The 57671-nt window shown below is 36.7% G+C and carries 44 protein-coding genes, 2 tRNA genes and 1 pseudogene (2 of these 47 only partly in view); 36 read left to right on the forward strand and 11 right to left on the reverse strand.

Annotated elements, in window-relative coordinates; all coding sequences use genetic code 11:
* The 5 genes from BM383_RS02585 to BM383_RS02605 form a co-directional block, all read left to right on the forward strand.
* Positions 1-2799: the 3' portion of an efflux RND transporter permease subunit gene (locus tag BM383_RS02585; RefSeq protein ID WP_093022609.1), read on the forward strand. 396 nt of this gene lie to the left of the window's left edge; the window shows 2799 of its 3195 coding nt (coding positions 397-3195); its start codon lies beyond the left edge, outside the window; its stop codon occupies positions 2797-2799.
* 4 nt (positions 2800-2803) lie between these two features.
* Entirely contained in the window at positions 2804-3121 is a 318-nt protein-coding gene (locus BM383_RS02590; RefSeq protein ID WP_177229055.1) for a hypothetical protein, read from the forward strand.
* On the forward strand, positions 3118-3306 hold the full coding sequence (locus BM383_RS02595; RefSeq protein WP_093022615.1) for a YgaP family membrane protein: 189 nt from the start codon (positions 3118-3120) through the stop codon (positions 3304-3306). Before BM383_RS02590 ends, BM383_RS02595 begins: the two co-directional genes overlap by 4 nt.
* Before the next feature lie 73 nt (positions 3307-3379).
* A complete protein-coding gene (locus BM383_RS02600) occupies positions 3380-3934 on the forward strand; it encodes a YeeE/YedE family protein (RefSeq protein ID WP_093022619.1) in 555 nt (184 codons plus the stop codon).
* 3 nt (positions 3935-3937) lie between these two features.
* Positions 3938-4351, forward strand: a complete 414-nt coding sequence (locus BM383_RS02605) for a DUF6691 family protein (protein ID WP_093022622.1) — start codon at positions 3938-3940, stop codon at positions 4349-4351.
* Here the strand turns inward: BM383_RS02605 and BM383_RS02610 are convergent.
* Positions 4348-4845, reverse strand: a complete 498-nt coding sequence (locus BM383_RS02610) for a DUF456 domain-containing protein (protein WP_093022625.1) — start codon at positions 4843-4845, stop codon at positions 4348-4350. The genes BM383_RS02605 and BM383_RS02610 overlap by 4 nt on opposite strands.
* A gap of 76 nt (positions 4846-4921) precedes the next feature.
* On the opposite strand from BM383_RS02610, the gene BM383_RS02615 reads away from it, so the two are divergent.
* Complete coding sequence (locus BM383_RS02615) at positions 4922-6835, forward strand: mechanosensitive ion channel domain-containing protein (protein WP_093023422.1); 1914 nt, start codon at positions 4922-4924, stop codon at positions 6833-6835.
* On the opposite strand, the gene BM383_RS02620 is transcribed toward BM383_RS02615, so the two are convergent.
* Positions 6836-7303 carry a regulatory protein RecX gene (locus BM383_RS02620; RefSeq protein ID WP_093022627.1) on the reverse strand — a complete coding sequence of 156 codons (468 nt, stop codon included), beginning with the start codon at positions 7301-7303 and terminating at the stop codon, positions 6836-6838.
* A gap of 109 nt (positions 7304-7412) precedes the next feature.
* On the opposite strand from BM383_RS02620, the gene BM383_RS02625 reads away from it, so the two are divergent.
* A complete protein-coding gene (locus BM383_RS02625; RefSeq protein ID WP_218157904.1) occupies positions 7413-13127 on the forward strand; it encodes a choice-of-anchor D domain-containing protein in 5715 nt (1904 codons plus the stop codon).
* Positions 13128-13201: 74 nt separating this feature from the next.
* On the opposite strand, the gene BM383_RS02630 is transcribed toward BM383_RS02625, so the two are convergent.
* The 3 genes from BM383_RS02630 to BM383_RS02640 all read right to left on the reverse strand — a co-directional run bounded on the left by BM383_RS02630 (position 13202) and on the right by BM383_RS02640 (position 17019).
* The gene (locus BM383_RS02630; RefSeq protein ID WP_093022633.1) at positions 13202-15022 is read right to left on the reverse strand and encodes a M56 family metallopeptidase; all 1821 of its coding nucleotides are present in this window, start codon (positions 15020-15022) and stop codon (positions 13202-13204) included.
* 4 nt (positions 15023-15026) lie between these two features.
* Positions 15027-15392, reverse strand: a complete 366-nt coding sequence (locus BM383_RS02635; RefSeq protein ID WP_093022636.1) for a BlaI/MecI/CopY family transcriptional regulator — start codon at positions 15390-15392, stop codon at positions 15027-15029.
* A gap of 235 nt (positions 15393-15627) precedes the next feature.
* On the reverse strand, positions 15628-17019 hold the full coding sequence (locus BM383_RS02640; RefSeq protein ID WP_093022639.1) for a dipeptidase: 1392 nt from the start codon (positions 17017-17019) through the stop codon (positions 15628-15630).
* A 116-nt stretch (positions 17020-17135) separates the two neighbouring features.
* On the opposite strand from BM383_RS02640, the gene BM383_RS02645 reads away from it, so the two are divergent.
* Positions 17136-17217 (forward strand) — tRNA-Leu (locus BM383_RS02645).
* Between the two features lie 56 nt (positions 17218-17273).
* On the opposite strand, the gene BM383_RS02650 is transcribed toward BM383_RS02645, so the two are convergent.
* Positions 17274-17981: an alpha/beta fold hydrolase gene (locus BM383_RS02650; RefSeq protein WP_093022642.1), complete on the reverse strand. Its 708-nt coding sequence runs from the start codon at positions 17979-17981 to the stop codon at positions 17274-17276.
* A gap of 224 nt (positions 17982-18205) precedes the next feature.
* Here BM383_RS02650 and cysQ point away from each other — a divergent pair, with 224 nt between their 5' ends.
* From cysQ to cysN, 5 genes are read left to right on the forward strand one after another with little or no spacing between them, the layout of a single operon-like run.
* Complete coding sequence (cysQ, locus tag BM383_RS02655) at positions 18206-19003, forward strand: 3'(2'),5'-bisphosphate nucleotidase CysQ (protein ID WP_093022644.1); 798 nt, start codon at positions 18206-18208, stop codon at positions 19001-19003.
* A 4-nt stretch (positions 19004-19007) separates the two neighbouring features.
* On the forward strand, positions 19008-19436 hold the full coding sequence (locus BM383_RS02660) for a DUF2061 domain-containing protein (protein ID WP_093022647.1): 429 nt from the start codon (positions 19008-19010) through the stop codon (positions 19434-19436).
* A gap of 2 nt (positions 19437-19438) precedes the next feature.
* Positions 19439-20035, forward strand: a complete 597-nt coding sequence (cysC, locus tag BM383_RS02665; protein WP_093022650.1) for an adenylyl-sulfate kinase — start codon at positions 19439-19441, stop codon at positions 20033-20035.
* A complete protein-coding gene (gene cysD / locus BM383_RS02670) occupies positions 20032-20937 on the forward strand; it encodes a sulfate adenylyltransferase subunit CysD (protein ID WP_093022653.1) in 906 nt (301 codons plus the stop codon). Before cysC ends, cysD begins: the two co-directional genes overlap by 4 nt.
* Before the next feature lie 15 nt (positions 20938-20952).
* Entirely contained in the window at positions 20953-22209 is a 1257-nt protein-coding gene (cysN, locus tag BM383_RS02675; protein WP_093022656.1) for a sulfate adenylyltransferase subunit CysN, read from the forward strand.
* Positions 22210-22940: 731 nt separating this feature from the next.
* Here cysN and BM383_RS02685 read toward each other — a convergent pair.
* A complete protein-coding gene (locus BM383_RS02685; RefSeq protein ID WP_093022662.1) occupies positions 22941-23324 on the reverse strand; it encodes an HU family DNA-binding protein in 384 nt (127 codons plus the stop codon).
* Between the two features lie 866 nt (positions 23325-24190).
* Between BM383_RS02685 and BM383_RS02690 the strand changes: the two genes are divergently transcribed.
* From BM383_RS02690 to BM383_RS02790, 20 genes and pseudogenes are all read left to right on the forward strand, one after another.
* On the forward strand, positions 24191-25582 hold the full coding sequence (locus BM383_RS02690) for a UDP-glucose 6-dehydrogenase (RefSeq protein ID WP_093022665.1): 1392 nt from the start codon (positions 24191-24193) through the stop codon (positions 25580-25582).
* A gap of 246 nt (positions 25583-25828) precedes the next feature.
* Positions 25829-26779, forward strand: coding sequence for a GDP-L-fucose synthase family protein (locus tag BM383_RS02700; protein ID WP_093022671.1), 951 nt, complete (start codon positions 25829-25831; stop codon positions 26777-26779).
* Between the two features lie 42 nt (positions 26780-26821).
* Entirely contained in the window at positions 26822-27178 is a 357-nt protein-coding gene (locus BM383_RS02705) for a four helix bundle protein (protein WP_093022674.1), read from the forward strand.
* A gap of 88 nt (positions 27179-27266) precedes the next feature.
* Complete coding sequence (gene gmd / locus BM383_RS02710; protein ID WP_093023424.1) at positions 27267-28394, forward strand: GDP-mannose 4,6-dehydratase; 1128 nt, start codon at positions 27267-27269, stop codon at positions 28392-28394.
* A gap of 100 nt (positions 28395-28494) precedes the next feature.
* Entirely contained in the window at positions 28495-30027 is a 1533-nt protein-coding gene (locus tag BM383_RS02715; RefSeq protein ID WP_093022677.1) for an MATE family efflux transporter, read from the forward strand.
* Between the two features lie 304 nt (positions 30028-30331).
* A complete protein-coding gene (locus tag BM383_RS02720; RefSeq protein ID WP_093022680.1) occupies positions 30332-31354 on the forward strand; it encodes an NAD-dependent epimerase/dehydratase family protein in 1023 nt (340 codons plus the stop codon).
* A 50-nt stretch (positions 31355-31404) separates the two neighbouring features.
* Positions 31405-32391 carry a hypothetical protein gene (locus BM383_RS02725; RefSeq protein WP_093022683.1) on the forward strand — a complete coding sequence of 329 codons (987 nt, stop codon included), beginning with the start codon at positions 31405-31407 and terminating at the stop codon, positions 32389-32391.
* A 421-nt stretch (positions 32392-32812) separates the two neighbouring features.
* Positions 32813-32981, forward strand: a pseudogene (locus BM383_RS19095) (DapH/DapD/GlmU-related protein); the annotation flags it as partial.
* A gap of 139 nt (positions 32982-33120) precedes the next feature.
* Positions 33121-34326: a hypothetical protein gene (locus BM383_RS02735; protein ID WP_218157905.1), complete on the forward strand. Its 1206-nt coding sequence runs from the start codon at positions 33121-33123 to the stop codon at positions 34324-34326.
* Positions 34323-35147, forward strand: a complete 825-nt coding sequence (locus BM383_RS02740; RefSeq protein WP_093022692.1) for a glycosyltransferase family 2 protein — start codon at positions 34323-34325, stop codon at positions 35145-35147. The genes BM383_RS02735 and BM383_RS02740 overlap by 4 nt, the downstream gene beginning before the upstream one ends.
* Positions 35138-35998 (forward strand): hypothetical protein, encoded by an 861-nt coding sequence (locus tag BM383_RS02745; RefSeq protein WP_093022695.1) that lies wholly within the window; start codon positions 35138-35140, stop codon positions 35996-35998. The genes BM383_RS02740 and BM383_RS02745 overlap by 10 nt, the downstream gene beginning before the upstream one ends.
* A 4-nt stretch (positions 35999-36002) precedes the next feature.
* On the forward strand, positions 36003-37112 hold the full coding sequence (locus tag BM383_RS02750; protein WP_093022698.1) for a glycosyltransferase: 1110 nt from the start codon (positions 36003-36005) through the stop codon (positions 37110-37112).
* Positions 37113-37129: 17 nt separating this feature from the next.
* A complete protein-coding gene (locus tag BM383_RS02755) occupies positions 37130-37693 on the forward strand; it encodes an acyltransferase (RefSeq protein WP_218157906.1) in 564 nt (187 codons plus the stop codon).
* Between the two features lie 10 nt (positions 37694-37703).
* Positions 37704-38735, forward strand: a complete 1032-nt coding sequence (locus tag BM383_RS02760; protein ID WP_093022701.1) for an acyltransferase family protein — start codon at positions 37704-37706, stop codon at positions 38733-38735.
* Positions 38736-38753: 18 nt separating this feature from the next.
* Complete coding sequence (locus BM383_RS02765; protein WP_093022704.1) at positions 38754-39764, forward strand: glycosyltransferase family 10 domain-containing protein; 1011 nt, start codon at positions 38754-38756, stop codon at positions 39762-39764.
* Between the two features lie 5 nt (positions 39765-39769).
* On the forward strand, positions 39770-41071 hold the full coding sequence (locus tag BM383_RS02770; RefSeq protein WP_093022707.1) for a hypothetical protein: 1302 nt from the start codon (positions 39770-39772) through the stop codon (positions 41069-41071).
* 6 nt (positions 41072-41077) lie between these two features.
* A complete protein-coding gene (locus tag BM383_RS02775) occupies positions 41078-41911 on the forward strand; it encodes a glycosyltransferase (protein ID WP_218157907.1) in 834 nt (277 codons plus the stop codon).
* Positions 41912-42103: 192 nt separating this feature from the next.
* Positions 42104-42880, forward strand: a complete 777-nt coding sequence (locus BM383_RS02780) for a polysaccharide biosynthesis/export family protein (protein ID WP_245766515.1) — start codon at positions 42104-42106, stop codon at positions 42878-42880.
* Positions 42881-42886: 6 nt separating this feature from the next.
* Entirely contained in the window at positions 42887-45274 is a 2388-nt protein-coding gene (locus BM383_RS02785) for a GumC family protein (protein WP_093022712.1), read from the forward strand.
* Between the two features lie 37 nt (positions 45275-45311).
* The gene (locus tag BM383_RS02790) at positions 45312-46238 is read left to right on the forward strand and encodes a UDP-glucuronic acid decarboxylase family protein (protein WP_177229057.1); all 927 of its coding nucleotides are present in this window, start codon (positions 45312-45314) and stop codon (positions 46236-46238) included.
* A gap of 23 nt (positions 46239-46261) precedes the next feature.
* Here BM383_RS02790 and BM383_RS02795 read toward each other — a convergent pair whose 3' ends face one another.
* The 4 genes from BM383_RS02795 to BM383_RS02810 form a co-directional block, all read right to left on the reverse strand.
* Positions 46262-46756: a hypothetical protein gene (locus BM383_RS02795; protein ID WP_093022718.1), complete on the reverse strand. Its 495-nt coding sequence runs from the start codon at positions 46754-46756 to the stop codon at positions 46262-46264.
* A gap of 168 nt (positions 46757-46924) precedes the next feature.
* A complete protein-coding gene (locus tag BM383_RS02800) occupies positions 46925-48304 on the reverse strand; it encodes a hypothetical protein (RefSeq protein ID WP_093022721.1) in 1380 nt (459 codons plus the stop codon).
* Positions 48305-48319: 15 nt separating this feature from the next.
* The gene (locus BM383_RS02805; protein ID WP_143106331.1) at positions 48320-49693 is read right to left on the reverse strand and encodes a hypothetical protein; all 1374 of its coding nucleotides are present in this window, start codon (positions 49691-49693) and stop codon (positions 48320-48322) included.
* 452 nt (positions 49694-50145) lie between these two features.
* A tRNA-Met gene (locus BM383_RS02810) sits at positions 50146-50218 on the reverse strand.
* Between the two features lie 137 nt (positions 50219-50355).
* Here BM383_RS02810 and BM383_RS02815 point away from each other — a divergent pair.
* From BM383_RS02815 to BM383_RS02825, 3 genes are all read left to right on the forward strand, one after another.
* Positions 50356-53160, forward strand: coding sequence for a triple tyrosine motif-containing protein (locus tag BM383_RS02815; protein ID WP_093022728.1), 2805 nt, complete (start codon positions 50356-50358; stop codon positions 53158-53160).
* A 253-nt stretch (positions 53161-53413) separates the two neighbouring features.
* Positions 53414-56452: a SusC/RagA family TonB-linked outer membrane protein gene (locus tag BM383_RS02820; protein WP_093022731.1), complete on the forward strand. Its 3039-nt coding sequence runs from the start codon at positions 53414-53416 to the stop codon at positions 56450-56452.
* A 13-nt stretch (positions 56453-56465) separates the two neighbouring features.
* On the forward strand, positions 56466-57671 hold the 5' portion of the coding sequence (locus BM383_RS02825; protein WP_093022734.1) for a RagB/SusD family nutrient uptake outer membrane protein. 303 nt of this gene lie beyond the right edge of the window; 1206 of the gene's 1509 nt are visible here — the first part of the coding sequence; the start codon lies at positions 56466-56468; the stop codon falls past the right edge of the window.

Raw genomic sequence — 57671 nt, forward strand, 5'->3', positions numbered from 1 at the left:
GTAAAAACCAGAGCGATTGACGATGTACCGATGTTGGGGATTACGCTTTGGAGCGAAAACTACAGCGATTACCAATTAAAACAAATAGCAGAAGAGCTAGATGAAGAAATCAAGGAAGTGAACGATGTTGCGGTAACGCAGGTGATTGGAGGAAGAAATCGTCAGCTTCGTGTAATTGTAGACAAAGCGAAGTTAGCAGAAAGCGGACTTGATTTTCTATCGGTTTCTGAAATGATCAAAGCCAATAACCAGCAAATGAGTGCCGGGAGTTTTACGAAGAACGATACGGAGTTTTTGGTAAACACCGGAAAGTTTTTAGAGTCGGCTACCGATGTTGAAAACTTAGTGGTTGGTGTCAATCAAAATCAACCAGTCTATCTAAAGCAAGTGGCTACGGTAGTTGACGGACCAGAATTACCAAAAGAATATGTTTCGTTAGGATTTGGTCAGGCGAGTGAAAAAGCGGGCGATTTCCGTTCGGAATATCCTGCGGTAACCATTTCGGTTGCCAAAAGAAAAGGAGCCGATGCCATGAAAATTTCTGATGTGATTCTTGCAAAAGTTGAGCATTTAGAAAAAACATTAATTCCAGATGATGTTCATGTAGAAGTAACACGTAACTACGGTGAAACAGCTTCTCAAAAAGTATCCGAATTGTTAATGCACTTAATCGGTGCCATTGTAGCGGTAACTTTTGTAGTAATGCTAGCTATGGGCTGGAGAGGTGGTTTGGTCGTATTTTTATCAGTGCCAATTACTTTTGCTTTAACCTTGTTAAGTTACTACATGCTCGATTATACACTGAACCGAATTACCTTATTTGCCTTGGTATTTGTAACCGGTATTGTGGTAGATGATTCCATTATCATTGCCGAAAACATGCACCGCCACTTTAAAATGAAGCGACTGCCGTTTAAGCAAGCAGCCTTGTATGCAATTAACGAAGTAGGAAACCCAACCATTTTGGCAACTTTCACGGTGATTGCATCGGTATTGCCAATGGCATTTGTAAGTGGATTGATGGGGCCATACATGTCGCCAATGCCAATTGGAGCATCTATCGCCATGTTGTTGTCGTTGTTCGTAGCATTGACTATCACACCGTATTTAGGATACATCTTTTTAAGAGAAAAAGAGAAAAAAGGTGGCGAAGCAAAAGAGCCTAAGAAAATGGAGGATACCTGGATTTATAAAATGTATGCCAAGTTTGAAACGCCTTTAATTGAAAGTCCAAAGAAACGTTGGTTATTTTTAGGAATCACTTTTGCCATGTTGATTGGTTCTGTGGGGATGTTCTTTACCAAATCGGTTGCTGTAAAAATGTTGCCTTTTGATAATAAGAATGAATTTCAGGTGGTGATAGATATGCCGGAAGGAACTACGTTGGAAAGGACTGAAGTGGTTGCCAAAGAGATTTCGCAATACATTGCCAGCAGACCAGAAGTGGTGAATTACCAAAGTTATGTGGGTACGGCATCGCCAATTACTTTTAACGGATTGGTACGTCATTACGATATGAGAACTGGTGGAAGTGTAGCAGATATTCAGGTGAATTTAACTGATAAGCACGACCGTGACGAACAAAGTCATGATATTGCCAAAGTATTCCGTCCGGAAATTCAAAAGATCGCCAAAAAATACAATGCGAATGTAAAAATTGTAGAAGTACCACCAGGACCTCCGGTATTGTCTACCATTGTTGCAGAAGTGTACGGACCTGATTATGACGAGCAAATTAAAGTAGCTGCTGCGGTAGATAGTATTCTGAATACTACAGCAGATGTTGTGGATGTAGATTGGCGAGTGGAAGATCCTCAAACCGAATATGATTTTGTAGTAGACAAAGAGAAAGCCATGTTGTACGGTATTGCACCGCAGCAAGTAGTGTACACCATGAATATGGCTTTGGGAGAAAGACCCGTAACGCAATTGTACGATGAAAATTCAGTGAAGCAAGTAGGTGTAGTCTTGGCGTTGGATGAGAAAGAAAAATCGAATTTGAATGATATTCTTCAGTTAAAAATCAAATCGCAACAAGGACAAATGATTCCTGTAACCGATTTGGTAGCAGTGAAAGAACATACGTTAGCCAAAAGTATTTACCGTAAAAATCAAAAACGCGTAGTGTACGTGATGGCAGATATGGCTGGAGAGTTGGAAAGTCCTGTGTATGCAATTTTAGGAATGTCGGATAAACTACAACAAATCAAACTGCCAGAAGGTTATCAAATGGATGAGTTGTACATTCAGCAACCAGAATTTCAAGATAACTACACTGTGAAGTGGGATGGTGAATGGCAAATTACGTTAGAAGTATTCCGCGATTTAGGAATTGCATTCTTGGGTGTGATTGTCATCATCTATATGTTGATTGTGGGTTGGTTCCAAAACTTTAAAGCACCTGTTGTCATGATGGTAGCCATTCCGTTATCTATGGTTGGTATTGTTGTAGGTCACTGGTTATTGGGAGCTTTCTTTACCGCAACGTCTTTCATCGGAATGATTGCTCTTGCCGGAATTATGGTACGGAATTCGGTATTGCTTATCGACTTTGTCAACTTAAGAGTAGCTGAAGGAATTCCTTTAAAACAAGCCGTGATAGAAGCTGGAGCGGTACGTACAACCCCAATTTTATTAACAGCCGGTACGGTAGTGATTGGAGCCTTCGTAATCCTATTCGATCCAATTTTCCAAGGATTAGCTATTTCATTAATGGGCGGAACGATAGCTTCTACAGTGTTAACCCTATTGGTTGTGCCATTAGTGTATTATTTAATAGAACGTAAAAACCACAAGTAAGATGATGAAATTAGTCATAATAACAGCCATTACGGAATTCTCGACAGACATCAAGTTGATCTTGAAAAAAGCCGGAGTGCAAGCCTTTTCTTGTCAGAACGTAACAGGATATAAAGATGTTTCCAATAGTGATATCGAAGGAAACTGGTTTGCGGGTGAAATGATTGCTAACGATTCTATCATGTGTTATGCGTTTGCTTATGAAAGTCAAATTGAACAGTTGATGAACATGATAGATGATTTCAACGCATCACAAGATTTTATCACCAAAGTACATGCTGTACAAGTACCTATTGAAAAAACAAATACACTAAACTCATGAAAAATAGAATTGTTAGAGGAATAGCAGGAACATTTATACTACTCAGTCTTATCCTAGCTATCTATGTAAATATAAACTGGTTGTGGTTTACCGCATTTGTGGGGGTAAATCTATTGCAATCATCGTTAACCAAATGGTGTTTGATGGATGACATTCTTGCTAAAGTTTTCAAAATAAAAGACTAAAAGGCAGGTTTGTCACAAACAGGATTTCCATACCTAAATTTATCCGTGTATTTTTGCGGCTTAAATTTTAGGTATGGATTTTCTTTTTAAACCTTGGCCTTGGTATATCTCAGGCTTTTTAATTGCATTAACCATGTTTGTGTTATTGCTGCTTGGAAAAAAATTCGGAATGTCTTCCAACCTTAGAACCATGTGTACAATTTGTGGTGCAGGAAAAAAGACTTCTTTTTTTAATTTCGATTGGAAAGCAGATAGTTGGAATTTAATTGTAGTGCTTGGCGCTGTGATTGGCGGTTATATTGGAGCTCACTTTCTTTCAGACGGAAGTATGCCCGATATTAGCGAAGCAACTCGTGCTTCTTTAGACAGTTTAGGAATTTCAGAAAACAACGCTTATTTACCACAAGAGTTGTTCAGTCTAGATAATGTAATGAACCTGAAAACTATTGCCATTCTTTTAGGAGGTGGTTTGTTAATTGGTTTTGGTACGCGTTACGCCGGTGGTTGTACTTCTGGTCATGCCATTTCTGGTTTGAGTAACCTGCAATTACCTTCTTTAATTGCGGTAATAGGCTTTTTTATTGGCGGATTGATAATGGTGCATTTGTTATACCCATTAATTTTTTAGAGGATGAAGAGAATCGTATTGTTAATCATAGGAATTGTTTTTGGAATTATCATGTACAAGTCTGAAGCTGCTTCTTGGTTCAGAATATATGAAATGTTCCGTTTCGAAAGTATTCATATGTACGGAATCATGGGAGTAGCCGTGGGATTTGGAATTCTATTTGTGCAACTCATCAAGCGTTTCAATATCAAATCGGTAGACGGTGAGCCTATCAAAATAGCTCCAAAAGAAAAATCATTTACGCGTTATATGGTAGGCGGAATCATTTTTGGATTGGGTTGGGCGCTGGTTGGTGCTTGTCCTGGGCCTATTTTTGTAATGATAGGCGCAGGTTTTGTTCCAATGCTTATTGTTTTTATCGGTGCTTTAATAGGTACTTATATTTACGGAGTATTACGCGATAAACTACCTCATTAAAATAATTGTTCTTTGTAATCCCACACTACTTTGATGAAAATTCCAAGGTAAACAGCGGTGATGACAAATTGTATAAACGTAGAAGCCAGAAAGCCCATGAATGAACCCCATGCGGCTTTCAGTGCCTTACTGGGAGTTGCTTTTCCAATCAATTCACCTACAAAAGCACCCAAAAATGGACCAATAATCACTCCAAACGGAATAGGCGCTAAAAGCCCAACAATAAGCCCTACAGTAGTTCCAAAAACACCCCATTTGGTTCCACCATATTTTTTAGTTCCGTAGGAAGGAATTACGTAATCTAAAACGGTAATGAGTACCACTATTGCAAACGTAATACTCAACACCCACCAATTGGTTTCAATGGTTTTGGTAAGGTACATCAATAACAGTCCAACCCAACTTAATCCCGGTCCGGGTAACACAGGGAGTACGCTTCCCAAGATTCCCATAAATAAACATCCTGCTGCAAGAAGTAATAGTATTAAATCCATTCAAATATGTATATTGGCTGTAGAATTCAGAATCTTCGTAAATTTAGAAGATGCCAAACCAAATTTCAATAATTATATGTCAAAGTATTGCCAAATAGTTACAACATTTTTTTTAACTCTCTTATTGGCGCAATTTTCTTTTGCACAAAATGATAGTATTCAGATAGATAGTTTACGACTCGTTCGCCAAGCCGATTCTGTGAATACCGTGATGCTAAATTCGTATAACGAAAAAATAGCTAGGATCGAAGCACAACGTGTAGCCGATTCTATTAAAAAAGCACAGTTAGAAGCACAGATTGCCGCATTAAAAACCACCGATAACTTAAAGAAGGAGGAATTAGAACAGCAATTGCAAATGCTGAACAATCAAGAAGCACAACGATTGGCTCAGAAAAAAGCAGAGATCGATGTGTTGAGGGCGTCTTCCAAATCATATCCTGTTACAGGTTTTTTTAAAGATACGTTGTTTGTAATCTATAGCCGATTAGGAAGTTTTTCAGCTTCGGACAGAGCAAGTGCTATCACCAAACGCATCAAAAATTTATCAGATCAATTTAAGTTTGATGCTACGTCCATCAAGATTGTTGGAGACGATCCTGTGGATTTGCGTATCAATGAAACCATTTTGATGAGTGTATCAGAAAATGATGCGCTTTGGAACAGTACTTCCAAAATTGCTCTAGCCAATTCCTATCAAAAAATTATTACCGATGAGGTGGTACGATACCGGTCAGAAACCAGTGTTGTTACGTTGGTAAAAGAAATAGCGTTGGCTGTTTTGGTATTGGTAATCATGATTTTGATTATTAAATATTCCAATAAATTGTTCCGCTGGACAGCTTTGAAAATTCACATGTTAGAAGGGTATAAATTGCATGGGATCAAAATAAAAGATTATGTACTGTTAGATTCCGACAGTCAGGTACAAGCCTTGTTGATAGCCAACAAAGTTGTGAAATGGCTTTTCATTATCATGGTTATGTATCTTACGTTGCCCATCCTTTTTGGAATTTTTCCATGGACACAAAATTTTGCGGAAACCATTTTCAACTATACACTAAATCCTGTCAAAGGTATTTTTATGGGCTTTTGGAATTACCTGCCCAACCTGATAACCATTACCGTAACCGTGATTGTTTTTAGGTATTTAAACAAAGGTGTAAAATATTTTAAAAATGAAATTGCCACAGGAAAATTAGAGATTCCGGGCTTTTATCCAGATTGGGCAAATCCAACGTATCAAATTGTCAGAATTTTGTTGTATGCCTTTATGTTTGTGATGATATTCCCGTACATTCCAGGAAGTGATTCAGATATTTTTAAAGGTGTTTCCGTATTCTTAGGATTCTTGTTTACGTTCGGTTCAGCCGGTTCCGTTTCCAACATTATTGCCGGAATCGTTTTAACCTATATGCGTTTGTTTAAAATTGGTGATCGTGTGAAAATCGGAGATATTTCAGGAGATATTATCGAGAAGAATATGTTGGTAACCCGAATTAGAACTACCAAAAACGAGATTATTTCCATCCCGAATTCTACCGTAATGAATAGCCACACTATAAATTACAGTAGCGATGCACCCGAAAAAGGATTGATTATTCATACCACCGTGACCATTGGTTATGATATTCCTTGGAAACTCATGTATGAAACCTTGATAGAAGCTGCATTACGAACTGATTTGATCCTGAAAGAGCCAAAACCTTTCGTTTTACAAACCAGTTTAGAAGATTTTTATGTAGCCTACCAGATCAATGCCTATGTTCGGGAAGCCAATAAACAAGCAAAAATTTATTCAGATTTACACCAGCATATACAAGATGTGTGTAACGAAAATGGTATCGAAATTTTGTCGCCACACTACCGTGCTGCACGTGATGGAAACAAAACTACCATTCCAGAAGATTATTTACCAAAAGATTATAAAACGCCCGGATTCAATGTAAATGTGAATAAGGAAGAGGCGAACAGCGATTCCAAAGAATAGTCACACCAACTCATTCACTTTTTCGTAGACCAAATGGCTTTCCCAGCCTCGGTATAGCAAGTAATCAGCCAGTTTCTTTTTCCGCTTTAATTTGTTGGATTCAGAAATTTGCTGATTTCTCTTTTCAGCCAATTCATGGAAAGTGTTCAGGTAATCGTATTCAGAAATTTCTTTGAGAGCAATATCAATCATGAATTTTGAAATCTCGCGTTGTTTCAATTCCTGAACAATACGCCGGCGACCCCATTTCTTGTATTTAAATTTTCCTCTGGCAAAACTTCGGGCAAAGCGTTCTTCATTCAAAAAATTATCCTGAATCAATTGGCCAATAATATGGTCTATGGCTTCCGGAATCATACGCATTTGATAGAGTTTATCGGTCACTTCCTTATGGCAACGGTCTTGATACGCGCAATAGCGTTGCATTTTTATAAGGGCTTCTGTAACGGTAAAACTATTTTTCTGCATTTTTTTGAAAAATCCCTACAAATGGGGATGTTTTGATGTATTTCTAAAAAGTACTTTGATAGGCTATTAACAAAAATAACTTATGCGATTTAGATTTACATGTCTTTTAATGTTATTTTCTCTTTTTAGTTTTTCGCAAACTGAGTTAGAGGCAGGTGATTTGGCGATCATTGGTTTAGATACTGGTGATGAAGATTTTATGTTTGTTACGTTTCAAGATTTAGAAATTGGTACAACTATTTATTTTACAGATGAAGAAGCCTCGGGAGATTTTACCATTGGGACAGGTGAAGGAACCTTGGTTTTTGTTGCAGATGCGCCTATTGTCGCAGGTACGGTCATTACACGTTTGAACAATGCATCACTTTTTACAGTTACTTCAGATGGTAATATCAGTCTGGCAAATTCCGGAGATGGGTTGTTGGCTTATCAAGGTACTTCCGTTGGGGCGGTTACTACTTTTTTGCATGCAGTAGGAAAGGAACTGAGTCATATTGGTACGTTTCCAAATGATTTTTCAAACTACTTCATTTTGGGGAGTGATGATGCTGCTTATGATGGTACAAGAACGGGAGCTGATGCAGATGGGTATTTTTCGCTAATTCATTCTATTGAAAATTGGACTACATCAGGCTCTGGAGTTACGTTCGATACCAGTAATTTTGATATAGGAACCTCTGAAGAGCCCAGTGAAAATTGTGGTACGGAATCTTTTCTTAATTCAAATGCCACAGCAAGTTATTCTGATAATTCTTTTGAAGGAGATAATGGCATCTCGTGGACCTACAAAGAATCGAGAAACGCGAATAATGATGCCAATAATTCCGGTATCAATTTACCGGCTTTAATGTTACGCGGCAGTAGTTATGGTAGCAAGCTAGCGAGTACTGCAGTTAGTGGTGGAATTAAGGATTTTTCGGTGAAACTGTATAAAGGTTTTACAGGAAGTGGCAACCGACAGGTAGAATTATTCGTAAACGGAGTTTCTTTTGGACTGTCGGAAGCTTTTGATGATACAGACGAGCATATTTTCACGGTATCCAATATCAACATTTCAGGGAATGTAACGGTAGAAATTCAAGCTGCTACGAACAAACAGGTCATTGTAGATGACATTAATTGGACGTGCTATTCGGCAGCAGTTCCTCAAATTTCGCTGAGCGGAAATACGATTCCTATTGCTTCTAATAGTACTGCAACAAGCGTTGAAGACGGAACTGATTTAGGAGCCATTCTTGTTGGAAATACAACCTCTCAAGTGTTCCAAATTTCTAATGCGGGAACTGAAATCTTGCATATTGCTTCGATAGTATTAGATGAGGATTCTTCTGAAGCTTTTTCTTTAACGATACCGGAAACCTTGAGTTTACAGCCTAATGAAACGACTACATTTGCTGTTAACTTTGAGCCGGAGAGTGAAGGCATTGCTTCGGCAAGCGTTCAGTTGATGACTAATGATCCTGTTACGAATCCATTTCAATTTACTGTCCAAGGAGAAGGAATTGGTTCTTGTGAGGCACCAACGAGTCAGGTGAGCAATGCACTCATAGGAACCATTACAGGAAATGCCGCAAGTGGAACATTAACCGCAATCACCGCAGATGGATATTTGGTTTTAGTGAGTACATTGGAAAATTTAACTACACTGCCAGAGGATGGAACCGTATATAGTCCAAACACTATTTTGGGTGAAGCTACGGTAGTGCAAAGTTCAGAAAGTACCCTGTTTACCATTCCAAACCTCAATGCAAATACTGTCTATCAGCTTTTCATTCTACCATATAACCACGCAATGTGCTTTGGTGGACCGGCTTATGCTACCGAAGCTCCTTTGCATATAGCTTTTACAACGGGTGCAGCAGCTTGTTTAGAAGATGATTTTAATACAGATTATGGAAATTGGGAAGGAACCGGAACGTATTTAAATGGCAATGCGGGCGTGGTTGGTGATGGAGTAGGATTTAATGCGGAAGGTGATGTGCTCTTAACCGACACAGCTATAGAAAATCCGGATGTTGTTTCTTTTTACTTGGCAAGATCTTCTAGCGAAGCAGCAAAAACGCTAACACTTTTTTACAGTTCAGATGCTGAAAATTGGTTCACCATAGAAAGTTTTACAACTGAAGAAATATCAGAGGATTTCGAGTTGTTTTTTATTTCAGCAAACCTTTCAGGAAGTTATTATTTAAAGTTGGAAATGACAGAGCGTGAAGGTGGTTCACTTTATGTAGACGAGTTGGATATTTTCTGTAGTACTGCCGCAATCACTCCGGAAATTGCTGTTTTGGGAAATGGTGTAGAAATACTTGACGGAACTACAGAAACAACTGAAGCAACCGGTACGTTTTTAGGAACTGCTGCGGTAAATGAACAGCTTACGCAATCTTATGAAATACAAAATACAGGAGATGATGCATTACTTATTTCAGAAATTACTTTTATTGACGGCTCACAAGGGTTTCAAACTGCGGTAGATTATAGTGATACAACCATTGCCGCCGGAGCATCATTAACCGTGACCATTTATTTTGAAAATGCAAATGCCGGCGACTTTACGGATCAGCTGGTTATCCATAGTAACGACGCAGATGAATCTGAATTTACTTTCCAATTGGCAGCAACAGTGTATTTACCACAACCTGAATTGGTGGTCCGCGGGGTTATTGGTAGTAATCCTACGATTAGTAATGGGAGTACCAATGCGATTGCTACCAACAATACACTGTTTCCGGAAACGCTTTTAGGAGAAACCATAACCAAAACATTTAGAATAGCCAACGAAGGAGGAACCGCAGCATTACAAATTACTTCGGCAGCTGTTACAGATGAAACAGGCCAATTTGCCATCGATATGGAAGAAAATGCAGTAATAGATATAGATACGTATATTGATTTTACCATAACCTTCCAACCGCAATATGCGGGAACGCAAACAGCAACCGTAACCATTGGTAGTAATGATATTGATGCAAACCCATATACATTTGTCATCGAAGGAAAGGGCGTGTGTACAACTTCAGAAGGGACTGTTTGGCCTTCGGAAGGTCCTGCAAATACCGTGGTTCGTATTACTTCCGGGGAGTATATTGCCGATGCAATGGTGTATTTGAATTCAGTTGGTTTGGATGTGATCTCAACATCAGATCATGAGTTGAAGGTAGTTGTCGCCGAAACAGCCGAGAGTGGTAATATGATTGTAGAATTGGCCAATGGGTGTTCTTTTAGTACTTCCTTTACGGTCTTGAATTCCATAGTGTCCGGTTGTGAATATGACAGTACCGCTACGGTTTCGGATATATTCATTAGTGAAGTGACCGATGCTCCGTTTGGAAGCCTCACCTATGTAGAATTGTACAATGCAACCGGAAGTGCCATTGATTTTTCGAGTACTAATTATCGACTTCGATTTTATAGTAACGGGAACGAAACATCTTCGTATGGTTTGTGGCTTACGGAAGGAATTATTGCCGAAAATGAGACTTTTGTGGTGGCTATTGGAGCTCCGGAAGATGCTGTAGAATCACAGTGTGCTATTTCAGGAGGAATGTATAATGATTTATATGCAGATTTGGTCAATACGACGCTAGGCGGTATTAATTTTACTGAAAATGGAGACGATTGTATCGGGTTGTATGATGCTTCCGGTACGCTGGTAGATGTGTTTGGAGTGTATCAAAATGCAACTTGGGCCGATACTTTGGGTATAGGTGATCGCGGAGCCAACTTTCAAAGAAATTATCAAGCAACTGTTCCGTCTACCACCTTTGCTCTAACGGATTGGGCTGTGGTAGATTGGAATGATGATAACTGTGACAACGTAGATTATAGTACTATAGGATGGTACGATTTTTCATTGGGAACCGCTCCTGTTATTATAGCACATCCTGAATTTATAAATGAATGTCAAGCATCCGTAACATTAACTGTGTCTGCTTCCGAAGCGTATGAAAGCGGGGCTGGGCTTAGTTATCATTGGTATATGCTGCATTCAGGAACTACCACTTGGGAAGCTATTACAGATAATGAATTGTTTAGTGGAGCGCAAACCAATGCATTAATGGTTCACGATGTGTTGAATGTAGATGGTTATCAGTTGTATGCTACCGTTCAGGAGGGCGATAATTGCAAACGCTATTCGCAAGCTACAGCTATTGAGCTTCCTAAAACTGTTTGGGATGGCAGTAACTGGAGCAATGGTGTACCCAATGGTTTGACGAGTGCATGGATTTCCGGTTCATTACCTTCGGAAGCTATTGACGCACTCGATGTTTGCAATCTCATCATCACATCGGGAGCACAGCTAACGGTGCCTAATGATGGAGTTTTAAAGGTAATGAACAAAGTAGTGAATACTGGTGAGGCATCTGACATAACTATTGAAAGTGGTGGAAGTTTATTGCAAACGAACGCTACAGCGGTCAATGAAGGAATGGTCACGGTTCAAAGAACGGCTACCGTGCAACCATATGATTATGTGTATTGGTCTGCTGCAGTTGCTGATTTTGCCGTTACATCGTTGTCTCCCAGCACACCTGCTTCAGCTATTTGGCAGTGGTTGCCAACGCAAACTACACCAGATTATGGAACATGGATATCAGCTGGGGGAAACATGATTCCCGGTAAAGGGTATGCCATTCGAGTTCCTAACATAACAACGGAAACGTTTACAGCAACAAAAGTAGGCATACCTCTCAATGGAACGGTAAACACCCCGGTGGCTAGGGGAAATTATTCTGGAAGCGATTATATGTCAGCTTACGGAAGTTGGGTAAATGCCAATGATGATAACTGGAATCTTATTGGGAATCCATATCCGTCGGCACTCAACTTGAATACGTTCTTTGCTCAAAATATCAATGTAGAAGGTGTAGCATATATCTGGACACATGGTTCGGGTTTGAGTTTGGAAAATGAAAATCCTTTTTACAGTGGGTATATGTATAATTATGATGCGGCAGATTATTTGGTGCACAACCAAACAGGAAGTTCTATTCCCGGTGTTTTTGACGGAAATATAGCTACAGGACAAGGTTTTTTTGTACTACTGAAAGATTCCGCACCGGTTAATGATACTATTGTGTTTACCAATGCGATGCGGAATGAGACTTTTGATAATGACCAATTTTTTAGAGTAGTGGATTTAGATACCATAGTACAAGGCAAAATATGGTTACAACTAGCTCAAAATACGGATGTAGTTACTTGTTTGGTAGGATATGTTCCTGGAGCTACAAATAATTGGGATGGCAATTATGATGCGTTGGTAAATACCTCTGGGAACGCATTATATTCCATAGTAGATTCTCAAAACTTAGTTATCCAGGGGAGAGGGTTGCCATTTCAAAATACAGATGTAGTTCCGTTGGGCGTAAAGGTTACGCAACCCGGTAGTTATGCGATTGGAATAGAAGCTTTGGAAGGAATTTTTACAGATGCTTCACAAGAAATCTATCTCAATGATCTTGATCTGAATGTGATACACAATTTAAAAACGAGTCCATATAATTTTACTATGAACTTTCCGGGAATAGAAAATAATCGTTTCCAATTACAGTTTGTATCAGGAGCTTTGAATACTACGAGTTTTGATGATACCAATAAAGTTCGTGTAGTAAAGGTTGGTGAAGGGCATCAAGCGATTTCAGATCGTGTAATGATGGAAAAATTACAGCTGTTTGATATTTCGGGAAAAGTGGTTTGGCAATCTGAATCATTGGAAAGTTTGCAATACACTTTGCCGGGGCAATTGGCATCGGGAAGTTATGTACTGGCGGTACAACTGGTAGGAGGTCAACAGCAATTTGTTACCTTCCAATATGAATGATGATAAGTTAAAAAGGCTGTGGTAATACAGCCTTTCTAATTTTTAAATAAATTCAAAAGAATAGTGGTTTTTTTCTACTTTTTAGTATAAATCTTTACTTCGGGTTGTTTATTTGTATATGGATATGTTTCTACTGTGATGTTTTTTTGTGTTTCTATAATTTCTAATCCTTTTTCCGAAGTAATTTTAGTGTCATTAAAATAAAACTGCGCTCCTTTTTCTGCAAGCTCTTTTGAGTAGGATAGTGCGGTTACTTTATTTTCAATAGATGGTGCGGGCGGCGGAGGTGGAGGCAATATAGTACCACTGTTTTCTTCATCGGCTTTAGCTTTATAGCTCTTGTAGTAGGCCAAAACTTCCTCATACTGCTTTTTTAAATCGGCTGTATTGCCTTTTTGGTTTTTCATATAGGCACTTACTGCTTTCCCGTAAGCATTTGCTTTTTTATGAAACTGTGCTCCTAGTTTTTGCAATTCGGGAGACATTTTTTCGCTATCTACGGGTGGAGCTGGTGGTAGCGGAGGCGGTGGTGGAATGTTTGGAAAAGGTTGTGCATTTGCTTTTTGCTCTTTGGTCATCAAACCATACAGATATTCCATGCGCTCCACATCTTTCGTCTTAAACCTTCTATTGTCTTCTGGTTGCGAATTGTACTTTTTAGCAAGTGTGTTATATTCTGCTATTTGCTCTTTAGTAGCTCCTTTTTGTTCTTGGTTATCACCTATGGCAAAAGGTGTATTTCCTTTCGTCCTAATAATCTCCTGGTTATAGGTGACAATGCGATAAAAACCATACTCCTGAAAAGAATTGAAAATAAACCACACGGCTTCATCTGCTACAGGTTTATCATGATTCACGTGTACATTCATGATGTGATTCCTAATTTCCGGAGTAATGTCTTGATGCAGTTGCTGAAGAACCGAAGTAAAAGTAGCCGCAGTAGCCGCTTGACCATCTATAAGATACCTGCCATTGTTGAGTACTTCAATTTCAATACTTCTAGCAGTGTAGTCTGTTGCAAATTCCTCTGCAACCATGTCGTCGTAAACCACTTCACTTGTGCTAAAACTGTAGATGAGCAAGGCAAGCAATGGTAGCATTACAAGGCTTTTGAGCCATTTTACCCTTTGGGAAGAGTGTTTTTTCATAATTGTAAATCGTTTTTTGATTAATGAATAATTGATGGATGAAACTAAAGGACCTTGTGATGAATTGATTGAAAAATCCAGTAGTATATTTTGATAGTTTTTGGTTTGATATCCTTGCTTGATGACGGCTTGATCTGCCAAAAACTCATGGTTTAATTGAATGTCTTTTTTTATCAAATAGATAAGCGGATGAAACCACCCTACGATTTGCAAAACTTCTAACAGTAAAACATCTAATGTATGTTTTTGTGTTGCATGGACTTCTTCATGCAGTAATATTTCTTTAGGAATAGCCTTAGACTCCAAGGTTGCTTTTTCTACAAATACATAGTTTAAAAAAGTATGCGGAATGATATGCGTTAACATCAAAACCTGTACATGCGTTGGTTTGGCTATTTTTTGATGGTTTTTAATTTTGTATCCCAACTGCCATAAATTTCGAACAAATCGAAAAGCGAAAAACAATACACCCAAGCTATAAATTAGCCATAGTAAAAATTGCCAATCAAAAACTTCTTCTGTAACTACAGCTTGCGGAACCACCAAAGCATTTCCGGAAATTTCGGTCAAGGGTTCTGCCTCTGCAAGTGTAGTAAATGTGATTAGTGGTATGGTGAAAGCAAATACAACACTACCTAACAAGTAAAATCTTTTGATGTGATGAAAGCTTTCGCGCTCTAATATCAATTTGTAAAAAAGCATGAACACTAACAAACATCCTGATGATTTTAAAAGATAGTCAAGCATAGTATTACTTTTTTTGAATTTCGTTATCGATGATGGCTCTCAAAGATTCCAATTCTTCTTTCGTTAAATTGGTTTTCTGAGTAAAGAACGATGCAAACTGACTCGCACTATCGTTAAAAAAGTTTTTGATGAGTCCGTTCACTTGTTTTGAGAAATACGCCTCCTTTTCGATCAAAGGAAAATACTCTCTCGATTTTCCATAGGTTTTGTAATCCACTACTTTTTTGTCACGCATACGTTTCAATAAAGTAGCCAATGTTGTGGGTGCTGGTTTAGGCTCCGGATACGCATCCATCAAATCTTTCATAAAAGCTTTTTCTAACTTCCATAAATAATTCATCAACTCCTCTTCTGATTTAGATAGCTTCATTTTTCTACATACTTAGAATTTGTTCTACAAACATAGAATAAAATTTTAATTCTACAAGTGTAGAATGTGTTAAAAATAAAAAATCCGCTAGTTCTATAGCGGATTTTTAAGTGTTTATAATGTTTTTCAGCTCTTAGTTACATGGTGAAACCGTTTATTCGAGTGAAAAATTTTTAATTTTTTGTATCGAGAATAGGTGTGTTCATAAAAACTAATTCTTAAAAATAGCTGATAATTATGATTTAGACAACTCTGTAAAATGCTTAAAGAAATACGGAATGGTTTCAATACCTTTTAAATAGTTCCAAACTCCAAAATGTTCGTTCGGAGAGTGAATTGCATCCGAATCCAATCCGAATCCCATTAAAATGGTTTTGCTTTGTAGTTCTTTTTCAAATAAAGCTACAATAGGAATACTTCCGCCACTACGTTGTGGAATCGGAGTTTTTCCAAAAGTTTCTTCGTAGGCTTTGCTGGCTGCCTGATATTCCATACTGTCTATTGGCGTTACATAGGCTTGTCCGCCATGATGTGGTTTCACTTTTACTTTCACTGCTTCGGGGGCAATGCTTTCAAAATGTTTTTGGAACAGCTCGGTAATTTCTTTCCAATCTTGATCTGGAACCAAACGCATCGAAATTTTTGCATAGGCTTTGCTGGCAATCACGGTTTTGGCACCTTCGCCAATGTAGCCACCCCAAATTCCGTTCACATCCAAGGTAGGTCTAATAGAATTACGCTCGTTTGTGGAATAACCTTTTTCGCCATACACATCGTTGATGTCTAAAGCCTTTTTATAATTTTCTAAAGAAAAAGGTGCTTCGGCCATGGCTGCACGCTCTTTTGCTGAAAGTTCTTCTACCTTATCATAGAATCCCGGAACGGTAATATGGTTGTTTTCGTCGTGTAACGAAGCAATCATTTTGGTAAGAATGTTGATTGGGTTCGCCACGGCTCCACCGTACAAACCACTGTGTAAATCACGATTTGGACCAGTAACTTCCACTTCTACATAGCTAAGACCACGCAATCCGGTGGTAATTGATGGAACATCTTTAGCAATCATTCCGGTATCCGAAATCAAGATCACATCATTTTTCAATTTGTCATGGTTGCGTTCAATAAACCAGCTGAGGTTGGCGCTTCCCACTTCTTCTTCGCCTTCAATCATGAATTTCACGTTGCAAGGCAATTGGTTGGTAGCAATCATCAATTCAACCGCTTTTACGTGCATATACATTTGACCTTTGTCGTCACAAGCCCCACGTGCAAAAATGGCACCTTCCGGGTGGATTTCTGTGTTGCGAATCACCGGATCAAAAGGTTCAGTATCCCATAAATTCAGAGGATCTGCCGGTTGCACATCGTAATGTCCGTAAATAAGAACCGTAGGTAAGCTCACATCGATAATTTTCTCTCCGTATACTACCGGATAGCCCGGTGTTTCACAGATTTCGGTAACGTCACACCCAGCATCTTGCAAACTTTTTTGTACAGCCTCGGCACAATTCCAAACATCCTGTGAATAGGCAGAATCGGCACTAACCGATGGGATCTTCAATAATTCAATCAACTCGTTAATAAAACGTTGTTGGTGTTCCTGTATGTAGGAAGCTATATGTTCCATGAATTCAATTTTTATTGATATAGCATCAAATGTACAAAAAATAGAACTTTTTTTAATAAGGTGTTTGTAGTTTCAAAAATTGATTTATATTTGCACCCACAATTACACAAAAGCACGCGGGTGTGGTGAAATTGGTAGACACGCCAGACTTAGGATCTGGTGCCGCAAGGTGTGAAGGTTCGAGTCCTTTCACCCGCACAGAACAAAAACCTCTTAGTTTTCTAAGAGGTTTTTTGTGTTTGTACTGGTTTGTTTTAAACGATATCATTCACCACCTTCGCTACATACTCTGGTTGTTCAATAGGCATCAAATGCCCAACGTGTTTGGTATGGAAAACATGTTGCAAGTTTAAATTGGGGATTACTTCTTCCTGAATCATTTTTGGAGTGATGGCTTGGTCATCTTCGGAATAGATCAAGTGAATTGGAATTTCCAGTGTATCTGTATATTTTTTGATGGAGTTTTTCATGCCGGTTTCAATCCACCATTTCCAGGTGTTTTCGGTAATCATAAGTTGTGTTTCAATGCAAAAATCCATTTTGTTGTCGGATAGTGTTGAATAGGTGCCGTTTTCAACTGTTTCTTCGCAACTTTTACGATCTCGGTCTAGCATTCTTTTTTGTTCACTTTCCGACATGGCTTCTATGGTTGGAGGAGAAGGAGCTACCAATAGTATTTGAGCAATACGATGTTCGGTATCCAGTGTAGCGGTTCTTAAGGCTAATTTTCCTCCCATGGAATGCCCCACGAGCATACAATCGTTTAGGTCTTGTTCTTTTATGTATTCCCAAACATAGTTGCTCATGGTGTCTATGGAGATGTTAGCCAATTCCGGAGTCGATCCAAAACCCGGTAAGGAAAGGTAATGAGGTGTTATATCAGTTGCTAGGTATGGATGCATCCATTGCCAACTTTCAGCATTACCACCAAAATAATGAAGAAATACGACGTGCTTTTTCATTTTTTACAAAAAGGTACTGTTTCGCATGCTGTCATCATAGCATCTTCTCAAAGCTTTAACAGGAGTGTCATCACTTTTATCATTTTGTTCGGAAATGAATGTACAAGGTTAAATGAGTAATGTCATAGGCTTATGGGAAATTGAAAGTGTATTTTTAGCGTTTGATATGTAGGTACTTCAAATATAAAAACTATATTTGCCTACTAAATTAGTAGATTATTCAAATGAATTATTTAGAAGTCGCTATAGAAGCCGCCTTGCGCGCAGGAAAAGCCATTCTGGAAGTATATGGTTTAGAAGATGTAGGTGTAGAGATTAAGGAGGATGCTTCTCCCTTAACCTTGGCGGATCAGAAATCGAACGCTGTTATCAATTCCTATATAGCACCAACGCCATTTCCCATCATAAGTGAAGAAAATAAGCAGTTGGATTATGATGAGCGAAAAGATTGGGATTCCTGCTGGATCGTAGATCCGCTGGATGGAACCAAAGAGTTTATCAAACGAAATGGAGAGTTCACTGTAAACATAGCATTGGTAAAACAAGGTGTTCCGGAATTAGGGGTTATTTATGTACCTGTGACCGAAGAATTGTATTTTGCTTCCGTTTCGCAAAAGCAAGTTTTTAAAGCGGTTGTGGCTCCCAATGCTGCTATTGTAGAAGTTATGGAAAAAGCAGAAAAAATAGGAACTTCTGAAATGGACGATATTGTACGTGTAGTGGGGAGTCGTTCCCATATGAATCAGGATACTCTGGATTACATGGAGACGTTAAAATCAGAGTTTCCCGGAAAGGAAATTGAAGTGGTTTCTAAAGGAAGTTCCCTAAAATTTTGTTTAGTGGCGGAAGGAAAAGCCGATGTATATCCACGTTTTGCGCCTACCATGGAGTGGGATACCGCGGCGGGCCAAGCCATTTGTGAAGCAGCAGGTCTGGAAGTAATTGCAAAAGATACCAATGCACCTATGGTGTACAATAAGTCCAATCTTTTAAATCCCTATTTCCTTGTACGTAAAGGGTAAACTTATGGCAGCAGATCATTCGTATAAACGCCATTTGGCGAAAGCGATTACCTGGCGCGTGGTGGGTACCTTGGATACTATTTTGTTATCCTGGCTCATTTCGGGAAATCCTTTTGCAGCTTTGAAGATTGGGTTCTCTGAGGTTGCTACAAAAATGATTTTATATTACCTTCACGAGCGCGTTTGGTTTCGCGTAAATCTTTCTAAAAACGGAAAGACTTTAGAGAGCAAAAAACGCCATTTGGCCAAAACAATTACCTGGCGAATCGTGGGGACTATCGATACCATGACCATCGCCTGGATTGTAACGGGTGATCCTATGACCGGGTTGCAAATTGGCGGAGTAGAAGTGTTTACCAAAATGTTGCTGTACTATTTGCACGAGCGCGTTTGGTACAAATGGAATTTTGGTATTGAAGAACGAAGAACATAACTATGGATTATATCATTCCACATAATTATCAGATTGAACGAGCTGATCGTGAAAAGGCAAGTGGTCACCGTACTTTTGTACTTTGGTTTACAGGCTTATCAGGTTCAGGAAAATCTACCATTGCCAATCAGGTAGCGCAATTGCTTTTTCAAAAAGGAATTCGCGTATATACGTTGGATGGCGACAATATTAGAGCGGGGATCAACAAAGGTTTGTCTTTTACGCCCGAAGATCGCAAAGAAAATTTGCGTAGAATTGCTGAGGTGTCCAAATTATTTGTAGATGCAGGTTCGGTAGTGATAGCTGCTTTTGTATCGCCTATGATTTCCGATCGAAAAATGATTGAAGACATTGTGGGGACTTCAGATTTTTTAGAAGTGTATATCAATACGTCTTTAGAAGAATGCGAGCGCCGCGATGTGAAAGGACTGTACAAAAAGGCGAGAGCCGGAGAAATTCCCAATTTTACAGGAATTAGCGCTCCGTATGAGCCACCTGTAGCTCCTTTTATAACGATAGAAACAGAAAAAGAAACCGTCATGTCTGCTGCAGAACGTGTGGTAGCAGCCATACAAACCAAATTAGAAATACAATCATGAGTAAGTATTATTTAAATTACTTAGATGAGTTAGAATCAGAGGCTATTTATGTGCTGCGCGAAGTGTGGGCACAATTTCAAAATCCGGTGATTTTATTTTCCGGAGGAAAAGATTCTATTGTGGTCACCCATTTAGCAAGAAAGGCATTTTATCCAAGTAAAATTCCGTTTGCATTGATGCATGTAGATACGGGACATAATTTCCCGGAAACGATTCAATTCCGTGATGATTTGGTAGAGCGTTTAGGCGTACGTTTGTTGGTAGGTTCTGTTCAAAAATCTATTGATGATGGTCGTGTAGCGGAAGAAAAAGGAAAAAATGCCACCCGAAATGCGTTACAGATTACCACTTTGCTAGATGCTATTGAAGAGCACAAAGTAGATTGTGCTATTGGTGGTGGTCGTAGAGATGAAGAAAAAGCACGCGCCAAAGAGCGTTTCTTTTCACATAGAGATGATTTTGGACAGTGGGATCCAAAAAATCAACGTCCGGAATTGTGGAATATCTTTAACGGAAAATATTTTGAAGGAGAACATTTTAGAGCGTTCCCAATTAGTAACTGGACCGAAATGGATGTTTGGAACTATATAGCGCGTGAAGGTATTGCCATTCCATCTTTATATTTTGCGCACGAGCGCGAAGTGGTGTGGCGTAACAATTCTTGGATTCCAAAATCAGAACATTTGATCATGGAAGAGAACGAAGAAGTGTTTACCAAGAAGATCCGATTCAGAACCTTGGGTGATATTACCATTACGGGAGGAATTGAATCTGAAGCAGATACCGTAGAGAAAATTGCGGCAGAGGTTTCAGCAATGCGTCAAACCGAAAGAGGAAATCGCAGTGATGACAAGCGTTCGGAAACGGCGATGGAAGATAGAAAACGTCAGGGGTATTTTTAATTTAAGAATGAAATCATGCAAATAGATAACAACCAATTATTAAGATTTACAACTGCGGGAAGTGTAGATGACGGAAAAAGTACATTGATCGGTAGATTGCTATACGATTCCAAATCTATTTTTGAAGATCAATTAGAAGCGGTAGAAAATACCAGTAAGAAAAAAGGACACGAAGGGGTGGATTTAGCTTTGTTTACCGATGGTTTGCGTGACGAGCGTGAACAAGGAATTACCATTGATGTAGCCTACCGTTATTTCACGACACCCAAAAGAAAATTTATCATTGCCGATACACCGGGGCATATTCAGTATACTCGTAATATGGTTACAGGAGCTTCTACAGCAAATGCAGCCATTATTTTGGTAGATGCGCGCCACGGAGTGATAGAGCAAACCAAGCGTCATGCATTTATTGCATCTTTATTACAAATCCCTCATATTATTGTGTGCATCAATAAAATGGATTTGGTAGATTTTCAAGAAGATGTGTACAATGCGGTGATCAAGCAGTTTGAAGCATTTTCTTCAAAATTATTGGTGAAAGATGTACACTTTATTCCTATCAGTGCATTGTTGGGTGATAATGTTGTAAACCGTTCCGAAAATATGAGTTGGTACCAAGGTGCGCCCTTGTTGCATACCTTAGAAACCATGCACATCAGTAGCGATGTAAATAAAGTAGATGCACGTTTTCCTGTCCAAACAGTATTGCGTCCGCAGAGTGAAGGCTTTATTGATTACCGTGGCTATGCCGGAAGAATTGCCAGTGGCGTATTTCGCAAAGGTGATGCTATTACCGTAATGCCTTCCGGATTTACATCCAATATAAAATCAATTGATACCTTGGATGGTCCTTTGGACGAAGCATTCGCACCAATGTCTGTTTCCATTACCTTAGAAGATGATATTGATATCAGTCGTGGTGATATGTTGGTACGTTCCAACAACCAACCGGAACCTTCTCAGGATATAGAGGTCATGTTGTGTTGGTTAAACAACAGTCCGGCAAAACCAAGAGCAAAATATACAGTTCGTCATACATCCAACGAGCAAAAAGCGATGATCAAAGAAATTGTGTATAAAATAGATATCAATACGCTGGAGCGCGATCATGAGGATAGCAATCTAGAGATGAATGCCATTGCCAAAGTGCGCATTCGTACCACCAAACCTTTGATGATTGATGCGTACAGAGAAAACCGTACTACCGGTAGTTTGATATTGGTGGATGACGCCACGAACGAAACTGTAGCCGCAGGGATGATCGTATAGGAAAAGGAGGAGCACCAATTCATATATCAAAGCCATCTCTACAAGAGGTGGTTTTTTTTTTGATTTGTTTCATTGTTGAGGTGTTTGATTTGTTGACAGGGAGCAGCACTAAAGAAAGCAAAGACAAACCCTCCTGTTCCTGAAAATGGATCTACACTGTAGCAGCGAAAAGCTGAAACTTATCAATAGCTGTTGAAAAATGGAAGTTCTCCAAACCTGCGTCAGTAAAGTGTCAGCAATACGTCAGTAGAAGAATTTTAGGAATGACTTCAAAAAAACAGGTATTTTTTTTGTGCTTTTGTGCAAAACATTTGTACTTTTAAATCGTCGCAACCGACTAGCGGGAACTTTTCGGGAAAGTTTTATACAATGCGATTCAGCTCAAAAAGTGGTGTCTATCCGTTATTTTTGAGCTTTTTTTTGGTCTTTTTTGAAGGTTTTGATTAGCACGTGTTTGTATAAAAGTTTTTTAAAAATGACTGCACTCTTTTCAGTGAATGTAGCGATGGGCTGTTTTAAGTAGTAAGATAAAGGCGATACGGGTGTTTGTGAAGAGCTTGCGGAAGTTTGCAGCAGTACATCCGCATGTATTTTTTTTTCGTCCGCATGACTGGGATGGCGTTTCCGTGTGTTTTTTGGGTTCTTTTGAAAAAAAAAATCCCCCGGCAGCGGGAACTACCGAGGGAAAGATTTACACTGAAACGATTCAGCTAAGTAAAAAACAGTGGTGTCTATCCTTGTTTTTTAAATTTTAAATTGTTCAGCATGCGCTGAAGTTCTAGTCCAGAGCGAAACAGTACCCTTGCTTTGGTAACATTGTGGCTACTTACGTCTTCTTCCGTATCACTGCCAGTACCACTGATCCCAATACGAAAACTTCCCAAATGTCCAAGTTTTACACTACGCCCTTCTTCGAGCAGAATGGCAATTTGTTCTTCGAGATTTACCAAAATGCTATAGCAATCTCCGGAGGTCACGGTCGATTCCCGTGTCAGGGTTTTTGCTAAGCTACGCAAATCTACTTCTCCATTTGGCACTACCAGCGGGTAGTACTTCTCAGGGGCGGTCAGGTCCTGCGGATTTTTTCGACCAACTGATTTAAATAATACAGCCATCTTTAAATAGGTATTATAAATTGATATAAAAAAAAGTTGTGCATATACACTTCATAGTGAGTGCCTTGATGCTGTTGTAAATGTAAACTAAAAAAAATGGAAATTCACCTATAAAAGAATTGATGTTATGAACAGTTTTGTTGACAAATAGCTTAAAATAATTTTTTAAAACATTTAATTGTTTGTTTTGCAGGGTTTTGTGTTTTTTTAAAAAATTTATCAACGATAAAAAGTGAACAATTTTTTGAAATTAACTTTTTTTTATAGGTTTTGTTTGGATTATTTTGTATACACTTAGCAAGGGCTTTGGGCTCAATAAAAGCGTTGGCAGTCGGCGTTTTTGGGAGTTCCTATTGTGTTGTTTTTGTGAACAGCTTGTTGAAAATTTGGCTTCATCGGATTCTTTTACTGCAAAGTGGAGATTGTGCAATCAACGGGTTGTGTTAATAACTCCAAATCGAAAGTGAAGTATATAGTTATAAAAAAACGAAGAATACCTTTGAATAAGTAAATATGTTGCGAGTTTTGGGAGTAGGATATGTTTAATGCCATATAAAAACGTTGTTAGGATGCCTAGTCGTCTATAGAAGGTATTTAGAAGGACTTTCTATACTATAATTTTTTTTCTTAAAGCAGCGTTAAATGAGTTTTTACTTTGGAATTCTCAAATCGCTATACAGTATACTGTTATATCTTAAAAAAAATGAGCTTCCGTTGGTGTCTTCGTAAATTTTAGTTTTTTAAACACATAGGTTTGTTTTTCCTAAAATATTATAAGTATATTTGGATGGCTATGAAGAAACCTCTTTTTTAACCGTTGAATGGTTCTTCAAAATTAAAGTTCAATTATAACTAACATAAATTCCATGATTAAAAATATCTGTTGTATTGGTGCGGGCTATGTAGGGGGGCCTACCATGGCAGTGATTGCACAAAAATGCCCTGAAGTAAACGTAACTGTAGTAGATATTAACGAGGCGCGTATTGCAGCCTGGAATGATGAAGATGTGAGTAAATTGCCGGTCTACGAGCCGGGATTAGATGCCGTAGTTGCAGAAGCCCGTGGTAGAAACTTATTCTTTTCTACCAATGTAGACAAGGCGATTGATGAAGCTGATATGATTTTTATTTCGGTAAATACGCCTACCAAAACCTATGGAGTAGGGAAAGGGATGGCAGCTGATCTTAAATACATCGAGTTATGTGCACGTCAAATTGCACGTGTTTCCACTACTGATAAAATTGTAGTTGAGAAATCAACCTTGCCGGTACGTACAGCACAAGCGATTCGTGACATTTTAGATAATACCGGGAATGATGTAAAGTATCAAATTTTATCCAATCCAGAATTTTTGGCGGAAGGTACTGCAATTGAGGATTTGCATGCGCCAGATCGCGTACTTATTGGGGGAGATACCAATACAGAAGAAGGAAGAGCAGCCATGCAGGCCTTGGTAGAGGTTTATGCCTCTTGGGTGCCGAAAGAACAAATCCTAACCACGAATGTATGGTCGTCGGAGTTGTCAAAATTAACGGCGAATGCCTTTTTAGCGCAGCGTGTGTCTTCTATAAATTCACTTTCTGAATTGTGTGAAGTGACCGAAGCAGATGTGGATGAAGTGGCAAAAGCTATTGGAATGGATAGCCGTATTGGACCAAAATTTTTAAAGTCCTCTGTAGGCTTTGGAGGTTCTTGTTTTCAAAAGGATATTTTAAACTTGGTTTATATTGCTAAATCCTATGGTTTGAATGAAGTAGCAGATTATTGGGAGCAGGTGATTATTATGAATGATCATCAGAAAGGGCGTTTTGCGTCAAAGATCATCAAAACCTTGTACAATACGGTGAATGGCAAAAAGATTGCTTTCTTAGGGTGGGCCTTTAAAAAGGATACCAATGATACGCGTGAATCTGCAGCTATCTATGTAGCAGATATTTTATTGTCGGAAATGGCGCAATTGTCAGTATATGACCCAAAAGTACCGGAAGCTCAAATATCTTTTGATTTGAATTACTTAGCAAGTCGTACGAAAGAAGAAAATGAAGCAGGAGTTACTGTGGTAACTGATCCATACAAGGCTTGTGAAGGGGCTCATGCGGTTGCTGTGCTAACGGAATGGGATGAGTTCAAGGACTACGATTGGCAACGCATCTATGATGGAATGTTAAAACCAGCTTTTGTGTTTGATGGACGTCGTTTGTTAGATGGTGAAAAACTCAAAGCGATTGGGTTTGAATATAAGACTATAGGAAAATAAAAGAGGCTTCGACTCCGCTCAGCCTGACATAGACCAAACGGAGTATGCGCTGTCTATTATGGTGGAGCTGTCAGTTCGAGCGGAGTCAAGAACAGAAATACCTTCAAAGGGGATGCAGAGCGAAGTCGAAGCACCCTTTGAAATTAAAATTAGCCTAGATTTAGACTTTGTTCCTATTGGCATTTTTTACATTGAAAGCTGTCAGTTCGAGCGGAGTCGAGAACCAAATAAAAAACCAAAACTGCTATGGAAAAAACTGCCAAAATCTACATAGCCGGACACCGAGGAATGGTGGGAAGTGCTATTTGCCGCGCGTTGGAAGCCAAAGGCTATACCAATTTGATCGGAAAAACGAGTAAGGAACTTGACTTGCGCAATCAGCAAGCGGTTACCGAGTTCATTACTGCCGAGCAACCGGATGTGATCATTGATGCTGCCGCTCGTGTAGGAGGGATCTTAGCGAATAACGACTATCCGTTTCAGTTCCTTATGGAGAATATGCAGATCCAAAACAACCTGATTGATGCAGCACACCGTTTGAATGTGCAAAAGTTCATCTTCTTAGGGAGTTCGTGTATTTATCCAAAATTGGCACCACAGCCTTTAAAAGAGGAATATTTACTAACGGATTCCTTAGAGCCTACCAATGAGTGGTATGCGATTGCAAAAATCACAGGGGTAAAAGCGTGTCAGGCGATCCGCAAACAATTTCGAAAAGATTTTGTCAGCTTGATGCCGACCAATCTATACGGTACCCACGATAATTTTGATTTGAAAACCTCGCATGTATTGCCAGCTATGATTCGTAAGTTTCATGAAGCCAAAGAAAATGGCCATACTCCTGTAACCCTTTGGGGAAGTGGTACACCGATGCGTGAATTCTTGTTTGTAGATGATATGGCGGCAAGCGTAGTGTTTGCTTTAGAAAACGTATTGCCGGAACATTTGTACAATGTAGGGACTGGTGTGGACATCACCATCAAACAATTGGCGGAAACCATTCAGGCAGCCGTAGGGCATACCGGAGACATCGTTTGGGATAGTTCCAAACCCGATGGTACCCCTCGTAAGTTGATGGACGTATCAAAAATGCATGCCTTAGGGTGGAAACATCAAGTGGAACTGCAAGAAGGAATACAAAAAACCTACGAATGGTTCTTAGCCAATATCGATAGCTTTAAACAAGTGAAGATGTAATCAGTGAATTGTGAAGAAGTGAATTGTGAATAGCAGATAGTCATGGATCATAAGGACTTGGAAGTATGGAAACGAAGCATGCGTTTTGTTGCGAAGGTTTATAAGACGGTTTCCATGTTTCCAGCAGCAGAGTTGTACGGTTTGAGTAGTCAGCTAAAACGGTCTGTGCTTTCAATTCCTTCGAATATAGCTGAAGGAGCCGCAAGACAAAGTGATAAAGAGTTGATACGTTTTTTATATATTGCTTTGGGAAGTGCTGCAGAAGTAGAAACACAATTACTAGTGGCAGTTCGTGTCAATTATTTGGAAGCGATTTCTATACACGATCTTTTACAGGAATTAGAAATTATTAAAAAATTAATATTAGGACTCATTAACTATTTAAAAAATAAACCTTGAGTAAGAAATACGTGAAAGTGGCATTGGTTTTCCTGGGAAAGTGAACCATTCACTAGTCACTTTTCACCACTCACCAAAAATGAAAACTATGAAAGTAGCATTAATCACCGGAATTACAGGACAAGATGGGTCATATTTGGCCGAACTATTATTAGAAAAAGGATATATGGTTCATGGAATCAAAAGAAGATCTTCTTTGTTTAATACCGACCGTATCGACCATTTATACCAGGATCCGCACGATCCGAAACAACGATTAAAATTACACTACGGAGATTTGACTGATTCTATGAATCTGACTCGTATCATTCAAGAGACTCAGCCTGACGAAATCTACAATTTGGGAGCCATGTCACATGTAAAAGTATCGTTTGACTCTCCGGAATATGTAGGGAATGTAGATGGTTTAGGTACGTTGCGTATCTTAGAAGCAGTTAGATTACTTGGATTAGAAAAGAAAACTAGAATTTATCAGGCGTCTACGTCTGAATTGTATGGTGGTTTGCCGGAAAATAAAAACGAAAGAGGTTTTTATGATGAAACCTGTCCTTTCTACCCACGTTCTCCGTATGGAGTAGCGAAGATCTACGGATTTTGGATTACCAAAAACTACCGTGAAGCCTATGATATGTATGCGTGTAACGGTATCTTGTTCAACCACGAATCGCCAAGAAGAGGAGAAACTTTCGTAACCCGTAAAATTACGCGTGCCGTGGCCAAAATTGCTTTGGGTTTACAGGAAAAACTGTATTTAGGAAACCTGGAAGCACAACGCGATTGGGGACATGCCAAAGATTATGTCCGTATGATGTGGATGATTTTACAAGCGGAAAAAGCAGAGGATTGGGTGATTGCCACCGGAGTAACTACTACCGTTCGTGATTTTGTACGTATGGCGTTTCAAGAAGTGGGGATTGAATTGGAATTTAAAGGGGAAGGCGTAGACGAAAAAGCGTATATCAAAGCGTGTAATAACCCAGAGTATCAATTAGAGGTAGGGAAAGAGGTGTTGTCGGTAGATCCATCGTATTTCCGCCCAACTGAAGTAGATTTGTTGTTAGGAGACCCAACCAAAGCCAAAGAGCAATTGGGGTGGACACCAGAATATGACTTGGCTGGATTGGTCAAAGATATGATGCAAGGAGATGTAGCCTTAATGAAAAAGGATGTGGACTTACTTAAAGCCGGACATACGATTTTAAAACAAGTGGAGTAATTCATTAATAACTTCAGTCTGTAAAAAAAGCATGCGACTTACATATGTAATTTACGGTTCATGATGTAAGTCGTTTTTTTTAATTTAATTGTTCAAATAAGTGTCAACAGCAAATAGAGTTATTAAGAATACAGGATATCTGTATGCCAAAATGGGGGTTACAGTATTTATTTCTTTGTATACTACACGTTTGATATTAAATGCTTTAGGTGTTTCTGATTTTGGTGTATACAATGTTGTAGGGGGAGCTATTTCTATGTTGGGGTTTTTACATGCAGCTATGTCAACTACAACTCAAAGATTTATGTCTTTTTATGAGGGTAGAGGGGATAAAGAAATGCAAAAATATATTTTTAATGTAAGTAATGTATTGCATTATGGTATTGCTTTTGTATTGGTGATTTTACTTTTGCTCGCAGGTGTAGTTTTTTTTAATGGAGTTTTAAATATTCCTGAAGATCGCATTTTTGCTGCCAAGGTAATTTATGGATCCCTGATTTTAAGTACTGTTTTTACTGTCGTAAGTGTGCCCTATGAGGCTGTATTAAATGCCCATGAAAACATGTTGTACTATTCTATTGTTGGTATAATTGAATCTTTATTAAAGTTGGCGGTAGCAGTAATGATAGTGTATTATGTGGGAGATAAGTTAGTTTTATATGGAATTTTAATGGTGTTGGTGCCGTTTATAAGCAGGGTTATCATGCAAGTGTATTGCAGAAGGAAATACGAAGAATGTGTGATTGCTCCTAGAACGTATTTTGAAAAGTCGTTGATGAAAGAGATGACTTCTTTTGCAGGTTGGAGTTTTTTGGTTACTTCAAGTGGTATGGTTACACAGTATGGTATGGGACTAGTTTTAAATAATTTTTTTGGAGCTGTTCTAAATGCCGCACAGGGAGTGGCGAATCAAATATCGGGGCAATTGATGGTGTTTTCAAACAATATGTTTAAAGCAGTAAACCCAGTAATAGTCAAAAGTGAAGGAGGAGGGAACAGAACAAAAATGCTGGAAATTTCGATGGTTAGTGCTAAATTCTCCATTTATATGCTAGCTTTTTTTGCCATTCCTTTTATTATTGAAACGGAATATTTACTTAAGTTATGGCTTAAAAATATTCCTGATTTCGCAATAATTTTTGTAAGATTACAATTGTTGAGATTTGTTATTGAACAATTTACTTTTTCAATAGGAAAAGTTATAGAAGCAGAAGGACGAATTAAAAAATATTCAGTTATAACGAGTGTATTAAACATTTTTCCAATTATCTTGACTTATGTGTTTTTTGAAATGGGATATCCTCCATATTTCTTATATATTTCATGGATATTAATGTGGGGGATAGTTAGGGGAGCAGTCATTTTGTGGTTTTCGAAATTTAATTGCGGGATGTCTTATAGAGCATATTTTAACAAGGTTTTATTGCCAGGCATTACTATTTGTTTGGCAATGATTTTATTTGGGTATTTGCCTTTATATTGTATGGATAGTTCTCTAGTTAGACTCTTTCTTGTGGGGGTGACTACATCTTTGACATTTATAGTGATGATAAGTCTTGTCTTTGTTACGCCAAGTGAAAAGGAGATTTTTACTAAATTGTTAAGGAAAATAAGTTTTTTTAGAAAGACATAGTGTACTAGTTTATACATAAAGCAATTATTTATTGTTTTCTGGTAGTTGATAATCATATAGTTGTTTTGGGTGAGAAAATATAAATGTACAGGAACAGTTTTGATTTTTATTTTAGATTATACAAGAATTATGTCTTAACATTTGTTAAAAAGTAGTGTGTCAGTAGTTAAGAATGGGGAAATATAGATTAAGTTAAGCAAAACTTAGATTATTTTAACTGAACTGCTTTTAAAAAAACTTGTCTTTGCTGATAATGTTGTTTAAAAAGGTCATAGTTTGCTATGAAAAATAAAGAGTTATAAAAATGAAAATATTAGTTACCGGAGCTGCAGGTTTTATTGGGTACCATTTGTCTAAAAAATTAATTAGAGAAGGGCACATAGTAGTTGGTTTAGATAACATTAACGACTATTATGATGTTAATTTAAAATATGCTAGACTAAATGAATTAGGAATCCAGAGAAGTGATGCTGAAAGTTGGAACGTGCTTTCTGAATCTGATAAGTTTAAAGAGAATTTTACTTTTGTTAGAATGCATTTAGAAAATAGAGATGAGTTACCAACACTATTTAGAAATGAACGTTTTGATGTAGTATGTAACTTAGCAGCTCAGGCTGGTGTAAGGTATAGTTTAGAAAATCCTGAAGCTTATATAGATAGTAATGTAGTTGGTTTTTTAAATATATTAGAATCTTGTAGGCATAATAGTATAAAGCACTTATTATATGCGAGTAGCTCTAGTGTATATGGCGAAAGTAAAGAACCAGTGTTTTCAATAGCAGATCGAGTAGATCATCCAATGAGTTTATACGCTGCTACTAAGAAGAGTAACGAACTAATGGCATTTACCTATAGTCATCTGTATGGTGTTCAGACTACAGGCCTACGTTTCTTTACCGTATATGGCCCTTGGGGAAGACCGGATATGGCTTTGTTTTTGTTTACTGATGCTATAGCTAAAGATAACACTATAAAAGTGTTTAACAATGGAGAAATGAGTCGAGACTTTACCTATATTGATGACATCGTTGCTGGTATCGAAATTTTAATAAACAAAGAGCCTGCCAAGGAAAATACACCACCTTATTGGTTAGCGAATATAGGGAATGGAGAACCACAGTCATTAATGGAATTTATAGAAGCAATAGAAAAGCATATGGGGAAAGAGGCAGAGAAAGTTTTTCTGCCTATGCAGCCAGGAGATGTGCCAAGAACGTCCGCGGACACTAGTGAATTGCAGAAATTAGGCTATAAAAGCACTACAGGCATCGATAGAGGTGTAGAAGCCTTCATTGATTGGTACAAAGCATTTTATTTAAGCAAATAACAATCTTGAAGATTATATTAATGGTGTTTTAAAGATATATTTTTTTAAAAATGAATCGTGTTATAATATTCATACTAAAAGGGGTAAGGAAGTTGTATTCTAGGTTTAATAGAAATACTAGTTTATCTAAGCCTAATTGTGAAGAGGATCCAGAAGTAGCCTCTGCTATTATATTAGAAAAGTTGCTGAATGACGAACCATGTATGATTGCTAGGTTTGGAAATAATGAGTTGATGGCATTAACGAGCTTTCTTGGTATTACTGCTAAAACTAAGGATTATCTTGGGTATATTACTGGAGAGAAATTACCATGGTGGTGCGATGAATATATAATTCATCAAATGAATGAATGTGCAGGTTTTTTCCCGCCTACCGAAGAAAAACTTATGGAATTTGGTCAATTGATGCTAAATGATATTAAAGAGGTAAATTTATTAGGTAGTTGGCTCTCCTTAGAAAGTCATGTATTACCCAGAATGAACTGTGAATTAATTCATTTAAGACTGCTGGAACCTTTTTGGTCTAAACAACCTTGGACTATAGCCCTTAAAGGAAAGAAAATTTTAGTAATACATCCTTTTGCTGAAACAATTGTTAAACAATATGAAAAACGAGAGTTGTTATTTGATGATCAAGATTTGTTGCCCGAATTTAAATCTTTACAAGTTATAAAAGCAGTACAATCTATTGGAGGAGGGAATACTCAATTTAAGGATTGGTTTGAAGCTTTAGACAGCATGAAGCATCAAATAGATAATTCGGATTTTGATGTCTGTTTGATTGGTGCAGGTGCATACGGTTTACCTTTAGCTGCACATGTTAAAAGAATAGGGAAAATGGGGGTTCATATGGGGGGAGCGTTACAGCTTTTATTTGGTATACGTGGAAAAAGGTGGGAAGATCCGCAATATGGAGTTAAAGAATGGGGCATACCTGAAGGTTCTTACTCTAATATGATGAATAAACACTGGGTAAGACCCATAATTGATGAAAAACCTAAAAATGCAAGTAAGGTAGAAGGAGCTTGTTATTGGTAATAGTATGAAATATTTAAAAAGAATAATGTACGTGCCCTTAGGTTTCCTGAAGCGATTCAAAGATAGTATCAATAAGGGTGCGCGCGATGTAGAAAATAGAAAGAGATTTCCTCAGGCTATTATTGATGAAGGGAGTACTTTTACTCATGATACATACATTGGAGAAGGTTCTCATGTTTTTCAAAACAGTGTGGTTAATCATTCAAGAATAGGTGATTATACGTATGTAGGCAAAGGAGCTCTTATTCAAAATGCGATGATAGGTAATTTTTGTTCAATAGCCCATGAGGTTAATATAGGTCTGGGACAGCACCCGATAGATTTATTTTCAACATCACCAATTTTTTATCGTAAGAGAAATCCTTTAAAGATTAAAATTGTTGAAAAAGATATAGATTTTGATGAATATAAGCCTATCACCATTGGTAATGATGTCTGGTTAGGAGCTAGAGTAACTGTTATGGACGGAGTAACTGTTGGCAACGGTGCCATTGTAGCTGCTGGAGCTGTGGTCACTAAAAATGTACCACCATATGCCATTGTAGGAGGAGTTCCTGCTAAAATTATAAAGTATAGGTTTGCAGATGATAAAATAGCTAAATTACAAGCATCTGAATGGTGGAATGCAAATCCAAAAGATATTGCATTAAAAATGGCAACTTTTAGTAATACATGAAATTAAGTAGTCTAGTATATAAGTTTCTACCTTTTATGATACTGTTGATTTCAGTGTCTTCAGTAGAGCCATGGTCATTAGTGCCTATAGGGAACACTTATTTATGGTATGCAGTCTATGCTTTAATTTTATATTTACTCTTGTTAGGAAAACAGTTTTTTAATAAAACAAAAAAAAAACAAGTATGGATTATTAGACTGTTTTTGCTTTGTGTGATAATATCTTTTGTGCATGGAGTATTGATTGCTGAATATTATTGGGATTGGAAGTTACTTGTTAGAAATTTAATGGTTTTTTCAATGCCTATAACTATATTCGCCTATAGTAGTCCATTGTTGTTAAAAAAAACATTTTCTGTTTGGTTGAAGTATGGTTTATTATTATTTCCGTTTTTTCTGCCTATCATTGATAGTGAAGCTTATGGGAGGTATCTTGTACCACTTAGCATATTATTGTTATTTTATCCTAGGTTTCCATTAAATTGGAAAATGTTTGCTATAGCCGTTATTATATTTCTTGTGATATCAGCTCCAGACTCAAGAAGTAATGTAATTAAATTTATAGTGCCTTTATCAATTTCTATGTTATTATTTGTTAAAGGTAGATTTTTAAAAATTATGGCAGTTATTGGAAGTTGGCTTCTTTTAGGATTGCCTTTTTTATGTTTTGTATTGGCAGCAACGGGTATATTTAACCCGTTCGATATGTCGGAGTATTTAGCAGGTGTAAGTGATGAAGCTATTATAATTAATGATGAAGGTAATGAACAATCTTTGTTAAATGATACCCGAACTTTATTGTATGTGGAAGAGATTACTTCGGCTCTTAATAATGATTATTGGTTGTTTGGTCGTTCTATGGCTAGAGGTTATGATACAGTTTCTTTTATTGAATTTGGAAATGAAACCCAAGAAGAAACTGGTAGAAATGAGAGGCCTAGTTCTGAGGTATCCGTGCTAAATATTTTTAACTATTTTGGCTTGGTAGGAGTAATAATTTACTTTCTAGTTTTTTTAATAGCTTCTAATAGTGCTATTACTAAATCTAATAATGATTATAGTAAGTTAGTAGGTTTGTATGTAGCCTTTAGGTGGGCATATGCTTGGGTGGAAGACTTTAGTAGGTTCGATTTGAATTATTTCTTTTTATGGATTGTTATAGGTATTAGTTTTTCTACCGCTTTTAGAAAAATGACAAATAGAGAATTTGAGCTTTGGTTAAAAAGTATTTTAGGAACAAAAAGATGGATATTTAAATGAAACTAATAGCAGCACTTCTAACAGTATATAATAGAAAACAGAAAACGCTAAAGTGTTTAGAGCAATTGTTTTATAACAAACTGCCTGATGGCTATTTGCTAGATGTATATTTAGTAGATGATGGCTCTACTGATGGTACTGCAGAAGCAGTTAAAAGTAACTTTCCTCAAGTTAATGTAATCACGGGTAGTGGAAATCTGTTTTGGAATCGTGGAATGCACAGAGCCTGGGAAGAATCAGTAGCAACCAAGAAATATGATTTTTACCTTTGGTTAAATGATGATACCTTTATTTTTGATGATACTTTGGAGCATTTGTTAGCGTGTTCAGAAGAATTAAATCATAAATCTATTGTTTGTGGTTCCTTATGTTCAGAAAATGATTGTACTAAGGTAACTTATGGGCCTAGAACCAAAAAATCACTTATAATACCTGATGGAACTTTACAAGAAGCATTTTTAATTAATGGAAATGTTGTTTTAGTACCTAAAGTGGTTTATAAGAAAGTAGGTATGCTAGATCCTATATTTCCTCATGCAATAGGAGATTTTGATTACGGATTAAGAGCTAAACGTAAAGGGTTTAAAAGTTATTCTACTAAAAAGTTTATAGGTACTTGTGAGAATAATGTAAATCTACCAAAGTGGTGTTATGCTAAAACACCAATTAGAGAAAGATTTAAGGCTTTGTATTCTCCATTGGGTAATGCGCATCCTAAGTATTTTTTCATTTATGAAAATAGAAATTTTGGTTTTTCACAAGCTTTTAAACATTATATATCTATTCATTTAAGAGTAATATTACCGCAATTATGGAAGTAAATAATAGGCCTTATGTTTTTCAAGTAGATTCAGATCTTGTTAAAGAAGTGTATAAGACTCGTGATAACTATAAAATAGTGCATGATGATTCTTGTATAAATAAGTCCTTATGTGCTATTTATTTTAGTAGTAACGATATTTATTATCCAAATGAGGCATCTGTTTTTAAAGCTAGAATAGTAGATAAAGATGCTTTTGAGTGGTATGGTACTCGTGTAGAAGGTGCTTATAAACACATATTTATTAGAGATGTTTTTAAGCAATGGTATCTTCATGGTATTAATAGCAAGTTAAATTCTATAGAAAAAGTTTTAGAATTTTTAAAAAGAGAAACCGAAGGTAAAGAAGTGGTTATAGTAGGTAGTTCTGCCGGTGGTTATGCCGGGATGCTTTTTGGTCAGCTAATGCAAGCTAAGAAGATTATTTCTTTTAACGGGCAAACACAATTATATGATTTGCTAGAAACTACCTCTGAAGATAAGAACCCTATAGTTTTTAGAGAACAGGATAATCCAATTATAAATAAGTATTATTCAATTTTAAAATTTGTAAATAACCCTAAGTCTATTTTTTACTTTTATTCAAATAAAAGTGCTTGGGATTTAATTCAATACAACCATATTAAGGAGAAGGAATTAACTTTTCTTAGTTATAAAACAAAGAATCATGGGATTCCTTTTGTTAAGGTTAGCTTACTTAAGGTTATAAATTCACCCATAGAAGAGCTAATTAAATTAGCAAGAAAGGAGCAACATCCAATTATGTTTTCTATAAAAATTAATGGTTTTGTACCTGTTTATAAAGCATTGAAAAGTCAAGTGATTAAAAAGTTAAAAAGTAAACTAAATTAAGTTTATGGGAAAACCAAAAGCAATCATATTTTTTCAATACTTACCCCCGTGGCGTATTGATGTTTTTAATTCAATGGCTAAGTTTTATAATTTATCCATTGCTTTTACCAATGCAAATTCAGAAGGCTTTACCTATAACAGAGAAGAGCTTTTAAAAAGGTTAGATGGAAGTATTGATACCATTTTTTTAGATAATGGATTTGAAGTGGGGCATTATAAGTTTAGGTTTGGAGTATATAAACTTATAAAGCGTATTAAACCTGCCATTATATTTTCTCATGAATACAACCCTACAAGTATTCTTTTAGCGCTATATCGTAAATTAGGCTTATGTTCTTTCAAATATGTTATAACCACTTCAGATAATTTGAGCATAGCTGAAAACGTTGGTGGAGCAAAGGCAAAAGCTAGAAAATTCGTATTAGATAATTCGAATGGCGTAGTAGTTTATAGTGAAGATGTAAAAAAATGGTATCAAGAGTCTTTTAAAGATCTTGAAGTTAAGATTTGTCCTAATATACAGAATCCTAAAACCCTATTAAATTTTAAAAACCAATTTCCTCTAATAGTAGAGTCGTACAAGAAAGACTATGCTCTCATTAATTGTAACGTGTTATTGTATACAGGCAGGCTTGTAGATGTAAAGGGACTAGATTTATTACTAGATGCTTTTGCAAAGTCTGATAATGATAATTGGAAATTAGTAATTGTAGGTGAAGGTAAAGAGTTAGCGTCACTAAAGCAACAGTGCAATAGGCTGCATATAACTGAAAAAGTTCAATTTGTAGGATTTTGTTCAGGTGTTAATTTGTATGCGTGGTATGATATAGCAGATTTTTATGTTTTACCAAGTAGGTTTGAACCATTTGGGGCAGTGATTAACGAGGCTTTGGTGTTTGGAGTTCCAGTAATGGCAAGTAAGTATATTGGTGCTGTTGATTTTGTAAAGCCGGATAATGGGGTATTGTTTGATCCGTTAAACGAAACAGAATTTGTTACAGAGCTTAATAGTTTTTATAAACGTGTTTCTAATGAGAGTAGCTTTAAAAGCAAAGAAGATTTAATGCCAGTTTCTTTTGAAAGCTATGTTAGTGTATTTAATGAATTTTTATAAGTATAAAACTTGTTTTAATGTTTAATATTCAATTTACAAATATGCCAAAAGGCGCCAATAAGCTTTCATTTATAGCTAATTATATAATGAACAAGGTGCGTACTTGGATTATTTTTAAGCTAAAATATCGTTGGGTTAAGTATCATGGTTTTGTTAGAATTAAATGGGATACTCAAATATTGAAGGGTGACGTAAAGATTGGGGATAGAGTTCAGTTTGGTAGGGAATGTAAAGTTTCTTCAGATGTACATTTTGGTAATCATATACTCATGGGAGGATCTGTAAGTTTTGTTGGTAGAGCAGATCATACATTTGACGTGCCCGGTAAATATATCTGGGATGGCCCCAGAGGAGAATCTAAAGTAACCATAGTAGAAGATGATGTATGGATTGGTTTTGGAACTATTGTTTTATCTGGTATAACTATAGGTAAAGGTTCTATAGTAGCTTCTGGTTCTATAGTTACTAAAGATATTCCGCCTTGCGAAATTTGGGGAGGAAGTCCAGCAAAGAAAATTAAAGATAGATTTGAATCTTTAGAGGGAAAAAATAAACATTTGGAATTTATAGAATCAACATAATATTAGGTTTATGAGCGCTACTAATAGAATTCATCATATTGATGTGTTAAAGGGAATTGCTATTTTTTTAGTGGTTTTAGGGCATACTATAAGAAATGTTGATGTTTCTGTCTTTATTTATTCATTTCACATGCCTTTGTTTTTTATTATTTCAGGTTTGTTTTTTAATGAAAAGAAATTTCAAAGCTTTGGAGAAGTTGTTGTTAAAAAAGCGAAAACACTATTATTACCTTATGTTACCTTTTACATATTAGGCTATTTATATTGGTTTTTTATTGAAAAGAATGTTAGACCAGGGCTTGATTTGCCTTTTTATAATCCGTTAGTAGCATTTGTATATGGTTGTGACATAGGCGAGTTTAAAAGTGTGAATGGTATATTGTGGTTTCTACCAGCATTATTTGCAGCTGAGAGTATATTTTATTTAATCTTAAAATTACAAAAGAAGCTATTAATAGTTGGTGGATTTGTATTTTCTTTGGTTGTGGCTGTTACTCTTTCTTATGCACAAACCGAACATTTGCCATTTTGTTTAGGAGCTTCATTTGTAGCTGTTTTCTTTATAGGGGTTGGTTATTACAGTAAAGGTGTATTAACATTAGACTTAGCTGTAAAAAAGAGAATTATCTACTTTATTATTTCTATGATACTTTTTGTTGTTACTTATAAAGTAGCTCAACATAATCCAGGAATTAATGTGAAATATGCAGAGCTTCAAAACCCGTTATTATTTGTAGTTACTGCATTCACGGGGTCTTTAGCAACATTGTTATTAGCATTTGCCGTTTTAAAAATGTCGTTGTTAGAGTATTTTGGGCGTAACACCTTATATTTTATTGGTTTTTCAGAGCCTATAAAAAGGGTGGTGATTTATTTAAGTGCTAAAATATCACCTTTAAGTGTTGAAGAATTAAGATTGTCAATCCCGTTTTCATTAGGAATGGTTGTAATCTGTTTTATATTAATGGTTCCGGTTATATTTATTTTTAATAAATACTTATTCTTTACAGTGGGTAAGAGACAAAAGAAAGTAGCTGTATAAAAAAGATCAAGAAAAAATATGAGTTTAAAGATGTATAAAGTTAAATTATCAATAGCTAACGACAATAAAGGCTGTGCTAGGCAAACCCCTTCTGGTAAAGCGCAATGGGGTAATTATCAGTTTTATATTAATCAAGAAGTTAAAGATCCAGATTTTTGGGCTGTTTATAGTAAAGGAGAGCGTAAAACTGAATCTTGTTTGGTAGCCCCAGAAAACACCGTGTTTGTTACTGGAGAACCTGAAACGGTATATCATTATTCTAAAGGGTTTGTAAATCAGTTTGGTAAAATCGTGGTTTGTCAAAATGGGTTAAAACATCCTAATCAATTACCATATCAGCCAGCGCAACCATGGCATATTGGTAAAATTACAGGTAAAGATGGTAATGTTACTTTTACAAAGAATTATGATGATTTAAAATCGACTAAACCTGAAAAAACAAAGTTAATTTCTGTTATATCTAGTAATAAGGCTTTTACCAAGGGGCATCAAGAGCGTATAGATTTTGTGCAAAAATTAAAGGCTCATTTTGGTGATAAGTTAGACTTGTTTGGGCATGGATTTAACTCCTTTGATGACAAATGGGATGTTATGGCGCCTTATAAATATCATATTGTTTTAGAAAATTCATCCTATCCAGATTATTGGACAGAAAAGCTAGCTGATTGTTATCTTGGAAATACATTTCCTATATACTACGGTTGTACCAATGTAGATAAGTATTTCAATAAAGAAGCTTATGTAAATATTGATATTAAGAATTTTGATGCAGCTGTTAAAACAATTGAAGAAGTTATTGAAAATGACTACTACGGAAAACGAGAAGCATTAATTGACGAAGCGAAAAATTTGGTGCTTGATAAGTACAATCTGTTTCAAGTATTAGCAGAACAGTTTGACCAAATGAACCCAAAGGCTCCGAAGAAAGAGGTTACATTAAAACACGATACAGCCTTTATGGACCTTGCTAAAATACGCATCATGATTATATCGCGTATTGTTAACAAATTAAAAATGAAATTAAAATAATTGTAATGGCAACTTACAGTAAAAAAGAAAGAATTATAGCCTCTGTACTATCTGCAACTCCCGGATTAAAATTGTTTATAAAGGATATGTATATCAGGGTAAATGCGGTAGCTTTTAAAAAGAACTATCGAGTTAAGCTGATGGAGAGTCCAATAGCTGTAAATATTGAAGATCCATTGCAATCTTATCATCCAGATAAAGATGCTTTTGGCGGTTATTATGATATAGCCACTTTAAATAGTAAAGGGTTGTTGTTAACGCATGTGAGTGCTAATTTATCATCGGTAAAGTTGCCATCTGCTGATAAACCTGTTGATATTGTTGTGACAGACATAAATACTCAAAAATCTGAGAAAGTAGCAGAAACTTCTGCTTACAATTGGCAACAGGGAGCCCGTTTACATTGGGTTACAGATGATTTATTTATGTTTAATAGTTTTGATGCGAAGAGTAAATCTTACAAAACAAAGGTATATTCTATAGCGGCTAAAGCTGTGGTTAACGAATTTGATTACCCTGTTCAAGCATCTTATAAAACCGATTATTTTTTATCTCTAAGTTATCGTCGTCTTTTAAATATGCGTCCTGATTATGGATATCGTGACTTGCCTTTGTTGTCTAATGAAGAAATGCATGATTTAGAGAATGACGGAATCTGGAAAACAGATTATAATACAGGACAAACTACGATGTTACATACTTTAAAAGAAGTAGCTTCAATAGCTCCTAAAGATATATTTGATAAATGTACTCATAAGGTGAATCACTTAATTATTAGTCCGGACGGAAAAGGCTTTATGTTTATTCATCGTTATTATTTAGGAAAGAGACGTTTTGATAGATTAATGTATTCAGATTTTAAATCATTACGCGTGTTGATTGATGAGGAATACGTGAGTCATTGTTTTTGGGTAGATACAAATACTATAGTAGGGTATTTGAAAGCACATGGAGAAAATGGATATTATTTTCTAGATTTAAAAACAGGTAAGGCCACTTTATGTAAAGAAATGAGTAGTTTAAACTTAGGAGATGGTCATCCCTCTGTGTTTAATGATTGGATAGTGTTTGACTCTTACCCTGATAAAAGTAGAATGCAACGTTTGTTAGTTTTTAATTATAAAACAAAACAATTGTATGAGTTGGCAGAATTATATCAGAGTACAAAATATAAAGGTGAAACCCGAGTAGATTTACATCCGAGATTTTCTTCTGATGGAAGGTTTATCAGTTTTGATGGTGTTCATGATAATAAACGTAGACAGTACATAACTAATATAGAATCGTTAATAGCTCAAGAAAAATAGATATTTATGAATAACAGTAGTGTTGCAGTTTTAATGTCTGTGTATCGCAAGGAGCAGCCTAAATATTTGGATTTGGCTATGCATAGTATATGGACAGATCAGATTTTAAAACCAACTCAAATTATTTTAGTAGAGGATGGTGCACTTACACCAGAACTATATGATTCATTAGAGCAATGGAAACAAGAGTTAGGAGATGTTCTGATCATACACAAGAATAAAGAGAATTTAGGACTTACTAAATCGTTAAATATTGGTTTGAATTATGTGACCGCTAAATACGTAGCTCGTATGGATTCTGATGATGTTTCTTTACCAGAACGTTTTTCTAAACAAGTGGCTTTTTTGGAAGCTCATAAGGATATTGCTGTAGTAGGTGCAAATGCGCAAGAAATTGATGAGGATAATAATTATACAGATATTAGAGTATACCCTGAAACAAATGATAAAATTTTGAGTTATATATGTAAGGCAACGCCTTTACAGCACTCTTTAGTAATGATTAGGAGGAGTATTTTTGATGAGGGTATTACATATAATGAAGAATACAGAATGACTCAGGATTTGGCACTATGGTTTGATGTGTTAGCAGCAGGGCATAAAATAGCCAATATACCTGAGATTTTGTTTCTTTTTAGAATCACCAAAGATACTTTTTCGAGAAGGAATAAGTCTAAGGCCTTTCATGAATTTAAAATTTATATGAAAGGGATAGCTAAGCTGAAAGGAGTTACTTTTAGATATGTTTATCCTATTAGTAGGTTGGCGTTGAGGTTGATGCCCCAAAGAGTAATTAAGTTGGTGTATGATAGTAAATTTAGGAAGAAAGTCTTAAAGTAATTATACGATTGAAAATGTTATATCAGGTATTATAGAGTATGTGAACAACACATATTTCTACTTTTAACAAATAAGTTATATTTGTTGGGATTTGTGCTCTCTAAAAATAAGTTGCCAAAAAAGAGAGGATCATTGGTGTTCAATGATCATAAAATAGGTTAAAAAGTATATTGAAAGAATTAAATAATAGATATGAAAAAGATAATAGTCAAAATCATTTGCATTTATATAGTCAGTGCAGCATTAGTAGGTTGTGTGAGTAAAAAAGATTTAATGTATTTTCAGGATGCACAAACCAATACTACTTCTGAAACTACAATGGAACCACTACACATAGAAGTAAACGATATTCTTAGTATCAAAATCAGCGCGGCAGATCCAATAACTGCCTTACCCTACAATCCTTCAAGTTCATCTGGAGTAGCGATCAATAATTTGGAAGTAATGAAGCTTCAAGGTTATCTAGTATCCGAAGAGGGAATGGTGACTATACCAGTATTGGGGAAAGTATCAGTAGTAGGAAAGACCTTAGGAATTCTAGAACAAGAAATTGTTGAAAAATTAGAATCTGGAGGGCATTTAATTTCGCCAACTGTAAGTGTTAGACTATTGAATCCAAAGATAACTGTTTTAGGAGAGGTAAAAGCACCTGGGACCTATACCTATACAGAACAACAGGTGTCTTTGCCACAGGCGCTAGGGTATGCAGGAGATTTAACGATTAACGGACGTAGGGAAGATGTGATGCTGATTAGAGAAGAGCAGGGGAAACGAACCGTTGTGAAAATAGACATGACTGCAACTGACTTTTTTACATCCCCGTATTACTACGTCCGTCAAAACGATATCATCTATGTAAGCCCTAACAAGGCCAAAGTGTTTAGCAGTACGGTGGTAGGGAGTGTAGCAACCGTGTTGAGTGCGGCCTCCGTAATTTTAAGTGCGGTAGTATTAATCACAAATAATTAATTATTTATGAAAGAGTCTCAAGAAATGTTTCAAGAAGAAGCAGCTATAAATATCAAAGAAATTATCTATAAATATGTAAGTTTTTGGCCTTGGTTTGTACTATCGTCATTTATTTGTATCAGTATCGCTATTTTTTATTTGTATAAAACCCCCAATGTATTTGACTCTAATGCTAAGGTAAAGATCATTGATGAAGATAAACAGAGTGAAATGAATTTTGATTTAAAGTCGATGATGATGGGAGGAGGTATTAATTTAGACAATGAAATTGGCGTATTATCCTCATATCGTTTGTTGTACCAGGTGGTAGATAGTTTAGACTTAGATGTTAATGTAGAGTTAGTTGGTAAAATTAGGAAAAAGCAGTTGTGGTATTTACCCTTTTCATTACAGAAGCATTTGTCTGAAAAGGATTCAGGAAAATCATATGTCGTACGTTTTGAAAATGAACAGTATCTAATAGAAGATGAAGAAGAAGGTAGGAGATGGAAGGTGGCTTATGGTGGAGGTATTGAAGAAGGAATTCCTTTTCAATTGACTTTACATGATACAACACAAGTTCAACATTTACTTGATAAAACATATCAAGTTAATTTGAGTTCAAAGAAAATGGCTGTGTTGAATTTACAAAAAGTAATAAACATTAGTCCTACAACCAAAGAAAGTGAAATTTTAAGGATTTCTTTAGAAGGGCAAAACCCTAATCGTAATGAGACCATTTTAAACACGATTATTTATAAGTTCAATTTGGATGGTATACAGGATAGGCAATTAGTGAATAAGCGAACCATTGATTTTATTGACAATCGCTTTGAGTTTTTGATAAAAGAACTGGATTCCATAGAAATTGAAAAGCAAGATTTTAAAAAGGAAAGTGTTTTGTCTTATATAGAAGCCGACGCACAGGCAACTATAGCTGAGCGTGAGGAGGCTAAATCAGAAGTGTTCAAATTACAGACACAAATATCTTTAGTAGACCTACTTGGGGATGCCTTGTCAAAAGGCGCTAAATTTACATTGTTACCTGCGAATATAGGTGTTGAAAATCAGTCTATAAACAATTTGGTAATAGAGTATAATGAAGCAGTTTTAGAACGCTCTAAAATGCTAGCTACTGCAGGTGAAAACAATCCACAAGTTAAAGTATTGACCAACGAAATAGGTAGTGTGCGGCAGAATATTTTAACAAGTATAGGGGTGTACGAAAAACAATTACAGAAAAACTTGGAGCAAGTAGAGGTTTTGCAGCAAACCACCAAAGGTTCTTTTGCACAATTACCAAGAAAAGAGCGTATGCTCCGTGAAATAGAGCGTCAACAAAACCTGAAAGAAGCCTTGTATTTACTATTGTTGCAAAAGCGGGAAGAAGCAGCCATTAGTTATGCAGTTACTGCACCAAGTATTAAGGTAGTAGATTATGGTTTGACAAATTTGATACCTATAGCTCCCAAAAAGAAAATTATATTGCTAATAGCTCTTATTATCGGGGGTGCAGTACCTTTTGGGATACTATATATAAAATTCCTACTAGACAACAAAATCCATGGGAAAGTAGATTTAGAAAAAGAAGTGCCACAAGTTCCGGTATTAGCAGAATTGCCTTTTGTGGAAGGACAAGAGATTTTAAATGCGGGGGATAGTAGATCGAGTCTGGCAGAAGCTTTCCGAATTTTAAGTACCAATGTAGAATACTTATTACCCAAAGAAGAAGAAGGAAATGGGCGTGTGGTGTTTGTAACATCTACGAAGAAGGGTGAAGGAAAAACCTTTGTAGCCTTGAACTTATCGTTGGCCTTGGCGAGTTTAAACAAGAAAGTATTATTAGTAGGATCCGATTTACGTAACCCACAATTGCATAAGTACTTTGATCAGGATAAGAACTTCTCCAAAGGTTTGAGCGGGTATTTGTTTGATAAGCAATTGGCATTTGAGGAGTGTTTGGAAGAAGGGTTTACAGATTTTCCCACGCATAAGATCTGTTTTAGTGGAATCATACCACCGAATGCGCCACAATTATTGGCTAGTAAGCGTTACGGTCAGTTCCTGGAGGAAGCGCGTAAAGAATTTGATTATGTGATTGTAGACACGGCTCCTACAATTTTAGTGACCGATACCTTGATGATCTCGAAGTATGCAGATGAAACAGTGTATGTAACCCGTGCCGACTATACAGAAAAAGAAATCTTGAATTTCCCTAAAGAACTCCACACACATGACAAGTTGAATAACATGGCCTTTGTAGTGAATGCTGTTGGTAAATCTTCAAAAAAATACGGATATGGCTATAAGTATGGTTATGGATATAATTATGGTTATGGTTACGGGTATAGTTCAGATGAAGAGGATGAAATGGAATTATCATCCAATAAAAGATTTTTTAGGCGAAAAAAATAGTTTGATTTTAAAATTAACTTTATAATTTATAGGTCTTATGAAGATATTAGTAACAGGAGGAGCAGGTTTTATAGGTTCACATCTTTGTAAACAATTGTTGAATGAAGGACATGAAGTATTGTGTTTAGACAATTACTTTACGGGTTCTAAAGGTAATATTGTGCATTTGATGGATCACCCTTACTTTGAGTTGATTCGTCATGATATTACGGCTCCTTATTTTGCAGAAGTAGATCAGATATATAATTTGGCTTGTCCTGCAAGTCCGGTACACTATCAGTACAATCCTATTAAGACAATCAAGACCTCCGTTATGGGAGCTATTAATACTCTTGGATTAGCAAAAAGGGTAAAAGCTCGTATTTTACAAGCAAGTACCAGCGAAGTGTATGGAGATCCTTCCGTTCATCCTCAGCCTGAATCCTATTGGGGGAATGTGAACCCTATAGGAATTCGCTCGTGTTATGATGAAGGCAAGAGATGTGCGGAAACCTTGTTTATGGATTATCACCATCAGAATAATGTAGATATCAGGATTATTAGAATTTTTAATACGTATGGTCCTAATATGAATCCTAATGACGGAAGAGTGGTGTCTAATTTTATTGTACAAGCACTGCAAAACAAGCCTATTACCATTTTTGGTGAAGGTCTGCAAACACGGTCCTTTCAGTATGTAGATGATCTCGTGGCGGGTATGAAAAATATGATGAGTGTCGATGGTTTTGTAGGACCTGTAAATTTAGGAAATCCAGACGAATTTACGATGTTGGAATTAGCTCAAAACATTATCGATATTACTAATTCTTCTTCAAAATTAGAGTTCTTACCATTGCCTCAGGATGATCCACAACAGCGTAAACCTGATATTTCATTAGCTAAAGAGAAATTGAAATGGGAACCAAAAGTTCCTTTATCAGAAGGTCTTGTTAAGACAATAGATTATTTTGATAAAATATTGTGATGCGAATTTTAAGTGAAAACTAACTACCCAACCGCAGAAGATGAATCTCCTTGCGTATAGATATCGAATAACTCGTTGAAAAGAGAAATGAGCTTTTTCTTATAATCCAGCGCATTGGAATACTCATGCTCTATGAAAGTTTCACTAGTGATGTCACAGCCTTCTCTTTGTAAAATGATTTGTACCTGTGAAGTGCTTACGTTGTTGATAAGGAGATATTTTTCATCGTAACAGGTTTCTGACGCTTTGTAACTGTTGGTAGCAATGTAAATTCTGAATACATGTTCAAAATTTTCCTTGTTAGACTTCAATAGATCTATTATATTATCGTGATAATCTGTTGAAATCACTTTATAGCAGAACTTTTTAGAATCCATTTCGCATCGTTTCAAAGCTGTAAGGATTCCATAGTTATAGAAGTCATTGGTACGGTAAAGCTTCTTTAAATGCAGCCTGCTGTTTGCTGTTTCAACATTGTTTTTCTTTCGATATTTAAAATGTTCATCAAAATTAACCATTGCTATAATTTTAATATAACCAGGTCGTAGTCAGTAATACTTGGGGTATTAGTTGATTTTAAGTTGTTTATAAATTTATAAAATATTTTAATACAAACGGAATAAACGTATAAAAAATAAAAGGGGCTACTCGTAGTGCCTCCTTTTGTGTATGGATAGTTAAAAATTTTACAATTCTCTCACAGAGAAAAAGACATAACCGTCATTGTTTCCTGAGCCTACTTTTAAAGATTTAGAACTACCTGTGTTATGCCAAACGCTGGGTCTGTATACTTCACCGGCATTCATACGTACTCCAAAAGTAATCACTGCTCCAGACTCTGCAGTTCCGGTTTGTGGATAAGAAACCACCGATTTTTTAAAATAAGACGTTCCGAGTGGTGAATATAAAATGGCTTCTACCTGAGTTCCTCCATTGATAGTTCCACTATTAAAATTATATCCAAAGGAAATAATATAATTTCCGGTTCTCGGGGCCGTAAATGCGCCTGTGCTGGGGTTGAAATCTCCGTTAGCATCTGTTATCTCATTCCAATTGGTAATCAAAACCGGGTCTACTGTTTGATTGATGGTTTGAGCACTTGTTTTCTTTGCGATAATAATACTTTTTACAACATCACTATAAATACGTTGCCAGTTACTACCATCACTATACTGAATAGTTCCTCCAGATTCTGTAGTATATCTTATGGCACCTGCACCTGCAGCCGAAGCGGTATTGGAAGTGGTTCCTACCGCAATATATCCATTACCAGGGTTGGTGCTTCCTGCACTAGGACGTACATCTATTTTAGCTATAGGATTGCTGGTTTGAATACCAACTTTGTTGCTAGCTGCATTTACACTTAGCGTAGTTCCATCTACAGAAAATTGCCCTGTTCCGGAAGTAGCTGTGGAAGGAAAAGCCAGTGAATTCCCATTCAAAGTAACTGTTCTGTTGGTTGTCAGTGAACCGTTGTTGATATACATGTTTGGCAGTGTAACAGAATTGGAGACAACACCATTTACTGTGCTGGACATACTATTACTATTGATGGTTACTGTATTGCTATTGATAATAGAAGCACCTGATGCAGCTACACCATTTACAGTAGTAACCAAATTATTACTACTACTATTGTTAGAAACAGAATTAATCAAATCAGAAGTGTCTGTAATACCTTTAACCGTACTGGTAAGAACATTTCCTGAAGTTGAAATATCATGTTGATTGCTTACATACGTTTCAATATTTTGCCATACTGTGCCATCAAAATAATATAAACCTACATTGGTGACATTAGTAGTTGCTGCATTGTTTGTTCCGGAAAGATCCGTCACGTAAACAAATGCACCTTCTTGATCGTTACCATAAGCTGTTTTATTAATTAATTGAGCTCTGGTTAATCTTGGTGGAATCATACCATCTGCAACCGCAGCATCATTAGCTTCGGCAGTAATTTCTAAGGTAGCGTTCGCGTTGGATCCATTTGCATTAATGCCCACTTGTGCGGAGGCAGGCAAAGCTGCAATGATCCCTATTATAAAAGGAATTAAAAACTTCTTCATAAATTCTAGTATGTATTAAAGTTCTACAACTGAGAAGTTGATAAATCCGTCATCATAAATACTTCCAGGAACACGAAGGTTTCTAGAACCACCAAGGCTATGCCAAACACTAGGTCTTACGGTTTCACCTGCATCTAACTGAATGGTAAAACTAATAGTAGCTCCGGCTTGTGCAGTTCCTCCAACAGGATAGGAAACTACCGATTTTCTATATTGTGTAGATCCTCCACTTGTGTATTTTAACTGAGCTTCTACTTGAGAGTTGTTGTTTATAGAACCGTTGCTAAAATTGAAACTAAAGGAAACCACATAGCTGCCCGTTCTAGGTGCTGTAAAGACTCCTGTGGAAGGGTTGTAATCTCCGTTTAAGTCTGTGTTTTCGGTCCATCCGGTAATATTGGTTTCAGAATTGTTGGCTACAGACTGGGAAGATGATTTTTTTGCGATCACAATAGATTTTTGAACTTCACTTTCTAGTGTATTCCAAACAACACCATTACTGTATTCTATAATACCACCACCGGAAGTATTGTATCGTATAGCTCCTGCACCTGCCGTGTTAGCAGCAGTTGAAGTGGTACCAAGCCCTATGTATCCTGCTCCTGGGTCTGTAGAGCTACCTGCATTGGTTCTAACATCTAGGTTGGCAACTGGACTATTAGAGCCAATACCTACACGATTGTTTACAGCATCTACGCTAAGTGTGTTACCATCTACTGTAAAGTGACTGGTACCGCTCGTAGCCGTTGATGTAAATGCTAAGGTATTGGTTCCCATAGTAACGGTTCTATTCCCGGAAATGGTTCCGTTAGTAGTATACAAGTTTGGTACAGTAGCTGCATTTGAGTTCACACCGTTTAACTGATTTGTAATCGTATTATTAGAAACAACCAAACTATTACTATTGATCAAATTAACATTTGCAGCGGTTACGCCATTCACAGCTGTTGTGAATACGTTGTTATTAGAAGTATTGGTAACACTGTTAACAATATTGGCAGTAGCATCTTGACCATTTACGGTACTTGTCAAAACATTCCCTGAACTAGAAACACTATGGGTTGTAGATGCATTGTTATTAAGACGTTGCCAAACAGAACCGTCAAAATAATACATTCCCACAGCAGTTACATTTGTAGTAGTGGCATTGGTGGTGCCAGATAAATCAGTAACATAGACCAAAGCACCTGTTTGGTTAGCGCCATAAGCGGTCTTAGAAACTAACTGAGTTCTTGTTAATTTCGGAGGTATGATACCATCTGGAGTTGTTGTTTCTGTTGGAGCTCCATTAACATCTAAGTTAGCCTTTGGGGAAGTAGTGTTGATACCTATTTGAGCATAGGTAGCAAACCCTGTGATACACAGTATTGTAGTGAGGATTTTTTTCATGATAATTGGGGTGCTAGTAAATTTGTTCAATACCAAGGTATTTAAATTCATTTATAAGGTGAAAAAATTGTCTTTGGATTTCCTTTAGTTGAAAGCTAAAAGAAAACAAACAAATGTATTTCAAAATGAAGATTGTAGATTTTTATTTAGATAAAATGATAGATAGAATCGATGAGTGAATTTCAAAGATAGCTAGATGGAAAGCTGCATGCTTTTGGTCGATCTTTTTATCTGCTATTATGTGGGAAAATTATATCAACTTTTAAATTTTGATGATTTTTGAATTTATAGTGGTAACCTTTTTCAAAAAACAGGAACCTTTTTGTATACCTTTTTCTAGTAGATTTTCAAGGAATTGTCAAAAGTCGATAATCACCTAAAAAACCTAACTCTTTAAAAACCTTCAATTTACCCAAAAAAAAGAGTAATCATTGCTGATTACTCTTGCTTAGTAGCGGGAACTGGACTCGAACCAGTGACCTTCGGGTTATGAGCCCGACGAGCTACCTACTGCTCTATCCCGCGCTATTGTGGTGCAAATATAGAACCTTTTTTAACTACAAACCAAATGTAAATCGATAATTTTTTCATTCTTTTGTTTTAAATTAATTCAATTTTATGGTTATGTTTTGGTAACCAATAAGAAATCAGATTCTTATAGCATGAGCTACTTCAAAAATATTTTTTCTTTTTTTTTAATTCTAATTGTTTTTGCCCAGTTTTCCGTTTGGTCACAGGAGTTGCCGCCTATTGTTACCTATGAAACCGATGCTTACAAAGCAGGGAATCAAAACTGGATGATTGCACAAGATGATCATCAATTTATCTATGCTGCCAATCATTCTGGCCTTTTAGAATTTAATGGCTCTGAATGGAAATTACACACAACACCCAACGAAACAACTGTACGTTCAGTACGGGTGGTAGATAATAAGGTATACACAGGTTGTTATATGGATTTTGGGTTTTGGGATCGAGAAGAAAATGGAACATTAGAATATTCTTCATTAAGTGATCGTGTGCCCGACTTGGTTCTAGACGATGAACAATTTTGGAATATTATAAGCTACGATAATTGGGTCATTTTTCAGTCGCTAGATCAATTGTTCTTATATGATTTAAAAACAGAAAATATAGAAGTGATTCATCCTGAGGGAGGAATTTTAAAAGTGTTCAATATTGGTGCTTCGGTATATTTTCAAACCATTAATAAAGGTTTGTTTGAAATAGTGAACGGAAATCCCATATTAATTTCGGATGCCGATGTATTGCGTAGAGCAAAAATCGTGAATTTATATCCAAACAAAAATGGATATATCATCCATACACAATTGGAAGGATTGTTTCAATTGTCAGAACAAAAATTGACACCAATTCCTCTGAACATTCCTCCCAAAAATATTTATAATAGTATTGAGCTTTCCAACGGAAATTTTGCATTAGGTACGGTTTCAGATGGTATTTACATCATCAATTCAGAAGGTGAAACACAATTGCATATCAATCAGGTAAACGGATTGAGCAATAATACAGTGCTGGCTTTGTTTGAAGATGCCAACAAAAATCTTTGGGTGGGGTTAGATAACGGTATCAATTGCATTAACCTGACTTCTTCCGTGGAAAGTTATATTGACGATACAGGTAGACTGGGAACCATTTATGCATCGGCATTGGTAGATAATATGTTATACTTGGGTACAAATCAAGGTTTGTTTTATAAGCATTTCAACAAATCGGAATCCTTTCAATTTATTAACAATACCAAAGGGCAGGTGTGGGATTTAAAAGTGATCAACGGAACACTTTTCTGTGGTCATGATTCCGGTACATTTATCGTGAACGACGATGTGGCTGACCGTATTTTTTCAGAATCGGGAACGTGGACCTTTACTGCAGTTCCAAATCAACCTACTATTTTATTACAAGGAAATTACTATGGAATTTCTGTTCTGGAGAAAGTTGGCGCAACATGGAAGTTTAGGAACAAGTTAGACGGATTTCAATATTCTAGTCGGTTTTTAGAAATTTTGGATGAAACACTTTTCGTAAGTCACGAATACAAAGGCGTGTTTAAAATTCATCCTAATAAGGATTTCGAGAATATTAAAGATTTTGAAATTTTAGAAAAACCTGTAAAAACGAAAAATGCGAGTATTACCAAATTTCAGAACACAATTTTATATGCTTCCAAGGAAGGGGTGTTTAAATGGAATTTGCAAGAAACAACATTTCAAAAAGATAGCCTGTTAACCAATGTGGTTCTACAAGATGGATATACTTCTGGCCGTTTAATTGTAGACGATTCAGATAAATTGTGGTTATTCACGCAAAACCATATCAATTATTTTACCCACAGTAATTTTGATGCCAAGCTGAGACATCATTCCATTCCTATTCCCTATGTACTGGCAAATGCGATGTCGGGATACGAAAATATTACATATATAAATGGTATAGAGGCCAAATATTTGATAGGAACGGTGAATGGCTATTATTTGTTTGATCCGGAAGATCAACCACACCGCGATTACCAAATTCATTTTACCGAAATTTCGGCATACCGAAGAAACGATACCATAAGTAGTTTGTCTTTTTCTGCAAGCGAAGAGTTTAATTACAAGGAGAATAATTTCAATTTTGCTTATAGCATTCCGCAGTTTAGTAAGTATGCAAATGCTGAATATCAATATAAGCTAGAAGGTTTTAATGATGAATGGAGTAGTTACAGTTCTGCGCCAAATAGCACCTTCAAAAGTTTGGCTCCTGGTGTCTATACTTTTAAAGTAAGAGGGAAAGTAGGCGATAGCCAAACCACCAATACGTTGTCCTACAATTTTGTGATTGCGAAACCTTGGTTTGCCACCAATATAGCCATCATCAGTTATGCAATTTTACTATTGATAATAGCTTTGATCATCAATCAAGTTTATAAGAATTACTACAACAAGCAGAAACAAAAGCTTATTGAAGACAGTCAGCGTGAAATAGAATTACATCAATTAGAAGCTGAAAAGAAATTGATGAAAGCGAAGACGGAAATGCTGGAAAAGGATATTGAAAGCAAGAATAGAGAGTTGGCCGCTTCTACTTTAAACCTTATCAAAAAGAACGAAATGTTATCAGCTATCAAAAATGATTTGAAAAAGCTAGATAGTACCAAAAATGTAAAATCGGTGATCACTACCATCAATTCCAATATCAATGAAGAAGATACGTGGAATAAGTTCTCGGAGGCTTTTAATAATGCTGATAAAGATTTTCTGAAGAAGATTAAAGAACTACACCCAAGTCTAACTCCAAACGATTTGCGATTGTGTGCTTACTTACGCTTGAACCTATCATCTAAAGAAATTGCACCGCTTTTAAATATCTCTGTTCGTAGTGTAGAGATCAAAAGATATCGTTTGCGTAAGAAAATGAATTTAGTCCATGAACAAGGCTTGGTTGATTACATTTTAAACATATAAATAACCACAACATTTCTTAAAATTACCTATACAATACCTCAACAATAACGTTGTAATTCTATTTTCGTTAAGATTTTTTAAGATTCTTTTCATAAGTAAGAAATTAGCTAACTTCCCTGTCTATAAGGGTTTGAAGATTGCTTCATTTTCGTTCAATTGTCAAATCTGTATGTTGTATACTTTTTATAGCACCAAAAATTATCAAATTCGCAATCAGAGGTTATAATTTTACCAAAACACAAATTATAACTATATGAAATCAAAAATTCTAATACTCATTTTCGGTTTTATGTCGTTGTTCACCTTTGCACAGGAATACGATATAGAAGGAGTCGTTTATGAGTCATCAACCGGGATGCCAATGCCGGGAGTCAATGTAGTACTTGCTGATAATTCAAAAGGTACTTCTACAGACTTCGACGGTAAGTTTATGTTAAATGGAATTTCAAAAGGTTCCGAAATCGTTTTCAGTTATATCGGTTTTCAAAGTAAAACCATTACCATTCAAAATGGGGAAGCGTTAACCATTAATCTAGAAGAAGACACCAATGCATTAGAAGAAGTAGTGGTTATTGGATATGGTGCACAAAAGAAAAAAGAAGTAACCGGGGCAGTAGCTACTGTTGGAGTAGAAACTATTGAAAATTTAGATCCGGTAAACGTTGCACAATCACTACAAGGTACTACTTCGGGTGTAAATGTAACGCCAACAGGTGGAACACCAGGTGCGGAAGCAAATATTCGTATTCGTGGGGTGTCTACCAATGGACAGAACAAGCCTTTGATTATTTTAGATGGTTTTCAATATGAAGGTGGATTAAATTCTATCAACCCTCAAGATATTGAAACGATTACAGTTTTGAAGGATGCTCAGGCAGCCATCTATGGTACTATAGGTGCTAATGGGGTTATTTTGGTAACTACGAAAAAAGGAAGAAGAGATCAGGCGCCGAAGATTTCTTATCAAGGTTATACTGGTATTCAGGAAACTACGCGTAAGCTTTCTTTGTTAAATGCAACGGAGTATGCATTATTATTGAATGAAAGCTATGCAAATGCAGGGCAAACCTTGCCATTTAGCAATGTTGCTGGTTTAGGTACAGGAACCAATTGGCAAGATGAGGTTTTTGAAACTACCAATGTTACAAGTCACAATTTATCCGTTTCTGGTGGTTCGGAAAAGATAAGTTATTCATTAAGTGGATCACTGCTAGATCAGGAAGGGATTATAGCTCCAGATAAGGCTAATTTTCAAAGAGGAACGGCTTCCATTACATTGGATGCAGATATTACAGATAAATTCAGAATGTCTACCAAGTTCTTTTACAACAGTACTACGAGCAGAGGTATCAATTCATTTAGCTTGGGTTCTGTATTGTTCAATGCAGCGAATATTGCGCCAACCATCGCTACAGATCAGTACAACTTAGATGGAACTATCAATTTGGGAAATGAGGTAGTGAATCCTTTAGCTCAAATAGATAATACGTATAATAAGTATATTACAAATCGTTTAAGTGGTACGGTTCAGGCAACTTTGGAGTATGCAAAGAACTTGGAATTACAAGGGCGTATTGGTTTTAATACTTCTAATACCAAGAATCGTGATTTTTCTCCTTCTTATTATTATGGAGCCAACAAGATTTATACAAACAGTATCAGCTCTGTTACACTGGGTAAAATCAATGATAATGATTATACCTTCGATATTTTCAATACCTACCAAAATACCTTTGCAGATGCACACAACGTGACATTTTTACTTGGGATGACGGTATATGAAACCAATGGAGAAGGATTGTATGGTTCTAGAACGGGAGTACAAGCCAATAGTTGGGATTTTGCTGATTTAAGCAGCGCAAATGGAGTTGGCGAAGAACAGACCAATTCATCTTATGCCTATTTGTTAAGAAGACTTTCATACTTTACCAGATTACAGTATAACTATAAAGGAAAATACTTGTTGTCTGCTATGTTGCGTAGAGATAGTTCTACACGTTTTGGGCCTAATAATCGCGTAGCATATTTTCCATCCGCTACGGCAGGTTGGTTAATTTCTGAAGAAGATTTCTTTAATGAGGAAGGCTTTGTAAGTAGCTTAAAACTTCGTGGTAGCTATGGTGTTTTGGGTAACGACCAAATTGTAGATTATGGGTATGTTTCATTATTAAATGGAGAAGCTACCTATGTATTGGGTGCAGATCAATCCTTGGTAAACGGAAATGCTTTGGGAACTTTAGCAAATCCTGATTTACAATGGGAAGAAGCTAAGAAGTTTGATGTGGGTGTTGATATGAGTTTTTGGAATGATAAAATGTCAGTAACCGCAGATTACTTTATCAACAACCGCGATAACTTATTGATATCCAATATTCCGGTTTCTGGTATTTTAGGAGTAGGAGCTCCAGGTGCTGCGAGTCCTACTAAAAATGCAGGAGCGGTGCGCAATGCAGGTTTAGAATTTGCTATTAATTATGCCGAGAATATTTCAGATGATTTTTCATTCTCTGTAGGTTACAACATAAGTACCTTGAAGAATGAAGTAACTGAAGTAAACGGAACCGAATTTGTAGAAGGTGGAGCTTTTGGGATTGGTCAATTAGCGCCATCACGCATGGAAGAAGGTATGCCGCTAGGATATTTCTACGGATATGTAACTGATGGAATTTTCCAAAATCAGGCAGAGGTAGATGCACATCCATCTCAGCAGGCTTTAGGAGCAGCGGCACATCCGGGTGATATTCGTTTCAAGGATTTAAATGGAGACGGAATTGTAAATTCAGATGACCGTACCATGATAGGAAACCCTATTCCAGATGTAACGATGGGATTCAATTTAACCATCAACTACAAGAATTTTGACTTTGCTACCTATACCTATGCCAATTTAGGAAACGACATTGTACGTAACTTTGAGCGCGATCAGCCAAATGTGAATAAAATGAGTTATTGGTTAGATCGTTGGACGGGACCTGGAACTAGCAACACAGTACCTAGAGTTACAACTGCAGCAACTTCAAACAAAGTATTCTCAGATTTCTTTGTGGAAGATGGTTCATTTGCTCGTATCCAAACCATGTCTTTAGGATATACTATTCCAAAGCTATTCACAGAGAAAGTTGGGATTGATAAATTCAGAATTTATGGAAAAGTTGACAACGTATACACGTTTACCAATTATTCAGGATATGATCCTACAGCCTCTACCGGTGCGCCAATTGGTGGTGGTATAGACCTTGGGTTTTACCCATTACCTAGAACATATATGTTAGGTGTAAATGTTGAATTTTAATTAGAAGACAAAGATGAAAAACATCATAAAACATAAAATAGTAGTAGGGGCTTTGGTAGCTTCAGCAATGTTCACAAGTTGTGGAGACGACTTTGTAGAAACAGATGCTCCTTACGGAATCAATTCAGAATCGTATTTCTCTAGTCAGGATGATTATTACAATGCCTTGGTAGGTGCGTATGATGTATTACAGTCTACGTATGTAAATGTAATCATGGGAGAAATAGCCTCAGACAATGCTCATTGTGGAGGAGAAAGTGCTACCGATGTAATTGGTTGGCAACAGGTAGATAGAATGGTGCAAACACCAGTAAATGATAATCTAAAGAATGTATGGGACTGGAACTTTGCAGGTGTACAGCGTGCCGCTTTCATTCTGGAAAATAAAGATAAAATAGAATTTGAAGGAAAAGACCAAATCATTGGAGAGGCGTATTTCTTAAGAGCGTATTTCAATTTTGAATTGGTAAAATGGTTTGGGCCTATTCCTATCAAACCAGAAGGGCAATTTGTTTCTGGAGACGAAACATCATATCCCAGAGCTACTACAGCAGAGGTATATGCATATATCGAGAGCGATTTAGTAGCAGCAAAAGGAATGGTAAGTGCTACAGCTCCCGAAGTTGGTAGAGTTACAAAAGGAGCTGTTCAGGCACTATTAGGAAAAGCATATTTGTATCAAGATAAATTTGCAGAGGCAGCAACTGAATTGGATGATGTCATTAATTCGGGGATGTATCATCTATACGGAAGTGTAGAGGGCGAAAGCTATTCAAACTTGTTTGAGTACATGGCAGAAAACAGTGCAGAGTCGGTTTTTGAGGTTCAGTATACAGGTACAGAAGGTGCTGGTTTTGGATGTTTGCAATGTTCAGAAGGTAACGTAGCCGTAGGTTTTAGCGGTATTCGTGGGTATTCAGGGCCAACTTTTGAAGGTGGTTATGGGTTTAACCTTCCAACGGAAGAAGCATACAATGCTTTTGATGCAGACGATATGCGTAAAGATGTAACCGTTTTAGATATCGAAGCATGGGCAGCAGCCAATCCTTCCGTAGAATACTCCATCGGAAATCAAGATCCGGAAACAGGGCATACAGGATATTACAATCGCAAATATTTACCAAGGATTAATGACAATCAGGGAGACGCAAATCTTACGCAACCAAATAACTATAGAGCTATTCGCTTTGCAGATGTATTGTTAATGGCAGCAGAAGCT

It is taken from the genome of Pustulibacterium marinum, from assembly GCF_900116665.1.
In the GTDB taxonomy this organism is placed as follows: domain Bacteria; phylum Bacteroidota; class Bacteroidia; order Flavobacteriales; family Flavobacteriaceae; genus Pustulibacterium; species Pustulibacterium marinum.

Coding starts and splice junctions, on each gene's coding strand:
- BM383_RS02590 (WP_177229055.1), top strand. CDS start 2,804: ATGAAATTAGTCATAATAACAGCCATTACGGAATTCTCGACAGACATC.
- BM383_RS02595 (WP_093022615.1), top strand. CDS start 3,118: ATGAAAAATAGAATTGTTAGAGGAATAGCAGGAACATTTATACTACTC.
- BM383_RS02600 (WP_093022619.1), top strand. CDS start 3,380: ATGGATTTTCTTTTTAAACCTTGGCCTTGGTATATCTCAGGCTTTTTA.
- BM383_RS02605 (WP_093022622.1), top strand. CDS start 3,938: ATGAAGAGAATCGTATTGTTAATCATAGGAATTGTTTTTGGAATTATC.
- BM383_RS02610 (WP_093022625.1), bottom strand. CDS start 4,845: ATGGATTTAATACTATTACTTCTTGCAGCAGGATGTTTATTTATGGGA.
- BM383_RS02615 (WP_093023422.1), top strand. CDS start 4,922: ATGTCAAAGTATTGCCAAATAGTTACAACATTTTTTTTAACTCTCTTA.
- BM383_RS02620 (WP_093022627.1), bottom strand. CDS start 7,303: ATGCAGAAAAATAGTTTTACCGTTACAGAAGCCCTTATAAAAATGCAA.
- BM383_RS02625 (WP_218157904.1), top strand. CDS start 7,413: ATGTTATTTTCTCTTTTTAGTTTTTCGCAAACTGAGTTAGAGGCAGGT.
- BM383_RS02630 (WP_093022633.1), bottom strand. CDS start 15,022: ATGCTTGACTATCTTTTAAAATCATCAGGATGTTTGTTAGTGTTCATG.
- BM383_RS02635 (WP_093022636.1), bottom strand. CDS start 15,392: ATGAAGCTATCTAAATCAGAAGAGGAGTTGATGAATTATTTATGGAAG.
- BM383_RS02640 (WP_093022639.1), bottom strand. CDS start 17,019: ATGGAACATATAGCTTCCTACATACAGGAACACCAACAACGTTTTATT.
- BM383_RS02650 (WP_093022642.1), bottom strand. CDS start 17,981: ATGAAAAAGCACGTCGTATTTCTTCATTATTTTGGTGGTAATGCTGAA.
- cysQ (WP_093022644.1), top strand. CDS start 18,206: ATGAATTATTTAGAAGTCGCTATAGAAGCCGCCTTGCGCGCAGGAAAA.
- BM383_RS02660 (WP_093022647.1), top strand. CDS start 19,008: ATGGCAGCAGATCATTCGTATAAACGCCATTTGGCGAAAGCGATTACC.
- cysC (WP_093022650.1), top strand. CDS start 19,439: ATGGATTATATCATTCCACATAATTATCAGATTGAACGAGCTGATCGT.
- cysD (WP_093022653.1), top strand. CDS start 20,032: ATGAGTAAGTATTATTTAAATTACTTAGATGAGTTAGAATCAGAGGCT.
- cysN (WP_093022656.1), top strand. CDS start 20,953: ATGCAAATAGATAACAACCAATTATTAAGATTTACAACTGCGGGAAGT.
- BM383_RS02685 (WP_093022662.1), bottom strand. CDS start 23,324: ATGGCTGTATTATTTAAATCAGTTGGTCGAAAAAATCCGCAGGACCTG.
- BM383_RS02690 (WP_093022665.1), top strand. CDS start 24,191: ATGATTAAAAATATCTGTTGTATTGGTGCGGGCTATGTAGGGGGGCCT.
- BM383_RS02700 (WP_093022671.1), top strand. CDS start 25,829: ATGGAAAAAACTGCCAAAATCTACATAGCCGGACACCGAGGAATGGTG.
- BM383_RS02705 (WP_093022674.1), top strand. CDS start 26,822: ATGGATCATAAGGACTTGGAAGTATGGAAACGAAGCATGCGTTTTGTT.
- gmd (WP_093023424.1), top strand. CDS start 27,267: ATGAAAGTAGCATTAATCACCGGAATTACAGGACAAGATGGGTCATAT.
- BM383_RS02720 (WP_093022680.1), top strand. CDS start 30,332: ATGAAAATATTAGTTACCGGAGCTGCAGGTTTTATTGGGTACCATTTG.
- BM383_RS02725 (WP_093022683.1), top strand. CDS start 31,405: ATGAATCGTGTTATAATATTCATACTAAAAGGGGTAAGGAAGTTGTAT.
- BM383_RS02740 (WP_093022692.1), top strand. CDS start 34,323: ATGAAACTAATAGCAGCACTTCTAACAGTATATAATAGAAAACAGAAA.
- BM383_RS02745 (WP_093022695.1), top strand. CDS start 35,138: ATGGAAGTAAATAATAGGCCTTATGTTTTTCAAGTAGATTCAGATCTT.
- BM383_RS02750 (WP_093022698.1), top strand. CDS start 36,003: ATGGGAAAACCAAAAGCAATCATATTTTTTCAATACTTACCCCCGTGG.
- BM383_RS02755 (WP_218157906.1), top strand. CDS start 37,130: ATGTTTAATATTCAATTTACAAATATGCCAAAAGGCGCCAATAAGCTT.
- BM383_RS02760 (WP_093022701.1), top strand. CDS start 37,704: ATGAGCGCTACTAATAGAATTCATCATATTGATGTGTTAAAGGGAATT.
- BM383_RS02765 (WP_093022704.1), top strand. CDS start 38,754: ATGAGTTTAAAGATGTATAAAGTTAAATTATCAATAGCTAACGACAAT.
- BM383_RS02770 (WP_093022707.1), top strand. CDS start 39,770: ATGGCAACTTACAGTAAAAAAGAAAGAATTATAGCCTCTGTACTATCT.
- BM383_RS02775 (WP_218157907.1), top strand. CDS start 41,078: ATGAATAACAGTAGTGTTGCAGTTTTAATGTCTGTGTATCGCAAGGAG.
- BM383_RS02780 (WP_245766515.1), top strand. CDS start 42,104: ATGAAAAAGATAATAGTCAAAATCATTTGCATTTATATAGTCAGTGCA.
- BM383_RS02785 (WP_093022712.1), top strand. CDS start 42,887: ATGAAAGAGTCTCAAGAAATGTTTCAAGAAGAAGCAGCTATAAATATC.
- BM383_RS02790 (WP_177229057.1), top strand. CDS start 45,312: ATGAAGATATTAGTAACAGGAGGAGCAGGTTTTATAGGTTCACATCTT.
- BM383_RS02795 (WP_093022718.1), bottom strand. CDS start 46,756: ATGGTTAATTTTGATGAACATTTTAAATATCGAAAGAAAAACAATGTT.
- BM383_RS02800 (WP_093022721.1), bottom strand. CDS start 48,304: ATGAAGAAGTTTTTAATTCCTTTTATAATAGGGATCATTGCAGCTTTG.
- BM383_RS02805 (WP_143106331.1), bottom strand. CDS start 49,693: ATGAAAAAAATCCTCACTACAATACTGTGTATCACAGGGTTTGCTACC.
- BM383_RS02815 (WP_093022728.1), top strand. CDS start 50,356: ATGAGCTACTTCAAAAATATTTTTTCTTTTTTTTTAATTCTAATTGTT.
- BM383_RS02820 (WP_093022731.1), top strand. CDS start 53,414: ATGAAATCAAAAATTCTAATACTCATTTTCGGTTTTATGTCGTTGTTC.